The sequence below is a fragment of the Saccharopolyspora thermophila genome (genome assembly GCF_014646075.1).
GTDB classification, from domain to species: Bacteria; Actinomycetota; Actinomycetes; order Mycobacteriales; family Pseudonocardiaceae; genus Saccharopolyspora; species Saccharopolyspora thermophila.
The window spans coordinates 1-57473 of the sequence record NZ_BMMT01000023.1; the positions used below are offsets into that span (position 1 = coordinate 1).

Annotated in this window: 55 protein-coding genes, 1 tRNA gene and 1 pseudogene (1 of these 57 running past the window's edge); 16 read left to right on the top strand and 41 right to left on the bottom strand. The window is 69.0% G+C overall.

Features of this window, described 5'->3' with window-relative positions; genetic code table 11:
* A pseudogene (locus tag IEY17_RS23240) lies at positions 1-297 on the bottom strand (hypothetical protein); the annotation flags it as partial.
* Between the two features lie 478 nt (positions 298-775).
* Positions 776-1435: an endonuclease NucS gene (nucS, locus tag IEY17_RS23245; RefSeq protein WP_188991286.1), complete on the bottom strand. Its 660-nt coding sequence runs from the start codon at positions 1433-1435 to the stop codon at positions 776-778.
* Between the two features lie 109 nt (positions 1436-1544).
* On the opposite strand from nucS, the gene IEY17_RS23250 reads away from it, so the two are divergent.
* Positions 1545-2957: an amino acid permease gene (locus tag IEY17_RS23250; protein WP_229680532.1), complete on the top strand. Its 1413-nt coding sequence runs from the start codon at positions 1545-1547 to the stop codon at positions 2955-2957.
* A gap of 249 nt (positions 2958-3206) precedes the next feature.
* Positions 3207-3743: an NUDIX domain-containing protein gene (locus IEY17_RS23255; RefSeq protein ID WP_188991291.1), complete on the top strand. Its 537-nt coding sequence runs from the start codon at positions 3207-3209 to the stop codon at positions 3741-3743.
* 53 nt (positions 3744-3796) lie between these two features.
* Here the strand turns inward: IEY17_RS23255 and ehuA are convergent, their stop codons facing one another.
* The 5 genes from ehuA to murA form a co-directional block, all read right to left on the bottom strand.
* Positions 3797-4561 carry an ectoine/hydroxyectoine ABC transporter ATP-binding protein EhuA gene (ehuA, locus tag IEY17_RS23260; RefSeq protein ID WP_188991412.1) on the bottom strand — a complete coding sequence of 255 codons (765 nt, stop codon included), beginning with the start codon at positions 4559-4561 and terminating at the stop codon, positions 3797-3799.
* A 16-nt stretch (positions 4562-4577) separates the two neighbouring features.
* Positions 4578-5228 carry an ectoine/hydroxyectoine ABC transporter permease subunit EhuD gene (gene ehuD / locus IEY17_RS23265; protein ID WP_188991293.1) on the bottom strand — a complete coding sequence of 217 codons (651 nt, stop codon included), beginning with the start codon at positions 5226-5228 and terminating at the stop codon, positions 4578-4580.
* A complete protein-coding gene (gene ehuC, locus IEY17_RS23270) occupies positions 5229-5936 on the bottom strand; it encodes an ectoine/hydroxyectoine ABC transporter permease subunit EhuC (RefSeq protein WP_188991296.1) in 708 nt (235 codons plus the stop codon).
* A 21-nt stretch (positions 5937-5957) separates the two neighbouring features.
* Entirely contained in the window at positions 5958-6854 is an 897-nt protein-coding gene (ehuB, locus tag IEY17_RS23275) for an ectoine/hydroxyectoine ABC transporter substrate-binding protein EhuB (protein ID WP_188991298.1), read from the bottom strand.
* A 228-nt stretch (positions 6855-7082) separates the two neighbouring features.
* A complete protein-coding gene (gene murA, locus IEY17_RS23280; protein WP_188991300.1) occupies positions 7083-8339 on the bottom strand; it encodes a UDP-N-acetylglucosamine 1-carboxyvinyltransferase in 1257 nt (418 codons plus the stop codon).
* A 153-nt stretch (positions 8340-8492) separates the two neighbouring features.
* Here murA and IEY17_RS23285 point away from each other — a divergent pair, with 153 nt between their 5' ends.
* Complete coding sequence (locus IEY17_RS23285; RefSeq protein WP_188991302.1) at positions 8493-9065, top strand: cob(I)yrinic acid a,c-diamide adenosyltransferase; 573 nt, start codon at positions 8493-8495, stop codon at positions 9063-9065.
* A gap of 77 nt (positions 9066-9142) precedes the next feature.
* On the opposite strand, the gene IEY17_RS23290 is transcribed toward IEY17_RS23285, so the two are convergent.
* Complete coding sequence (locus IEY17_RS23290; protein WP_188991304.1) at positions 9143-9613, bottom strand: GNAT family N-acetyltransferase; 471 nt, start codon at positions 9611-9613, stop codon at positions 9143-9145.
* A 29-nt stretch (positions 9614-9642) separates the two neighbouring features.
* A complete protein-coding gene (locus tag IEY17_RS23295) occupies positions 9643-10119 on the bottom strand; it encodes a GNAT family N-acetyltransferase (protein ID WP_229680534.1) in 477 nt (158 codons plus the stop codon).
* A gap of 71 nt (positions 10120-10190) precedes the next feature.
* Here IEY17_RS23295 and IEY17_RS23300 point away from each other — a divergent pair, with 71 nt between their 5' ends.
* The gene (locus tag IEY17_RS23300) at positions 10191-11090 is read left to right on the top strand and encodes a LysR family transcriptional regulator (protein WP_188991306.1); all 900 of its coding nucleotides are present in this window, start codon (positions 10191-10193) and stop codon (positions 11088-11090) included.
* A gap of 284 nt (positions 11091-11374) precedes the next feature.
* Here the strand turns inward: IEY17_RS23300 and IEY17_RS23305 are convergent, their stop codons facing one another.
* The 12 genes from IEY17_RS23305 to IEY17_RS23360 all read right to left on the bottom strand — a co-directional run bounded on the left by IEY17_RS23305 (position 11375) and on the right by IEY17_RS23360 (position 21677).
* Positions 11375-11818: a DUF2550 domain-containing protein gene (locus IEY17_RS23305; RefSeq protein ID WP_188991308.1), complete on the bottom strand. Its 444-nt coding sequence runs from the start codon at positions 11816-11818 to the stop codon at positions 11375-11377.
* 12 nt (positions 11819-11830) lie between these two features.
* The gene (locus IEY17_RS23310) at positions 11831-12196 is read right to left on the bottom strand and encodes a F0F1 ATP synthase subunit epsilon (protein WP_188991310.1); all 366 of its coding nucleotides are present in this window, start codon (positions 12194-12196) and stop codon (positions 11831-11833) included.
* Between the two features lie 163 nt (positions 12197-12359).
* Positions 12360-13790 (bottom strand): F0F1 ATP synthase subunit beta, encoded by a 1431-nt coding sequence (gene atpD, locus IEY17_RS23315; RefSeq protein ID WP_188991312.1) that lies wholly within the window; start codon positions 13788-13790, stop codon positions 12360-12362.
* Between the two features lies 1 nt (position 13791).
* Positions 13792-14718, bottom strand: coding sequence for a F0F1 ATP synthase subunit gamma (locus IEY17_RS23320; RefSeq protein WP_188991314.1), 927 nt, complete (start codon positions 14716-14718; stop codon positions 13792-13794).
* Between the two features lie 11 nt (positions 14719-14729).
* On the bottom strand, positions 14730-16379 hold the full coding sequence (gene atpA / locus IEY17_RS23325) for a F0F1 ATP synthase subunit alpha (RefSeq protein WP_188991316.1): 1650 nt from the start codon (positions 16377-16379) through the stop codon (positions 14730-14732).
* 57 nt (positions 16380-16436) lie between these two features.
* A complete protein-coding gene (locus IEY17_RS23330) occupies positions 16437-17267 on the bottom strand; it encodes a F0F1 ATP synthase subunit delta (protein WP_188991318.1) in 831 nt (276 codons plus the stop codon).
* Between the two features lie 21 nt (positions 17268-17288).
* A complete protein-coding gene (locus tag IEY17_RS23335; protein WP_188991416.1) occupies positions 17289-17852 on the bottom strand; it encodes a F0F1 ATP synthase subunit B in 564 nt (187 codons plus the stop codon).
* A 32-nt stretch (positions 17853-17884) separates the two neighbouring features.
* Positions 17885-18139 (bottom strand): ATP synthase subunit c family protein, encoded by a 255-nt coding sequence (locus IEY17_RS23340; protein WP_188991320.1) that lies wholly within the window; start codon positions 18137-18139, stop codon positions 17885-17887.
* 58 nt (positions 18140-18197) lie between these two features.
* Complete coding sequence (gene atpB, locus IEY17_RS23345; RefSeq protein WP_188991322.1) at positions 18198-18977, bottom strand: F0F1 ATP synthase subunit A; 780 nt, start codon at positions 18975-18977, stop codon at positions 18198-18200.
* Between the two features lie 275 nt (positions 18978-19252).
* On the bottom strand, positions 19253-19723 hold the full coding sequence (locus IEY17_RS23350; RefSeq protein ID WP_188991323.1) for a Cg1360 family ATP-synthase-associated protein: 471 nt from the start codon (positions 19721-19723) through the stop codon (positions 19253-19255).
* Positions 19723-20889, bottom strand: a complete 1167-nt coding sequence (locus tag IEY17_RS23355) for a glycosyltransferase family 4 protein (protein WP_188991325.1) — start codon at positions 20887-20889, stop codon at positions 19723-19725. The genes IEY17_RS23350 and IEY17_RS23355 overlap by 1 nt, the downstream gene beginning before the upstream one ends.
* A 137-nt stretch (positions 20890-21026) precedes the next feature.
* Entirely contained in the window at positions 21027-21677 is a 651-nt protein-coding gene (locus IEY17_RS23360) for an L-threonylcarbamoyladenylate synthase (RefSeq protein WP_188991327.1), read from the bottom strand.
* A gap of 289 nt (positions 21678-21966) precedes the next feature.
* Between IEY17_RS23360 and IEY17_RS23365 the strand changes: the two genes are divergently transcribed.
* Entirely contained in the window at positions 21967-22836 is an 870-nt protein-coding gene (locus IEY17_RS23365) for an alpha/beta fold hydrolase (protein WP_188991329.1), read from the top strand.
* Between the two features lie 172 nt (positions 22837-23008).
* Here IEY17_RS23365 and prmC read toward each other — a convergent pair whose 3' ends face one another.
* The 3 genes from prmC to rpmE all read right to left on the bottom strand — a co-directional run bounded on the left by prmC (position 23009) and on the right by rpmE (position 25365).
* The gene (gene prmC / locus IEY17_RS23370; protein WP_188991331.1) at positions 23009-23884 is read right to left on the bottom strand and encodes a peptide chain release factor N(5)-glutamine methyltransferase; all 876 of its coding nucleotides are present in this window, start codon (positions 23882-23884) and stop codon (positions 23009-23011) included.
* A 94-nt stretch (positions 23885-23978) separates the two neighbouring features.
* A complete protein-coding gene (gene prfA, locus IEY17_RS23375) occupies positions 23979-25046 on the bottom strand; it encodes a peptide chain release factor 1 (RefSeq protein WP_188991333.1) in 1068 nt (355 codons plus the stop codon).
* Positions 25047-25143: 97 nt separating this feature from the next.
* Positions 25144-25365, bottom strand: coding sequence for a 50S ribosomal protein L31 (rpmE, locus tag IEY17_RS23380; RefSeq protein ID WP_188991335.1), 222 nt, complete (start codon positions 25363-25365; stop codon positions 25144-25146).
* 246 nt (positions 25366-25611) lie between these two features.
* On the opposite strand from rpmE, the gene IEY17_RS23385 reads away from it, so the two are divergent.
* The gene (locus IEY17_RS23385; protein ID WP_188991337.1) at positions 25612-26019 is read left to right on the top strand and encodes a hypothetical protein; all 408 of its coding nucleotides are present in this window, start codon (positions 25612-25614) and stop codon (positions 26017-26019) included.
* A 135-nt stretch (positions 26020-26154) separates the two neighbouring features.
* Here the strand turns inward: IEY17_RS23385 and rho are convergent, their stop codons facing one another.
* The 6 genes from rho to argS all read right to left on the bottom strand — a co-directional run bounded on the left by rho (position 26155) and on the right by argS (position 35253).
* Positions 26155-27978: a transcription termination factor Rho gene (gene rho, locus IEY17_RS23390; RefSeq protein WP_188991339.1), complete on the bottom strand. Its 1824-nt coding sequence runs from the start codon at positions 27976-27978 to the stop codon at positions 26155-26157.
* An 809-nt stretch (positions 27979-28787) separates the two neighbouring features.
* Entirely contained in the window at positions 28788-29699 is a 912-nt protein-coding gene (gene thrB, locus IEY17_RS23395) for a homoserine kinase (protein ID WP_188991341.1), read from the bottom strand.
* Complete coding sequence (gene thrC, locus IEY17_RS23400) at positions 29696-30790, bottom strand: threonine synthase (protein ID WP_373289921.1); 1095 nt, start codon at positions 30788-30790, stop codon at positions 29696-29698. Before thrC ends, thrB begins: the two co-directional genes overlap by 4 nt.
* Before the next feature lie 5 nt (positions 30791-30795).
* Positions 30796-32100 carry a homoserine dehydrogenase gene (locus IEY17_RS23405; protein WP_188991343.1) on the bottom strand — a complete coding sequence of 435 codons (1305 nt, stop codon included), beginning with the start codon at positions 32098-32100 and terminating at the stop codon, positions 30796-30798.
* Entirely contained in the window at positions 32101-33519 is a 1419-nt protein-coding gene (gene lysA, locus IEY17_RS23410; RefSeq protein WP_188991345.1) for a diaminopimelate decarboxylase, read from the bottom strand.
* 72 nt (positions 33520-33591) lie between these two features.
* On the bottom strand, positions 33592-35253 hold the full coding sequence (gene argS, locus IEY17_RS23415; protein ID WP_188991347.1) for an arginine--tRNA ligase: 1662 nt from the start codon (positions 35251-35253) through the stop codon (positions 33592-33594).
* Between the two features lie 210 nt (positions 35254-35463).
* Between argS and IEY17_RS23420 the strand changes: the two genes are divergently transcribed.
* Both IEY17_RS23420 and IEY17_RS23425 read left to right on the top strand, forming a co-directional pair.
* Complete coding sequence (locus IEY17_RS23420) at positions 35464-36249, top strand: thioredoxin-like domain-containing protein (protein ID WP_188991349.1); 786 nt, start codon at positions 35464-35466, stop codon at positions 36247-36249.
* Positions 36250-36252: 3 nt separating this feature from the next.
* A complete protein-coding gene (locus IEY17_RS23425) occupies positions 36253-36918 on the top strand; it encodes a DUF305 domain-containing protein (protein WP_188991351.1) in 666 nt (221 codons plus the stop codon).
* A gap of 96 nt (positions 36919-37014) precedes the next feature.
* On the opposite strand, the gene IEY17_RS23430 is transcribed toward IEY17_RS23425, so the two are convergent.
* Positions 37015-37932: a cation diffusion facilitator family transporter gene (locus IEY17_RS23430; protein WP_188991353.1), complete on the bottom strand. Its 918-nt coding sequence runs from the start codon at positions 37930-37932 to the stop codon at positions 37015-37017.
* A gap of 208 nt (positions 37933-38140) precedes the next feature.
* On the opposite strand from IEY17_RS23430, the gene IEY17_RS23435 reads away from it, so the two are divergent.
* A tRNA-Arg gene (locus IEY17_RS23435) sits at positions 38141-38213 on the top strand.
* 398 nt (positions 38214-38611) lie between these two features.
* Here the strand turns inward: IEY17_RS23435 and IEY17_RS23440 are convergent.
* On the bottom strand, positions 38612-39340 hold the full coding sequence (locus tag IEY17_RS23440; protein WP_188991355.1) for a FadR/GntR family transcriptional regulator: 729 nt from the start codon (positions 39338-39340) through the stop codon (positions 38612-38614).
* A gap of 80 nt (positions 39341-39420) precedes the next feature.
* Positions 39421-39669: an SAF domain-containing protein gene (locus IEY17_RS23445; protein ID WP_229680536.1), complete on the bottom strand. Its 249-nt coding sequence runs from the start codon at positions 39667-39669 to the stop codon at positions 39421-39423.
* Positions 39670-39911: 242 nt separating this feature from the next.
* Here IEY17_RS23445 and IEY17_RS23450 point away from each other — a divergent pair, with 242 nt between their 5' ends.
* Positions 39912-40463 (top strand): GNAT family N-acetyltransferase, encoded by a 552-nt coding sequence (locus tag IEY17_RS23450; protein WP_188991360.1) that lies wholly within the window; start codon positions 39912-39914, stop codon positions 40461-40463.
* A 240-nt stretch (positions 40464-40703) separates the two neighbouring features.
* Here IEY17_RS23450 and IEY17_RS23455 read toward each other — a convergent pair whose 3' ends face one another.
* Both IEY17_RS23455 and IEY17_RS23460 read right to left on the bottom strand, forming a co-directional pair.
* Positions 40704-42275: a solute symporter family protein gene (locus IEY17_RS23455; RefSeq protein ID WP_188991362.1), complete on the bottom strand. Its 1572-nt coding sequence runs from the start codon at positions 42273-42275 to the stop codon at positions 40704-40706.
* Entirely contained in the window at positions 42272-42691 is a 420-nt protein-coding gene (locus tag IEY17_RS23460) for a DUF485 domain-containing protein (RefSeq protein ID WP_188991364.1), read from the bottom strand. The genes IEY17_RS23455 and IEY17_RS23460 overlap by 4 nt, the downstream gene beginning before the upstream one ends.
* Before the next feature lie 851 nt (positions 42692-43542).
* On the opposite strand from IEY17_RS23460, the gene IEY17_RS23465 reads away from it, so the two are divergent.
* From IEY17_RS23465 to IEY17_RS23480, 4 genes are all read left to right on the top strand, one after another.
* The gene (locus IEY17_RS23465) at positions 43543-46467 is read left to right on the top strand and encodes a sensor histidine kinase (protein ID WP_188991366.1); all 2925 of its coding nucleotides are present in this window, start codon (positions 43543-43545) and stop codon (positions 46465-46467) included.
* 35 nt (positions 46468-46502) lie between these two features.
* The gene (locus IEY17_RS23470) at positions 46503-46943 is read left to right on the top strand and encodes a roadblock/LC7 domain-containing protein (protein WP_188991368.1); all 441 of its coding nucleotides are present in this window, start codon (positions 46503-46505) and stop codon (positions 46941-46943) included.
* A 7-nt stretch (positions 46944-46950) separates the two neighbouring features.
* Positions 46951-47556, top strand: coding sequence for a DUF742 domain-containing protein (locus IEY17_RS23475; protein ID WP_188991370.1), 606 nt, complete (start codon positions 46951-46953; stop codon positions 47554-47556).
* Between the two features lie 78 nt (positions 47557-47634).
* Positions 47635-48237 carry a GTP-binding protein gene (locus IEY17_RS23480; RefSeq protein ID WP_188991372.1) on the top strand — a complete coding sequence of 201 codons (603 nt, stop codon included), beginning with the start codon at positions 47635-47637 and terminating at the stop codon, positions 48235-48237.
* 63 nt (positions 48238-48300) lie between these two features.
* On the opposite strand, the gene IEY17_RS23485 is transcribed toward IEY17_RS23480, so the two are convergent.
* Entirely contained in the window at positions 48301-49419 is a 1119-nt protein-coding gene (locus tag IEY17_RS23485) for a S1C family serine protease (RefSeq protein WP_188991374.1), read from the bottom strand.
* Between the two features lie 402 nt (positions 49420-49821).
* On the opposite strand from IEY17_RS23485, the gene IEY17_RS23490 reads away from it, so the two are divergent.
* Together IEY17_RS23490 and IEY17_RS23495 are read left to right on the top strand one after the other, a co-directional pair.
* The gene (locus IEY17_RS23490; protein ID WP_188991376.1) at positions 49822-50484 is read left to right on the top strand and encodes a hypothetical protein; all 663 of its coding nucleotides are present in this window, start codon (positions 49822-49824) and stop codon (positions 50482-50484) included.
* Positions 50485-50641: 157 nt separating this feature from the next.
* Positions 50642-50782, top strand: a complete 141-nt coding sequence (locus IEY17_RS23495; protein ID WP_188991378.1) for a hypothetical protein — start codon at positions 50642-50644, stop codon at positions 50780-50782.
* A 506-nt stretch (positions 50783-51288) separates the two neighbouring features.
* Here IEY17_RS23495 and IEY17_RS23500 read toward each other — a convergent pair.
* The 5 genes from IEY17_RS23500 to IEY17_RS23520 form a co-directional block, all read right to left on the bottom strand.
* Entirely contained in the window at positions 51289-52233 is a 945-nt protein-coding gene (locus IEY17_RS23500) for a patatin-like phospholipase family protein (RefSeq protein WP_188991380.1), read from the bottom strand.
* A 63-nt stretch (positions 52234-52296) separates the two neighbouring features.
* The gene (gene arfB / locus IEY17_RS23505; protein WP_188991382.1) at positions 52297-52731 is read right to left on the bottom strand and encodes an alternative ribosome rescue aminoacyl-tRNA hydrolase ArfB; all 435 of its coding nucleotides are present in this window, start codon (positions 52729-52731) and stop codon (positions 52297-52299) included.
* A 150-nt stretch (positions 52732-52881) separates the two neighbouring features.
* Positions 52882-54243 (bottom strand): serine hydrolase domain-containing protein, encoded by a 1362-nt coding sequence (locus tag IEY17_RS23510; RefSeq protein ID WP_188991383.1) that lies wholly within the window; start codon positions 54241-54243, stop codon positions 52882-52884.
* A gap of 93 nt (positions 54244-54336) precedes the next feature.
* Complete coding sequence (locus IEY17_RS23515) at positions 54337-55293, bottom strand: CPBP family intramembrane glutamic endopeptidase (protein WP_188991385.1); 957 nt, start codon at positions 55291-55293, stop codon at positions 54337-54339.
* Between the two features lie 173 nt (positions 55294-55466).
* Positions 55467-57473: the 3' portion of a transglycosylase domain-containing protein gene (locus tag IEY17_RS23520; protein ID WP_188991387.1), read on the bottom strand. Its footprint extends 93 nt past the window's final position; 2007 of the gene's 2100 nt are visible here — the last part of the coding sequence; its start codon lies off the right edge, out of view — the gene reads right to left on this strand; it ends in the stop codon at positions 55467-55469.

Consider the following 57473-nt stretch of genomic DNA (forward strand, 5'->3'; position numbering starts at 1 on the left):
GTCGGCATCCCGTACTCCGCACCGTTGGCGGACATGCCGATAATCTCGATCGCACCCAGATTCGCCGAGATGAACGCCAACCCCGTCACCCACGCCGGCAACGCCCGCCCCGACAAGAAAAAGTCCAGACTGGTGGAAACCGCCCGCCGCGGCCAGATACCCAATCCCCAGCACGAAAACGAAGTACAACGCCAACAACCCGTAATCCACGGCATTGGCATCAAGAAGCTGACCCTGGGCTAGCTGCACTGCCACCCCACCTCCAGACCCAACAAAGTCGAACGACAACCACCACATACGCTCGCAGTCGGACAGTACCGCACAGCCGGTGGGGTCACCTCGGGCCGATATCAATTCGTTGGCTCCCGACCCTAGGGCGGTTCGCGGGTTCCCGCTGGTCAACACGTGCCCGACGGAACGCGCGGCGTCCGCCCCGGCGCCTGGTCGAACCGGACGAGAGCGCCAGCCTGCTCGCCTACCTCGCGCCCCCGAAGGCGGCGAGTACCGCCGGAGCGGATCACCTGACCGACGACACGCCGCGGGAACGGCCTGCCCGGAGCAAGGGAACTTTCCTGCCACCCCGGCTCAACAGGACTGCAGCAAGGGAACTTCCCTGTCACTTCCGCGCAGCACGGCCCGGGACGGTGCTCGTCTGCCCGGCAGGGAGCAAGGGAATTTTCCTGTCATCCGCGGGCAGCCCGGAAAGCGGCAAGGGAACCTTTCTGCCACCTCGGCGGCAGGAAGGTTCCCTTGTGTGCGGGTACGGCGTTCCGGCTCAGAACAGGCGGTACTCGTCCGGTTCGATGCCGCGCAGCTTGTCGTAGTCCAGGATCACGCAGCGGATGCCGCGGTCCTCGGCGAGAGTGCGGGCCTGCGGCTTGATCTGCTGGGCCGCGAACACGCCGCGGACCGGCGCCAGCAGCGGGTCCCGGTTGAGCAGCTCCAGGTAGCGGGTCAGCTGCTCCACCCCGTCGATCTCACCGCGCCGCTTGATCTCCACAGCCACGCTGGCCCCGGACTCGTCGCGGCACATCAGATCCACCGGCCCGATGGCGGTCGGGTACTCGCGACGCACCAGCGACCAGCCCTCGCCGAGGGTCGTGACGTGCTCGGCGAGCAGTTCCTGCAGGTGTGCCTCGACGCCGTCCTTGACCAGACCCGGTTCCACACCCAGCTCGTGTTTGGAGTCGTGCAGGATCTCCTCGATGGTGATGACCAGCTTCTCCCCGGCCTTGTTCTGGACGGTCCACACGCCGGGGTCCTCGATCAACCAGCACGGCGGGCTCATCCAGTTCAACGGCTTGTAGGCCCGGTCGTCGGAATGCACCGACACCGAACCGTCGGCCTTGACCAGCAGCAGACGCTGCGCCATGGGCAGGTGCGCAGTGAGCCGGCCGACGTAGTCCACCTGGCAGCGAGCAATGACGAGTCGCACCCGGCACAGCGTACGGACGTCGATCCGGATGTCGAGCACCCCCGCCGCACTCCGCGGTTCGGGCAGGGGCCACCTCGGTGTCCCACTGGCCGAGATACGGTTACGCCTCGTGTCCTTCGCCCGATCCCTGCTCCGCGTCAAACCCGCCGAGCAACTCGCCGAAGACGGATCGCACACCCCGCTGCGCCGAACCCTCGGGCTCGTGCCGCTGGTGGCGCTGTCGGTCGGCGCGACGCTCGGCACCGGAATCTTCGTGGTGCTGGCCGAGGCCGCACCCGCCGCCGGGCCCGCCGTGGTCGTCTCGTTCGTGCTGGCCGGGCTGGCCGCCCTGTGCTCGGCGCTGTCGTACGCCGAACTGGCGGGCAGCGTGCCGGTGTCCGGTTCCGCCTACTCGTATGCCTACGCCACGCTCGGCGAGCTGGTCGCCTGGATCTGCGGTTGGTGCCTGCTGCTGGAGTACGGGGTGTCGGTGGCCGCGGTCGCGGTCGGCTGGGGCGGCTATCTCAATGAGTTTCTGCGGGGCACGGTGGGCCTGACCATTCCCGATGCGTTCGCGGCACCGCCCGGCGACGGCGGTGTGGTGAACGTCCCGGCGGCGCTGGTCGTGCTGCTCGCGACGGCCGTGCTGCTGATGGGCGTGCGGGAGAGCGCGCGGGCGACCACCATCACCACGCTGCTGAAGATCGCGGTGCTGGTGTTCTTCGTCGCCGTGGCGATCACCGCGTTCCGTTCGGCGAACATGACGCCGTTCGCCCCGGCCGGAATCGCGGGCATCTCGGCGGGTGCCTCGGCGGTGTTCTTCTCGTTCATCGGGTTCGACGCGGCGTCCACGGCCGGTGAGGAGGCCCGCGACCCGGCCCGGGACCTGCCGCGGGCGATCATCCTGTCGCTGGCGATCGTCACCGCCATCTACGTGCTGGTCGCGTTCGCGGCGGTCGGTGCGGTCGGTGTCGGTGTGCTCGGCGAGTCCGACGCCTCGCTGGCCACCGCCCTGCGGGTGGTGACCGGTCAGGGCTGGCCGTCGGTGGTGCTGGCGTTCGGCGCGGTGCTCGCCATCGCCTCGGTGGTGCTGATCGTGCTGTACGGGCAGACCCGCATCCTGGTGTCAATGTCCCGCGACGGGCTGCTGCCGGGAATGCTGTCGAAGGTGAATGGCCGCGCGGTGCCCGCCGGCAACACGGTGGTGGTCGGTGCCGTCGTGGCCGTGCTGGCGGCGGTGGTGCCGCTGAACCAGCTGGCGGAGGCCACCAGCATCGGCACCCTGGTGGCGTTCGGGCTGGTGAACATCGGTGTGCTGGTGTTGCGGCGGACGCGGCCGGAGCTGCCGCGCAGTTTCCGTACCCCGCTGATGCCGTGGGTTCCGCTGCTGGGGCTGGCGCTGTGCGTCTACCTGATCTTCGGGCTGGATGCGGTCACCTGGCTGACCTTCGCGCTCTGGACGGCGGTGGGGTTGGCGGTGTACTTCGGCTACGGCCGCCGCCGTTCGAAGCTCAATCGCACCGTGGTCGAAGCCGCCGACTGACGGCAGGGGAGCGTCCGGTACCGCTGCGCGCCCGAAGTGACAGGAAAGTTCCCTTGCTCCGCGCACCGCATCCTGTGTGGACGGCCTGGTTCGGTGCTGTGAGGTGCGGTCGTGACGGGGTCGACGGCGGGAATCGTCCGGAGTGGACGTGGTGCTGCCCCGTGATCACGGCGCTCACCGGTTCGGGTCGCGCTGCGGGGCGAACGCCGTGCACCGGCGGAGCAAACCCGTTTCCGGCACCATGGCCGCATGAAGCAGATCAGCAGCCGCGCGGTGTACACGAATCCGTGGATGACCGTCCGGGAGGACGGCGTTCGCCGGGCCGACGGGTCCGAAGGCATCTACGGCGTGGTGGACAAACCCGACTACGCGCTGGTGATCCCGCTCGATGGCGACCGGCTGCACCTCGTTGAACAGTTCCGCTACCCGCTCGGGTTGCGGCGCTGGGAGTTCCCGCAGGGCACCGCGCCGGACCGGCTCGACATGGAGGCGACCGAACTGGCCGCCCGGGAACTGCGCGAGGAAACCGGGTTACGGGCCGCGGAGCTGGTTGAACTCGGCACGCTCGACGTGGCGCCGGGCCTGTCCAGCCAGCGCGGCCGGGTGTTCCTGGCCACCGGCCTCACCCAGGGCGAGCACGACCGGGAACTCGAGGAGCAGGACATGCGCGCGGCGTGGTTCACCCGCGCCGAGTTCGAGAAGATGGTCGCCTCGGCCGAGATCACCGACGCCCAGTCGATCGCCGCCTACACCCTGCTTCTGCTGCACGAGCGCCAGCAGTCCTAGGTCCCGCCGCCGGAGCAGGTCAGCCCGACCCGCTCCGCCGCCGTCACCGGCGCTCAGGTCTCCTCCAGGATCGAGCGCAGGAACTTCCGGGTCCGCTCGTGCTCGGGAGCCTCGAACAGCTCGTCCGGCGGCTTGTCCTCGATGATCTTGCCGCGGTCGAACATCAGCACCCGGTCGGAGACGTCACGGGCGAACTTCATCGCGTGCGTGACGCACAGCATCGTGATGTCGGTGGTGCGGGCCAGGTCCCGCAGCACGTCCAGGACCTCCGCCGCCAGCTCCGGATCCAGCGCTGAGGTGATCTCGTCAAGCAGCAGCACGTCGGGGCTCATGGCCAGCGCCCGGGCGATCGCCACCCGCTGCTGCTGGCCCCCGGACAGCTCCGACGGGTAGGCGTCGAGCTTGTCGCCGAGCCCCACCATCTCCAGCAGCTCCCGCGCCTGCCGCTGTGCGTCCTGCGCGGACCGCCCCAGCACGTGGATGGGCGCCTCGGTCACGTTGCGCAGCACCCGCATGTTCGGAAACAGGTTGAACTGCTGGAACACCATGCCGATCCGCCGCCGCATGCGGCGCAGGTGCTTCTCGTCGGCGGGCACCAGCTGGTCGCCGCGCCGCACGTGCGTGAGGCATTCGCCGCCGACGAAAATGGTGCCGCTGTTGACGCGCTCCAACGTCATCAGCAGCCGCAGGATCGTGGTCTTGCCCGAGCCGCTGGGCCCGATCAGCGTCACCCGCTGCCCCGGGCGCACCGCGAAGTCCAGTTCGTCGAGGACCACGTTGTCGCCGAACCGCTTGACCACCCGGTCGAACCGGATCATGTCGCTGGTTCCGGATTCAGATGCCGACACGACGCTCCAACCTCCGCACCAGCAGCGACGACGGGTAGCTCAGCAGCAGGAAGAACAGGCCCGCCAGCGTCAACGGCTCGACGTAGCGGTAGGCGTCCGACCCGGCTTCCTGCGCCGCCCCCACCAGGTCGAGCACCCCGATCGCCAGCAGCAGCGGCGTCTCCTTGAACATCGAGATGGTGTAGTTGCCCAGCGCGGGCAGCACCCGCGGGATGGCCTGCGGCAGCACCACGCCCGTCCACACCCGGTGGGTCGGCAGGCTCAACGCTGTGGCCGCCTCCCACTGGCCGCGCGGCACGCCGTCGATGCCGGCCCGGTACACCTCGGCGGTGTAGCAGGCGTAGTGCACGCCCAGACCGATCACACCCGTGGTCAGCGACGAGAACCGCACCCCGATGTCGGGCAGCACGTTGTACAGGAAGTACAGCTGCACCAGCAGCGGCGTGCTGCGCACCACCTCGATGAACACCCACGTGGCGAGGCTGACCGCGCGGATCCGGGAGCGGCGCAGCAGCGCCAGCACGAGCCCCAGCGCGAACGCCACGGCCGACCCGAGCACGGTCGCCTCGAAGGTCACCAGGAGGCCACGCAGGATGTCCGGGATGATCCGGCCGGTGAACTCCCAGTCCCAGATCATCTAGACCGCCCCACCCTGGCCGAGCACCCGCTCCGGTTCCACCGGGCGTCGCCCCACCGCCGCCGCGGCCCGCCGCTCCCACACCCGCATCACCGCCGTGATCAGCAGCGACAGCACCAGGTACAGCGCCAGCATCAGCAGATAGATCAACGCCGTCTGGCCACTGAAGTTCGGTTCCAGCACGTCCCGGCCCTGGTAGGTGATGTCGTGCACGAAGATCAGCGACAGCAGCGCGCTGCTCTTCAGCAACTGGATGAACAGGTTGTTGAACGGGGGGATCATCTCCACCACGGCCTGTGGCAGCACCACCCGCCACAGGCGTTGCACGCGGCTGAAGCTCAACGCCACCGCGCACTCGTACTGCTCCCGCGGCACTGACTGGACCGCCCCGCGCACGATCTCCCCGCCGTAGGCCCCGTGGTTCAGCCCGAGGACGAGGACCCCCGCCCACAGCGGCAGCAGCTCGAAACCCACCAGCAGCGGCAGCGCGAAGAAAATCCAGAACAGCTGGACGACCTCGGACGTGCCGCGCCACACCTCCACGTAGATCCGCGCGACCACCCGCACCCACCGCCACGGCGCGAGCATGCCCAGCCCCGCGGCGAACGACAGCACCAGGCACAGCGCGATACCGCCCGCGGTGGCGAGCACGGTCGCGGGCACGCCCTGCAGCAGGACCACCAGGAAGTGCGAGACGTTCTCGAACATGGCGCCTCCCGCTGCCCGCGGTCAGGCACCGGCGCACAGCCGGTCCGTGGTGACATCGGCCGGCGGCAGGTTGTCGCGGGTGAAGCCGAACGGCTCGGTGATGCGGAGCCATTCGCCGCTGCCGTGCAGCTTGGCCAGCTCCGTGTTGAAGGCGTCGCGCAACGTCGTGTCACCCGACCGGAACACGAACGCGCCCGCCTGGATCTCCGCTCTGCCGTCGATCATCGGGGTGAAGCCCTGGGTCACCTCGACCGGCGCGCCCGGGTTCTTGCGGACCAGGTCGTTGAGCGAGATGTTGGTCAGCGCCGCGCAGTAGACGCGCCGGTCGGTGACCGCCTGCAGCAGCGCGTTCTGCGTGTCGAAGACCTGCACCTGGGACTCCGGCACCCCCAGGCGGAGCGCGTAGTTCTTCTCCACCGCGCCGCTGAGCACCGCCACCCGCAGGTTCTTGCGCGTGACGTCCTCGAACCGCGTGACACCCTCGGGATTGCCGCTGGGCACCAGGAACGCCGTGGGCGCGATGTAGTCGGGGATGGAGAAGGCGGCGTTGCGGCAGCGCTCGGGCGTGATGAACATGCCCGCTGCGACGACCGCGAATTTACCCGCGTTCAGCGCGGGGATGAGCTGGTTGAAGTCGACCTGGGTGGCCTGCACCTCGTTGACCCCCAGGTTCCGGAACACCGCGCGCGCCACCTCGGGTGCTTCGCCGGTGACCCGGCCGGTCTGGTCGGTGAAGCCGTAGGGCGCCTCACCGGCGATACCGGCCTGGATCGTTCCCGAACTGCGCGCCGCCTGCAGCGGGTCGCCTCCCGCGTCCCGGCCACCGGTGGGGGTGCAGCCGGTGAGCACCCCACCTCCGAGGACCACGGCACCGGTGCCCCGCAGAAAGTCCCGTCGCGTCCACGCCGTGCTCGCCATTGAGGATCGCCCCTTCACCACGCGGAGCAAAGTCCTCGTCCATGGTCGACCCCAACCATGTGACGCGCATGACCAGGTGCGGCGGCGTTCTCGGCCGGGATTCACCAGTTCCCACCCCGAATCGGGGTGTTTTCCGCACGTCCAGGCGCAACACAAGGCGCCTCCGACCACGCAACTCGGCCGGACGGCACCCTGCACTCATCACTCGATCGAGTGACAGTAGTGGGTTCAGTCGGTGACGCGTTCGATGTCCGCGCCGAGACTGCGGAGGTTCTCCACGAAGTTCGGGTAGCCGCGGTCGATGTGGAACACGTCCCACACCTCCGTCACCCCGTCCGCGCACAGGCCGGCCAGCACCAGGCCCACACCCGCCCGGATGTCGGTGGCCCACACCGGGGCGCTGGACAGCTTGTCCAGACCGCGCACCACCGCATGATGCCCGTCGGTGCGCGCGTCCGCCCCCATCCGCACCAGCTCCTCGATGAACCGGAAGCGGGACTCGAAGAGATTCTCGGTGATCATCGACGTGCCGTCGGCCACCGCCGACAACGCCAGCGCCATCGGCTGCAGGTCGGTCGGGAACCCCGGGTAGGGCAACGTCACGAAGTCGACCGCCTGCGGACGGCCCCGCATCACCACCCGGAAGCTCTCCTCGCCGGTGGTCACCTCGGCGCCGGCGCTGCGCAGCTTCTCCAGCACCAGGTTCACGTGCCGCGGATCCACCCCGCGTACCTCGATGTCGCCCCGCGTCGCCGCCGCGGCAAACGCCCACGTGGCACCCACGATGCGGTCCCCGATCACCCGGTGCTCCACAGCCCGCAGGGACGACACCCCGTGCACGGTCAACGTCGACGTGCCCGCACCCTCGATCTTGGCGCCCATCTGCTGCAGCATCACGCACAGGTCGACAATCTCCGGCTCACGGGCCGCGTTGTCGATCACCGTGGTGCCCTCCGCCAGCACCGCGGCCATCAGGATGTTCTCCGTCGCCCCCACGCTCGGGAAGTCCAGCCAGATCTGCGCGCCGCGCAGGTTCTCCGCCTCGGCCACCACCGCGCCGTGCTCGATGTGGCTGGTCGCGCCGAGCTGCCGCAGGCCGCTCTGGTGCATGTCCAGCGGGCGCGAGCCGATCGCGTCCCCACCCGGCAACGTCACCACCGCGCGGCGGCACCGCGCCACCAGCGGCCCCAGCACGCACACCGACGCACGCAGCTTGCCCATCGACGGCGACACCGCCTCGTGGCTGATCACCGCCGGAGTCGTGATGCGCACCGTGCCGCCGTGGATCTCCACCTCGCAGCCCAGGCTGCGCAGCACGTCGGCCATCAGCGGAACGTCCAGGATCTCCGGGCAGTTGACGATCGTCGTCGTGCCCTCCGCCAGCAGAGCCGCAGCCATCAGCTTCAGCACGCTGTTCTTCGCCCCCACCACGTCGACCTCGCCGACGAGGCGCGCTCCGCCGTGTACCCGGAAGTGCTCACTCACGAGCATCGAGGTTACGGCCCGAGCCCCACCGCTCTCGGAGCGGGTGCGCACGCCCCTCGGAGCGGGTGCGCCGGCGCGAGCATGGGAACTTTCCTGTCACCTGCGACAGGAAGGTTCCCTTGCTCACCACGGCGCCGCGCCTAGGCTGTCGGCATGGCTGTCCACCTGACGAAGATCTACACGCGGGCCGGCGACGCGGGCACGACGCGCCTGTCGGACAACTCCGTGGTGCACAAGACCGATCCGCGGCTGATCGCCTACGCCGACGTGGACGAGACCAACTCGGTGATCGGGGTGGCCCTGGCCACCGCGCGACTCGGTGACGACGTGGTGACGGTGCTGCGGGCGGTGCAGAACGATTTGTTCGACGTGGGCGCGGACCTGTCCACCCCCGTGGTGGAGAACCCGAAGTATCCGCCGCTGCGTGTCACCCAGTCCTACGTCGACCGGCTCGAAGGCTGGTGCGACGAGTTCAACGCGCGGCTGGGCAAGCTCGACTCGTTCATCCTGCCCGGCGGCACCCCCGGCGGCGCGCTGCTGCACCAGGCCAGGTGCGTGGCCCGGCGGGCCGAGCGCTCCGCATGGGCGCTCGTGGCGGCCGACGGCGACCGCACCTCGACCCTGCCCGCCAAGTACCTGAACCGGCTGTCGGACCTGCTGTTCATCCTTGCCCGGGTCGCCAACCCAGACGGCGACGTGCTGTGGAAGCCGGGCGGCAACGCCTAGTTCCTCGCGGAGCACGCGACGCCCGGCATCCCCGCACCCGAACTCCCGGCAACCAGCACTGCCGCCACACCGTGGGGCTAGAGCTCCTTGGCGAAGCACCGGCTCAGCGGGTCGTCGCGGTACACGCCGAACTTCTCGGTCTCGACGTACCCAGACGACTCGTAGAGGCCGATGGCCTCGGGCTGGCGGATTCCGGTCTCCAGCACCAGGCGCCTGCAGCCGGCCAGCGCGGCAGTCCGCTCCAACTCCACGAGCATCTGCCGCGCCAGCCCGTTGCCGCGGGCCTCCGGCACGATGTACATGCGCTTGATCTCGGCGTCACCGTCCCGGAAGCCCAGCTCGGCGTCGTCGTGCCGCCGCCACCCGCCGGACGCCACCGCGCGTCCGCCCCGGTAGCCGAGCAGGAACAGCCCGTTCGGCGGCGCGAACTCGACGGGGTGCACCGGCGTCAGGTCCTCCTCGCCGTAGCGGGCGACGTACTCCTGTTGGAGGGCTCCGATCAACTGCTGGGCGTCGGGGTGGTCGTAGCCGACGATCACGATGCGCACGAGCGCAGACTAGTTCGCGAGCCGCATCCTCAGTCCAGACTTTTCTCGTACCAGAACTGGGCGTATGCGTTGTTGTTGTAGGCCGGGATCTGCCGGTAGCCGGCGGACTCGTAGAGTCGGCGGGCCTCCACGAGCTCGGCCGCGGTGTCCAGCCGCACCCGGTCGCAGCCGAGCCGGCGCGCCTGGTCCTCGAGAGCCGCGAGCAGGGCTCGCCCGGCTCCCCTGCCGCGCAACTCGGGCGCGATCCACATGCGCCGGATCTCCCCCACGCCGCCCGGCTCGGTGCGCAGCGCACCACAACCGAGGACCTGCTCCTCCACCCGCACCACCAGGAACGCCCCGGCCGGTGGGGCGAAGTCGTGCCTGGCCGGTGGGGCGGCACGGCTGGTGTCGAACCCGCCCGGGAAGCGGCGGTCCAGCTCCGCCACATACCGGGCCAGCGCACGCTGGGCGTCCGGGCTGTCGACGGGTTCCGGTTCGATCGTGAAACTGGCCTGCTTGGTCACGCCGTCCAGTCTCGCGACCAGGCCCCTTCACTTCCAGTTACGCAACCGAAGGACGCGTAAAGTCAACCTTCATGCTGGACCCGTCCCGCCTGCTCGTGCTGCTCGCCCTGCACCAGCAGGGCAGCGTGACGCGCGCCGCCGAACAACTCGGCCGCACCCCGCCCGCCGTGTCGCAGCAGCTGGCACGGCTGGAGAACGACGTCGGCGCGCAACTCGTCGACCGCCACGCCAACGGCGTCCGGCTGACCCCACTCGGCATCCGGCTGGCCGAACAGGCCGCGCGCATCGCCGCCGCGGTGCGCGACGCCACCGACGACGCCGAGCGCTTCCGCGGCGAACACCGCAACCGGCTCCGCCTCGGCGCGTTCCCCACCGCCGGCCTTGCCCTGCTGCCCGACACCCTCGCCGCCCTACGGCACCGGCACCCCGACGCCGAACTGTCCGTGGTTGACCTCGGGCCGCACGAAGGCATCGAGCGCGTCGCGGCCCACCAGCTCGACCTGGCGCTCGTCGGCGAGTACGACGCGCCCCTGGGCTCGCCACCCGGGGTCCGCCTGGTGCACCTCCTCGACGACCCGGTGCACGCCGTGCTGCCCAGCGATCACCCGCTGGCCCGAGCCGCCGCGCCGCGGCTCGGCGACTTCCGCGCCGACGCGTGGGCCGCGGCCCCGGCCAGCCTGCCGAACCGGCGCCAACTCGAAGCCGCGGCACGAGCGGAGGGGTTCGCGCCGACCGTGGCGTTCGAGTTCGAGTCCTACGCCGTCGCCGAAGCCGTGGTCTCCGCCGGGGTGGCGGTGTCGTTCATCCCCCTCCTGGCCATCACCGGCCAGCCCGGCACGGTGCACCGCCCGCTGGCCACCGGCCTGCACCGCCGCATCCACGCCGCCGTGCCCACCAGCACCCGCCATGCCCCGCTGACCGACGTGTGCCTGCGCCTCCTCCACGACCTCTGCGCCGACCTGGGCCGCTGAGGTGAGTAAGGGAACCTTTCTGTCATCCGCGACAGCAGCACCCCGGCGCCGCCGCCGACGACCGGGCAGCGACACCTGGCGGGAAGCCGACAACCACCCAGGTTCCACCGGCTCCCGTCCGCACGCGGCACCAGTGCGCATGCGCGGACCTGTCGCGCCCCACCAGCAGCAGGATGGTTCAGCGAATCAGAACGCGGACACGCGTCGAGAAAGCGCGGCCCGAAAACGAAAAGCGCACCGCTCGCGGCCCGCGGCAGGCGCGACGAACCGGTGCGCGGTGCGAGTCAGGACGCCCAGGGCACCGAGTGGCCCGGGGGCGCGGACTCCAGCCAGGACAGGAAACCGGTCAACGCGTCGGTGCCCATCGCCAACTCCAGCTCCGTGCCGCTGCCGGTCAGGTCGAGCACCGTGGCCCCCGGCGGCATCGCGTAGGACTCGGCCAACGACGGCTCCCGCCGACGTGCGATCTCCACGTCCCGGCGGTTGATCACCCAGTTCGGCCCGGACCGCAGGCTCAGCACCCGGTACCAGGCGAACTCCTCACCCCGGTAGTGCGCCACCCCGAGGTGCCAGCCGCGGCCGCTGCTGTCCGTGGTGGCGCGCAGCGCCACATCGATGCCGCCCACACGCAGTTCCCGCAGCCGACGCCACGCGAGCGCTCCGATGACCAGGGCTGCCACCAACAGCAGCCCCAACACCGCGGCGACCAACACGACCGGGGAACCCATGTGCGACCCGGATCAGGCGGAGTGGCCGGCTGCTCGCAATCGGCTCAACGCCCGTGCTCGGGCTTGTTCGTCCGCGCTCTTGGCGTCCTCGCGAGCCTGCGCCACGTCGATCTCGTGGGCGAGCTCCGCGGACTCCGCCAACACGCTCACCCCGTCTGCGGTGACCGACAGGAACCCGCCGTGCACCGCCGCGGTGACGGTCTCCTTGTCGGACGTGGTGATGCGCACCACGCCACCCTCGACCAGCTCGCCGAGCAGCGGCTCGTGCCCCGGCAGGATGCCGATCTCCCCTTCGGTGGTCTGCGCGACGACGGCGGTCGCTTCCCCGGACCACAGGCGGCGCTCGACGGCGACCAGTTGGACGGACATGTTGGCCACGCGCGTCTCCTTTGTCGGGTGTGTGCCCGCAGTCTAGCCAACGCCACCTGGGCGATCGTGACCGGCCGGGCTGGGAAGTGCTGTTTGCAAGCGGGGTCGGGATCCGCGCGGACCCCGACCCCGTCGCCGGTGTGGTCGACCCCGCCGGGGCGGGGCCGCCCGCTCACTTCTCGGTGAGCTTCTTGTACGCCTGCTCCAGGTCGTCCAGACCACCGATGGACAGGAACGCCTGCTCCGGGTAGTGGTCGAAGTCGCCCTTGCAGAGCTTGTCGAACGCCTCGATGGTCTCCTTCAGCGGCACGAAGGAGCCCTCCTGACCGGTGAACTGCTTGGCCACGAAGAAGTTCTGCGACAGGTAGCGCTCGATGCGCCGCGCCCGCTGCACCGTCACCTTGTCCTCTTCGGACAGCTCGTCCATACCGAGGATGGCGATGATGTCCTGCAGCTCCTTGTACTTCTGCAGGATGCGCTTGACCTCCTGCGCCACCCGGTAGTGCTCCTCGCCGACGATGGCCGGGTCGAGGATGGTGGAGCTGGACGCCAGCGGGTCCACCGCCGGGTAGATGCCCTTCTGGGAGATCGCACGCGACAGCTCGGTGGTCGCGTCCAGGTGGGCGAACGTGGTCGCCGGCGCCGGGTCGGTGTAGTCGTCCGCCGGCACGTAGATCGCCTGCATCGAGGTGATCGAACGACCCCGGGTCGAGGTGATCCGCTCCTGCAGCTCACCCATCTCGTCGGCCAGCGTCGGCTGGTAGCCCACCGCGGACGGCATCCGGCCCAGCAGGGTCGACACCTCCTGGCCGGCCTGGGTGAACCGGAAGATGTTGTCGATGAACAGCAGCACGTCCTGGTTCTGCACGTCCCGGAAGTACTCCGCCATCGTCAGCGCCGACAGCGCGACCCGCATACGGGTGCCCGGCGGCTCGTCCATCTGGCCGAACACCAACGCGGTGTCGGCGAGAACGCCGGACTCGGCCATCTCCACCCACAGGTCGTTGCCCTCGCGGGTGCGCTCGCCGACACCGGCGAACACCGAGGTACCACCGAAGTTCTTGGCGACCCGGCGGATCATCTCCTGGATGAGCACCGTCTTGCCGACACCGGCACCGCCGAACAGACCGATCTTGCCACCCTGCACGTACGGGGTCAGCAGGTCGATCACCTTGATGCCGGTCTCCAGCATCTCGGTCTTGCCCTCGAGCTGGTCGAAGCTCGGCGCCTTGCGGTGGATCGACCACCGCTCGGCGTCGGACGCGTAACCGGGCTCGTCCAGGCAGTGGCCCAGCGCGTTGAACACGTGGCCCTTGACGACATCACCGACCGGCACCGAGATGCCGGCCCCGGTGTCGGTGACCGCGACGCCGCGCACCAGACCCTGGGTGGGCTGCATCGAGATCGTCCGCACGACGCTGTCGCCCAGGTGCTGGGCGACCTCCAGCGTCAGCGTCTTGGCCATGCCCTCGGCGGTGATGTCCACCGTGAGGGCGTTGAAGAGGTCCGGCACCTGATCGCGCGGGAACTCGACGTCCACGACCGGGCCGAGCACCCGGACGACGCGGCCGGTGCCAGTGCTGGTGGCAGTAGCAGCAGTCATGTCACTCACTTCCTGCGGACGAGAGCGCCTCGACACCGCCGACGATCTCGCTGATTTCCTGGGTGATCTGGGCCTGGCGGGCCTGGTTGGCCTCGCGGCTGAGAGTCCGGATCAGCTCGTCGGCGTTGTCGGTCGCCGACTTCATCGCCGTCCGGCGTGCCGCGTGCTCCGAAGCCGCCGCGTCCAGCAGACCCGCGTACAGGCGTGTCTTGATGTACTTCGGCAGCAACGCGGCGAACAACGTCTCGGCGTCCGGTTCGAACTCGTAGGTGGACTTGAGCGTCTTCACCGGCTCCTCGGAGTACTCCACCTCGAGCGGGGCGATCCGCCGAACCGTCGGTCGCTGGGTGAGCATCGAGACGAACTCGGTGTGCACCAGGTGCAGCTCGTCCACGCCCAGCTTACCGTCCGCCCCCCCGTCGTCGAGGTAGTCGTCGGCGCCGGCCAGGAACGCCTTGACCAGGGTTTCACCGACCTCGGCGGCGTGTGCGTAGTCGGGGCGGTCGCTGAAGCCGCTCCAGCTCGCCTCGATCTTGCGCTGCCGGAATCGGTAGTACGTCTCGCCCTTGCGGCCGATGACGTACAGCACCGGCTCCTTGCCCTGCTCGCGCAGCAGCGACTGCAGCTCCTCGGCGGCCCGGATCACGTTGGCGTTGTAGCCGCCGCAGAAACCCCGGTCGCTGGTGACGACCAGCACCCCGGCGCGCTTCGGGTTGGTGCGCTCGGTCAGCAGCGGATGGTCCAACGTGCTCACGTCGGCCAGCGCCGACAGGACCCTGGTGATCTCGTCGGCATACGGCCGCGAAGCCTCGACCCTGGCCTGCGCCTTCATGATGCGCGAGGTAGCGATCAGCTCCTGCGCCTTGGTGATCTTCCGGGTCGATTTGATCGACCGGATGCGGTTGCGGAGTTCCCGAAGTTGAGCCATGGCTTACCCGGTCACTTCTTCGGCGCGGGCCGGTTGATCTTCACCGTCTCCTGCCCCACCTCGTCGGCGGCCAGCGCCTCGGCGTCGGGCTCGGCGCCCGGGGCGACCGACTCGCCGCTGGAGGCGGTGAACTGCTTCTTGAAGTCCTCGACCGCGTCGACGATCGTCTTCTCGGCGTCCTCGGAGAGCTTGCCGGTCTCAACGATGTCCTTGAGCGTGGTCTCGTGGGTGCGCCGCAGGTGCGCCAGGAACTCGGACTCGAAGCGGCGCACGTCGGCAACCGGCACCGAGTCCAGGTGGCCCTTGGTGCCGAGGTAGATCGCGACGACCTCCTCCTCGACCGGCAGGGGCTCACCCTGGCCCTGCTTGAGGACCTCCATCAGGCGGGCGCCGCGGTCCAGCTGGGCCTTCGACGCGGCGTCGAGGTCGGAGGCGAAGGCGGAGAACGCCTCCAGCTCCCGGTACTGCGCCAGGTCGATCTTCAGCGACCCGGTGACCTGCCGCATCGCCTTGATCTGCGCGGAACCACCGACGCGGGACACCGAGATACCGACGTCGATGGCCGGGCGCTGACCCGCGTTGAACAGGTCGGACTGCAGGAAGCACTGCCCGTCGGTGATGGAGATGACGTTGGTCGGGATGTACGCCGACACGTCGTTGGCCTTGGTCTCGATGATCGGCAGACCGGTCATCGAACCGGCACCCATGTCGTCGGAGAGCTTCGCGCAGCGCTCCAGCAGGCGGGAGTGCAGGTAGAAGACGTCACCCGGGTACGCCTCACGGCCCGGCGGACGACGCAGCAGCAGCGAGATCGCGCGGTACGCCTCGGCCTGCTTGGAGAGGTCGTCGAACACGATCAGAACGTGCTTGCCCTGGTACATCCAGTGCTGGCCGATGGCCGAACCGGCGTACGGGGCCAGCCACTTCAGACCCGGCGAGTCCGAGGCCGGGGCGGCGACGATGGTGGTGTACTCCATCGCGCCCGCGTCCTCCAGGGACCGCTTCACACCGGCGATCGTGGAGCCCTTCTGGCCGATCGCCACGTAGATGCAGCGGACCTGCTTCGCCGGGTCGCCGCTGGCCCAGTTCTGCTTCTGGTTGATGATGGTGTCGACCGCGACCGTGGTCTTGCCGGTCTTGCGGTCGCCGATGATCAGCTGGCGCTGGCCGCGGCCGATCGGGGTCATCGAGTCGATGGCCTTGATGCCGGTCTGCAGCGGCTCGTGCACGCCCTTGCGCTGCACGACCGTGGCCGCCTGCAGCTCCAGCGCGCGCTGCCCCTCGGCGGCGATCTCGCCGAGGCCGTCGAGCGGCTCACCCAGCGGGTTCACCACGCGGCCGAGGAAGCCGTCCCCGACCGGGACCGAGAGGACCCGGCCGGTCCGCCTGACCTCCTGGCCCTCCTCGATCTTCTCCGACTCACCCAGGATGACCGCACCGATCTCCTGGGTCTCCAGGTTCATCGCGACGCCGTAGATGCCGCCCGGGAACTCCAGCAGCTCCTCGGTCATCACCGAAGGCAGACCCTCGACATGGGCGATGCCGTCACCGGTATCGGTGACGACCCCGACCTCCTCGCGGCTGACCTCCGGGGAGTAGCTGGAGACGTACTTCTCGATCGCACTGCGGATCTCGTCCGACGAGATCGTCAGCTCCGCCATGTCTCGTTCCTGCCCTCGGTTCGTTCTTGGAAGGGAGTGGTTGCTCGAGCGCCCCGCTCAGTCGGCGAGATCGCGTCGAAGGGACTGCAGGCGTCCCGTGATGCTGCCGTCGATGACCTCGTCGCCGACCCGGATCAGCAGCCCGCCCACGATCTCCGGGTCGACCTCCAGGTGGAGGGCGATCGGTCGCGAGTAGATCCGCTGCAGGGTGCGCGAGAGCCGCTGCTGCTGCTCGTCGCTGAGCGGCATCGCGGACTTGACGTGCGCCACCGACCGCTCCCGGCGCTTCGCCGACAGCTCGGCCAGCTCTTCCAGCCCCTCGCTGATCCGGCGGCCGCGCGGCCGCGCCACCAGCTGGTGGACCAGGTTCAGGGTGACCGGCTCGACCTTGCCCTCGACGAGCTGGTCGACGATCGCCTTCTTACCCGCCGCGTCCGCCGCCGGGTCGGACAGCAACCGCTCCAGGTCGACCTGGGAGCCGATGATGCGCCCCAGCCGGAACAGCTCGTCCTCGACGGCGTCGAGGCGACCGGCCCGCTCGGCCTGCACCAGCAGCGCGGTGCGGCCCATCCGCTCCAGCCCCTCGACCAGGTCGCTGGGGCTGGACCACCGGGCCCGGACGGCCTCGACGACCACCGGCAGCGCCCGGGCGCCGAGCCGGTTCGCCAACAGCCCGCGGGCCAGGTCTTCCCTGGACCGCGGGTCCGTGGAGGCGTCGGCGAGCGCCCGCCGCAGCGTGGACTCGCGGCCCAGCAGGCCGGCCACGCCGAACAGCTCGTCGGCGAGCCCGGTGATCTCCGCGGCCGAGGCCCCGTCGGTGGCCTGCAGCAGCTGCAGCTCGGTGGCTGCCAGCGCCTCCCGGCTCGCGGCGTTCACGAGGGTGCTCAACTCTCAGCGCCTTTCACTCGGTCAGGACTTGGCCGCTTTGGACGAAGCCGGGGCCGAGGTGGCTTCCAGCTCCTCGAGGAACCGGTCGACGGTGCCCCGCCGACGAGCCTCGTCCTCCAGGGACTCGCCGACCACCCGGCTGGCCAGGTCCACCGCGTGGCGGCCCAGCTCAGCGCGCAGTTCGGCGACGATCTGCGCCCGCTGATGCGCCAGCTGGGCCTGGCCCTGGCTGACGATCCGCTCGGATTCGGCCTGCGCCTGCGCGCGCATCTCTTCCAGGATCTGCTGGCCCTCGGCGCGGGCGTCATCGCGGATCCGAGCCGCTTCCGCGCGGGCCTCGGCCAGCTGCGCCTTGTACTGCTCCAGCGTCCGCTGGGCCTCGGCCTGCGCGGCCTCGGCCTTGGCAATCCCGCCCTCGATCCGCTCGCTGCGCTCCGCGTAGATCTTCTCGAAGCGCGGGATGGCGTACTTCCAGAGCACGAACAGCAGCAGCCCGAATGCGATCAGACCGACCACGATCTCCGCGGGCTCCGGGACGATCGGGTTGTGCTCGCCTTCCGCGGCCAGCAGCATCTGCGTCTTCACCACAACGTCTCCCAACGCGTTGAGCCGTGAGATCAGGCGCTGGCGATGAAGTAGATGACCAGACCGATCAGCGCAAGCACCTCGACCAGAACGAAGGAGATCCAGGCGATGCCCTGCAGCTGGCCCTGGGCCTCCGGCTGGCGGGCGGTGCCGTTGATGACGGCCGCCCAGATCAGGCCGACGCCGATACCCGGGCCGACAGCGCCCAGGCCGTAGCCGATCGCGGCCAGACCGGGGTTGATGTTGACCGCGGCCTCAGCAGCCTGCGCAAGAACGATGTTGCTCACTTTCACTACCTTTCACTCGGTCCGCTATCTCGGCGCGGATCGGAGGTCTTGGTCCTTCTCAGTGGCCTTCGGCCAGCGCTGCACCGATGAAGTTGGCGGCCAGCAGCGCGAAGATGTAGGCCTGCAGCACCTGGATCAAGGCTTCGACGAACGTCAAGGCAATGGCGAAGGCGAATCCGATGACCGAAACCGGCTTGAACCCCGCACTCGCCTCCAGGAGCAGGAACTCGCCGCCCAGGGTGAACACCAGCAGGATGAGGTGCCCGGCGAACATCGCGGCGAAGACTCGGATCGCCAGCGCCGCCGGCTGGAACAGGAACTTCTGCAGGAATTCGATCGGGGCCAGCAGGAGGTAGATCGGCTTCGGCACCCCGGGCGGGAACATGATGTGCTTGAAGTAGCCCAGGAACCCGTGCCGCGCGAAGCCCACGGAGTGGAACACCAGGTACACCACGGCCGCCAGGGCGAGCGGGAACCCGATGCGCGACATCGTCGGGAACTGGATGATCGGGATGATGCCGAAGAGGTTGTTCACCAGAATGAACGTGAACAACGTGAAGATCAGCGGCACGAACGGACGGAAGTCCTTGGCCCCGATCTGCTCCCGCGCGATCTTGTTGCGGCTGAATTCGTAGATGAACTCGGCCACGAACTGCCCCTTGCCCGGAACCAGCTTCAGGTTGCGGGTGGCGATCACGAAGTAGGCGCCCACGATGATCGCCGAGAGCACGACAAGGACCATCGGCTTGGTTACTCCGCCGAAGATCGGCGGAAGGACAAAGCTATCGGCACCTGGCGGCTGGAAAGTTCCGCCCTCGGCCAGCATCAGCGCGCCCAACTGGGCTCCTTCCGGTTCTCCCGGTGAACGTCACTCTGCCGGGGGAATCGTCACGTTTTGCACTTAACGTACCTGATACGCGATCTGGCACGCGTAGGGGCCCTCCCCACCGAGTGGAGCCAAGGACCTCGATGGAGTCCTTCGACCCGCGCTGAGCAGGGAAGGCTGTTCGCGGCGCAGACGATACCAGCGCTTAGGTAGGCACCCGACACACCGGTCCGCTACTGCTGCCCGGGGACGCCCGGAACGAGCTCATGACAGGAGTTGGAACCGGTTCAGCTCCCTGGAACGATCGTTGGGATCCGGGTCCGCTTGAAGGCCACCACCTCGGCCCCCGCCCACACCAGCACGGTCGCCAGCATGGTGAACGCCGTCGCCTCCCGGTGCACCAGCTCGATACCACCGAGCACCGTCATCACCACCAGCAACACCAGCATCTTGCCGACGTACCCGCCGAGCGCGGCGACCATCACGAACTGCGGATTCATGCCACCGGTGAAGCGCATCAGCCAGATCGTCAGCAGCGAGGACCCGAAGGCCACCGCGCCGCCGACCAGCGCCCCCACCAGGCCGGGCAGCCCGACCAGGACGGTTGCCACGACCGCCCCCAGCACGACCGTGACCAGCCCGGGCCACACCGCCGTGCGCAGCATCGCCGAGGCGAGCCTCCGCACCGTCTCGGCGTGCGGGTTCTCCGGCTCGGCCTGCTGCTGGCCGGGGGTCGGCGCGTCGGTCGCTTCGCTCATCAGGACTCTCGATCGGCTCGGCTGCGCATGCGCGGAATCACCGAAATGATAGCCGCCAGCAGCACCCCGAGGCCGACGACCCACGCCACCACCACGGCGTTGAACAGGGTCAACGACACCGCACCGAACGCGATGACCGCCGCCCACAGGTAGATCAGCAGCACCGCGCGCCGCTGCGAGTGCCCGATCTCCAGCAGCCGGTGGTGCAGGTGCATCTTGTCGGCGTGGAACGGGCTGCGGCCCGCACGGGTGCGCCGCACCACGGCCATGATCAGGTCCAGCAGCGGCACGAACAGCACCGCCGCGACCACCAGCAGCGGCGACAGCAGCGCGATCGTGTCGGTCGGGTTCGACCCGGTGTAGTCCATCTTCCCGGAGGCACTGGTGCTCGCGGTGGCCAGCATCAGCCCGATCAGCATCGAACCCGAGTCGCCCATGAAGATCCGGGCGGGCTGGAAGTTGTGCGGCAGGAAGCCCAGGCACGCCCCGGCGATGGCGGCCGCGATCAGCGCCGGCGGGTAGGCGGTGACGTCGCCGTTCTGCCGGTCCAGCACGCCCAGGCAGAACACGAACGTGGCGGTGGCCGACACCAGCCCGATGCCCGAGGCCAGCCCGTCGAGGCCGTCCACGAAGTTCATCGCGTTGATCATTGCCACGGTCAGCAGCACGGTCAGCAGCTGGCCCTGGTTGCTGCCCAGCACCATCAGCTGGCCCACGTGGTCCTCGGAACCGCCCCAGGGCACCCAGAAGTTGAACCACTGCACGCCCAGCAGCACCAGGATCCCGGACGCGGTGACCTGCCCGGCCAGCTTGGTCAGCGAATCCAGCTCGAACCGGTCGTCGAGCGCGCCGACCGCCACGATCAACCCGCCGGCGGCGATCACCGCGAGCGCATCCTTGGAGTAGTCGAAGCTACGGGACAGCGCGGGCAGGTTGGCGGCCAGGAACATCGCCGCCAGCACCCCGCCGTACATGGCCACCCCGCCCATCCGGGGCATCGGGGTCACGTGCACGTCCCGCTGGCGCGGGTAGGCGACCGCGCCGACGCGGATCGCCAGCAACCGCACCAGCCCGGTCAGCAGGAACGTGGTTGCCGCAGCGGTCAGCAGCACGAGCAGGTATTCGCGGGCGGGCAGCCCCACCGGAGCCCAGGATGCGTTGTCCATACCGGCGGCTCACCCGCTCCTCTGCGGGTCGTCGGCGTCCAGCCCCCAGAACGGAGTTCTCAAGCCCGGCGCTCCTCATCGCTTCCCACGTGGCGGATTTCGGGCACTAACGCTATCGGCCCCCGCCGCGGCCGCTGTCACCGGTCCGCTTCGACGTCCTCACCGAGCACTTCGGACACCTCGGACAGGCTCACCGCACCCTCCCGCAGCACCCGCGGCCACCCCTGGGTCAGGTCGATGATCGTGGAGGCCACCGGTTCCCCCGACGGCCCGCCGTCGAGGTACACCTGCACCGAGTCGCCCAGCTGCTCGCGGGCCTCGGCCACGGTGCTCGCCGGTGGCTGACCGGTGCGGTTGGCGCTGGAGACGGCCATCGGGCCGACCTCCCGCAGCAGGTCCAGGGCCACCGGGTGCAGCGGCATCCGCAGGTTCACCGTGCCCCGCGTGTTGCCCAGGTCCCAGTTCAACGACGGCGCCTGCGGCAGCACCAGGGACAGGCCGCCCGGCCAGAATGCCTCGATCAGGGCCCGCGCCTGTTGCGGCACCGACATCACCAGCCCATCCACAGTGGACCAGGAGCCGACCAGCACGGGCACCGGCATGTCCGGACCGCGCCCCTTGGCGGCCAGCAGCGCGTGCACCGCGGTGGCGTCGAAGGCATCCGCGCCGATGCCGTACACCGTGTCGGTGGGCAGCACGACCAAGCCTCCCGCGCGAACCGTGTTGGCGGCGGCGGCCAGCCCCTCTTCGCGGCCGGCTGGGGTCCTGCAGTCATAGACGGCGCTCACGACTGGCATCCTGGCACGCTCGCTTGCGGCCCGTTCGAGTGGTGCGGCGGATCACCGTCCGGGACCATTCGTGCGGGGCGCGAGGGGCTTCGGCGGACCTCGGACCCGCGCAGGTGTGCACCGGCCGCCGCCGCACCCACCCGACCGGCGGCACCCCACGGGCCACAGGCGTAACACCGGTGCGCTCGACTGAGATCCGTTGGGTGTGCTCGCGGACCGGACAACGTCCGTGGCGCTGGGACGTCAGCCGGACGCGGCACAACACCAAGCGAGCACGAGGAGAGAGAGCATGACCGCCCCACCCCAGGGTGTCGAGGTCGACCACATCGAGTTCCCCGCCGGCAAGATCCGCTACTACCGGGCCGGATCCGCCGGGCCGGCGATCGTCCTGCTGCACGGCGGCGGGCCGGACAACGCCCTGATCAGCTGGCGCCACGCGATCGGTGTGCTCGCCGCCGACCACCGGGTGTTCACCCCGGACCTGCCCGGGCAGGGCGGCAGCATGCCGTGGCGGGGACGAGCCAACCAGCGCACCTTCGAGGAGGTGCTGCGCTGGCTGCTGGACGCCTGGCAGGTGCCCGAGGCGACCCTGGTCGGCCTCTCCATGGGCGGCAGCATCGCCACCGGGTTCACGCTGCGCAATCCGCAGCGAGTGCGGGGACTGGTGCTTGTGGACAGCACCGGGCTGCAACACCGGCTGCCCCGGCACCTGCTGACCCACCTGCTGTTGCGATCCCGGTTCGCCGGGCCGGCGGCGGCGAGACTCCTGCGGCTCAACCGGTCCCTGGTCCGCTGGATGCTCACCCGGCTGTTCTTCGCTGGCGACCACCAAGTGCCGGACCTGGAGTCCATTGTCGACGAGGTGCGCGCGGAAGCCGCGGCGCGCGGCTCGGTGTTCGCCGACTGGCACGCCGACGCCGTGGACAGCCGCTCGATGCGCATCAACCACCTGCCGGACGTCAGCCGCATTCACTGCCCGGTCATGATCGTCCACGGTGAACGCGACGCCATCGTGCCGCTGTCGGCGGCCCAGGACGCGGCCCGGGCGATCCCCGGCTCCACCCTCCGGATCGTCACCGGAGCGGGCCACTGGCCCAACCGGGAGAAGCCCAACGAGTTCAACGCCCTCCTCCGCGAATTCGTCAACACCCACGGCTGACCGGAGCAAGGGAACTTTCCTGCCACTCGCCCCACGGCGCCACGGCGACCGCCAGTGGAGCAAGGGAACTTTCCTGCCACTCGCCCCACGGCGCCGCCCGGTGCCTGCAGGTGAGCAAGGGAACCTTCCTGCCACCGGCCGCACGAGGGGCGCGGGAGCGGAGATTTTCAGGTCACGCTTCGGGGCGGGTTCGGCGGGCCGTGGCGAAGCGGGGGCGGCCCGCCAGGTCGGTGTGCTCCTCGACGTCGGTGAGGACGCGGCGGGCCCGCAGCAGGGCGGGCACCGAGCCGCCGTGAGTGTCGTCGTGTTCGATGGCCACTCCCCCGCCCGGCTTGAGCAACCGGGCTGCGCAGGCGACCACGTGCCGCACCACATCCAGCCCGTCCCGCCCGGCGAACACCGCATCGTACGGGTCGTGGTCGCGCACCTCGGGCGGCACCGGGGTGCCCTCCGGCACGTACGGCGGGTTGCACAGCACCAGGTCGACCAGGCCCTCCAGCTCCATGAACAGCATCGGGTCGGTGATGTCACCCGAGTACAGGCGGACCGGGGTGTCCCCGGCCTGCGCCTGCTGGTCGGCGTTGCGCCGCGCCCACGACAGCGCGGTCGGGTCCTTCTCGACGGCGTGCACCGCGGCGTCGGGGCGAGCGTTGGCGACCGCCAACGCGAGCGCACCGGACCCTGTGCAGAGATCCACCACGATCGGTCGGTCGACGCCCTCCAGCGTCGCCAGGCCCCACGCCAGCAGCAGTTCGGTCTCCGGGCGCGGCACGAACACGCCCGGCCCGACGTTGAGCGTCACGTTTCCGATCGAAGCCGTTCCGGTGATGTGCTGCAGCGGCTCCCGCGCCGCGCGGCGCCGCACCAGCTCGTGCAGTGCCTGCACCACGGGCGGGTCGACCAGCGGCACCATCATCAGTTTGGTGCGCTCCACGCCGAGCAGGTGAGCTGCGAGCAGCTCCGCATCGGTGCGCGGGCTCACCACACCCGCCGCGGACAAAACGCGTTCCGCCTCAAGGATGGCCAGGCGCAGGGGCTGTCGGGTCACACCGGCCAGCTTAGAAGGCCCGGCGGGCTGTGCTGCGGAAGCGCTGACCCGCGCGCCGGGTCGCCGGGCGCTGGTCGGAGCGGGCACCGGAGGCTCACCGCGCGAGGCGTTCCCGTCGGTCGGCGGCGACGAGCGCGTCGAGAACCGCGTCCAGGTCGCCGTCGAGGACCTGGTCGAGGTTGTATGCCTTGTAGTTCACCCGGTGGTCGGAGATCCGGTTCTCCGGGAAGTTGTAGGTGCGGATGCGTTCGGAGCGGTCCACGGTGCGGACCTGGCTGCGCCGCGCCTCCGCGGCCTCCCGCTCCGCCTCCTCCTCGGCGAGCGCCTGCAGCCGGGCCTTGAGCACCTGGATGGCGCGCTGCTTGTTCTGCAGCTGCGACTTCTCGTTCTGGCAGGACACCACGATGCCGGTCGGCAGGTGGGTGACCCGCACCGCCGAGTCGGTGGTGTTCACGCTCTGCCCGCCGGGGCCCGAGGACCGGTACACGTCGATGCGGAGGTCCTTCTCGTCGACCTCGACCTCGACCTCCTCCGGCTCCGGGTACACCAGCACCCCGGCCGCGGAGGTGTGCACGCGGCCCTGCGACTCGGTGACCGGCACCCGCTGCACGCGGTGCACACCGCCTTCGAACTTCAGCCGCGACCACACCCCGTCCGGGCTGGTGTCGCCGCTGCGGCCCTTGATGGCCAGCGTGACGTCCTTGTAGCCGCCCAGGTCCGATCCGGTGGCGTCGAGCACCTCGGCCCGCCAGCCCTGGCGCTCCGCGAACCGCAGGTACATGCGCAGCAGGTCCCCGGCGAACAGCGCGGACTCCTCGCCGCCCTCCCCGGACTTGATTTCCAGCAGCACGTCCGAACCGTCGTGCGGGTCGCGCGGCAGCAGCAGCTCGGTGAGCCTGGCCTCCAGAGCAGGCACCGACTCGGCGAGCCGCTCGGCCTCCGCGGCGAAGGCGGCGTCCTCGGCGGCGAACTCGCGGGCCGTCTCCAGATCCGACCGGACTTGGTCGAGTTCCCGGGCGGCGCGCACGATCGGGGTCAGCTCGGCGTAGCGGCGGCCGAGCTTGCGTGCCTTCGCCTGGTCGGCGTGCACGCCGGGATCAGCCAGCCGCTGCTCCAGCTCGGCGTACTCGGCGAGCAGCCCTTCGAGCTTCGTCGTCTCCACTGGCGATCCTCTTCTGCTGGCTGCGGACGTCCTGGCACCAAACGCAACAACGGCGCCCGTCCCACGCCGCAGCGGGGGACGGGCGCCGTCGGCGCAGCTACTTCTGCGTCTTCTGGCGCTTGCCGTAGCGGGCCTCGAAGCGCGCCACGCGGCCGCCGGTGTCCAGGATCTTCTGCTTGCCCGTGTAGAACGGGTGGCAGTTGGAGCACACCTCGACGGTGATCTGGCCGGTGGTGCGGGTGCTGCGGGTGGTGAAGCTGTTGCCGCAGCCGCAGGTGACCTGCGTCACCACGTACTCGGGGTGAATACCACTCTTCAACGGCTCGTCCTCTCGTCATGGGCCGCCGGGTCCGCTGGCCGTTGCCGCGCGGTGAACCGGTGCCGGGATCAGCCTTGCATTCTGCCAGACCAAGGCTCGCGACCTGCAACGCAGGGGTCGGGGGCGATATTCCCGGCCGCCGTTCGCCGCACCGCCAGGACCGTCCGGCGCAGGAAACGAACCGCCCGCCGAGCGGGTTCGCCACGAGGGTGCGTTCGGCCGGATGCCGCCGTCATCCTCGATGGCGTGCTGCTGTGTTCGGTCCTGGGAAAGCTCACGGTGCGGTCATGGGTGTCCCTCCCGCTGCTGTTCGTCGGCAGCGCCGCCGGCGTCGCGGCCCTGCTCGACGTGCTGCTGAGCCACGACCGGACGCTGGACCAGGAGCTGAGCCTGTCCGCGCCCCTGCTGTTCGGCTTCGCCGCCGCGCTGAGCATGCTCAGCGCCAACCACGTGCGCTGGACGTTCCGCTGGCAGCGCCGCGGCCTGCGGTTCAGCTACCCGCTGCTGATGCTGGTGTGCGCCCTCGCCCTGCCCGGCCTGGAACTGCCGGTGGTGGCCGCGCTCACCGTCGGCCCCGTCGCCTTCGCCCTGCTGGCGGCGCTGCTGGTCCGCGCCTACCAGGACTGCGACCTGCCGGAGTGCACCCGAGCCTGATCGGTGACGGAAGCAGGGGAACCTTCCTGTCACGAGCGGCAGGAAGGTTCCCTTGTGCAGGTCACCGGCCCCGCGAACGCGACCAGGGCCCGCACCGGGTGGGTGCGGGCCCTGGTCGTGTCGGGCGGGACGGCGTCAGTCGTCGTCCTTGCCCGGGGTGGTCTTGGCGACCTGCATCAGGAACTCGATGTTGGTGCGCGTCTTGCGCAGCCGGTCCTGCAGGAGTTCCAGCGCCTGCTGCGTGTCGAGCGCGGCGAGCACCCGGCGCAGCTTGTGGGTGACGGCCAGTTCGTCGGGCGAGAGCAGGATCTCGTCCTTACGGGTGCTGGAGGAGTCCACGTCCACCGCCGGGAACAGCCGCTTGTCCGCGAGCTTGCGGTCCAGCTTCAGCTCGGCGTTGCCGGTGCCCTTGAACTCCTCGAAGATGACCGTGTCCATGGTGGACCCGGTCTCCACCAGCGCCGTGGCGAAGATGGTCAGCGAGCCGCCGTTCTCGATGTTGCGGGCCGCGCCGAGGAACCGCTTCGGCGGGTACAGCGCGGTGGAGTCCACACCACCGGACAGGATGCGCCCGGACGCCGGGGCCGCCAGGTTGTAGGCGCGGCCCAGTCGGGTGATCGAGTCCAGCAGGACGACCACGTCGTGGCCCATCTCCACCAGCCGCTTGGCTCGCTCGATGGACAGCTCGGCGACCGTGGTGTGGTCCGACGGCGGCCGGTCGAAGGTCGAGGCGATGACCTCGCCCTTGACCGAGCGCTGCATGTCGGTGACCTCTTCCGGTCGCTCGTCGGCGAGGACGACCATCAGGTGGCACTCGGGGTTGTTGGTGGTGATCGCGTTGGCGATCGCCTGCAGCACCATCGTCTTACCGGCCTTCGGCGGCGAGACGATCAGCGCGCGCTGCCCCTTGCCGACGGGCATCACCAGGTCGATGATCCGGCCGGTCAGGTTGTGCGGCTCGGTCTCCAGCCGCAACCGCTCGTTCGGGTACAGCGGGGTCAGCTTGTGGAACTCGGGGCGGTTGCGGGCCGCCTCGGGCTCCAGGCCGTTGATGGAGTCGACGCGCACCAGCGGGTTGAACTTCTGTCGCTGCTGCTCGCCCTCCCGCGGCTGCCGGATGACGCCCTTGATCGCGTCGCCGCGGCGCAGCCCGTACTTGCGGACCAGCGACAGCGACACGTACACGTCGTTCGGCCCGGCGAGGTAACCGGAGGTCCGCACGAACGCGTAGTTCTCCAGCACGTCCAGGATGCCGGCCACCGGCAGCAGCACGTCGTCCTCGCGGACCTCGGGCTCGCCGCCCTCACCGCGGCCGCGGTTGCGGCGGCGGTCCCGGAACCGGCGACCGCGACCGCGACGACCGCCCTCGTCGTCCTCCTCCGGTCGGCTCTCCTGGCGGGTCTCCGCCCGGTTGTTGTCGCGGGTTTCCGGCTTGCGCTCGGCGGTCCGCGCCTCTTCGGCACCACCCGACTCGGTGGCGGCCGCAGCACGCCCGGACGAGCGACGGCGGCGGCTGCTGCGCCGGCTCTCGTCGTCACCGGCGGTCTCGGCGGCCTGCTGCCGCCGCGAGCGGGTGCGGGTGGGCGCGGCCCCGTTGCTGGTCGGTTCGCCCTGGTCCTCACGCGCGGCGGGCTCGCTGTCGGCCTCGTCGAGCGCAGGCTGGTGGGCCTTGGTGGTGGCCGCGGGGGCTTCCTCGGCCCGGGTCTGGGTCTTCTTGGTGGCCCGGGACTTCGGTGCCGTGGTACCGCCCTGCTTCTCCTTGATGGCGGCGATCAGGTCTCCCTTGCGCAGGCCACCGGTCTCGATCCCCAGTTCCCCCGCGAGTTGGCGCAGCTCGGCCAGAACCATGCCGGAGAGTCCGCCACGTCGCCGCGGGGTGCCGTTGGCCTCGGAAGCCTGCTGGCCAGCCGAAGAGGTGCCGTTGGCCGCCTCGCTGCTCAACAGTTCGGTATTGCTCACGAATGTCCTTCCTGACCGGACCGCGCCTCCTACGCGGCCCAGCGGATTGCCCGCCCGCTCGGAAGTGCGGGCGGCCGGTGTGTGCTACCAGCCCTTGTGCCGGTCGGATTTCACACGCGCACGCGGCACGACCGACGTCGTTGGTTCCGGGAACCAGCAGCACCGGGCGGTGGGAGGTACCCGGCTCGCGTGGTCCATGTGCGACGCATCCACTCCGATCCACACGTGCCGATGCACGCCCCGCTGCCGCCTCGTTTCAGGAATCCCCGACTCGTTCGCGCCCCGGTGACTGGTGGGCGCATCGTGGAACTTAGAGCCCCCACCCCGACATCGGCAACGGCTGCGCCGCCGATCGTCCCGGAGCGAACGCAATTGAGTTGACAACTCCTGCCTCGGTCACCGCGATCGCCGTAAGTTGATCTTCACCCGTCGCGGGCGGAGCTCAATTCACAGCGGGAGATGCGGTCCGGAAAACGATGTTCCGAACACGGCACCGGCGCCCTGGGCGCGGTGACTGATTGACCTTGAGGGTAGACGCCCCGTAGTTCGGGTGCAACAACCCCCTGGGCGTGTGGCACGCCCACGTCGATCGCGCCGTCGACAACCACCAGCAGCAATACACCGCCCCGGCACCACGGCCCTGGATGCGACCCGGCCTGGACGAGCCCCGTCCGGATGCGAACTGGGCTGGCTGGGAACCGGGGGGTGACCGCTGTTCGCAGTCGACGACACCTCCTTTGTACCACTCCCACGCAAGGTGCCGCGTGCGGGGCCGTGAACAGGGCTTTCGCCGCCCGGCCCCGCTCCGGTTAGCCCGTGCTGACCCTGACCCCGTTCAGGTCGACCGGCAGGTGCAGCATCTGGAAACCGTTCGGGGCAAGGCCGGCGGGAAGTTGCCCGCCGGGCGGGAACGCCAGCACCGTCGGTCCCGCGCCGGACACCGCCGCCGCGATCCCCGCCGACCGCAGCGCGCGGACCAGCGCGATCGTGTCCGGCCAGGCCGGCTCCCGGTAGTCCTGGTGCAGCCGGTCGTCGGTGGCGGCCAGCAGCAGGTCGGGGTCACGGGTCACGGCGTGCACGGCCAGCGCCGCGCGGCTGGCGGCGAACGCGGCGTCGACGTGCGGTACCCGTTCGGGGAGCAGGCCGCGCGTGGTGTGCGTGGCCGACTCCACCTGGGGGACAAGGACGATCGGCGCGACGTCCGGGTGCGGCTGCATGCGCACCGCCCGGAAGCAGCCAGATTCCTGCCAGGCCACGACGAACCCGCCAAGCAGGCTCGCCGCAGCGTTGTCCGCGTGGCCCTCGCGGGCCGCGGCGAGCTGCAGCGCGCGCTCGGCGTTGTCCTTGTCGCGCAGGTCGAATCCGGCCAGCTCGAAGGCGGCGGCAACGCCGGCGACGATGGCCGCCGCCGAGGAGCCGAGGCCCCGCGAGTGCGGAATGGTGTTGCGGCAGTGCAATCGCAGCGCCGGCGGGCGGAAACCCAGTTCGACCAACGCCTCGTGGACGACTCGCGCCACCAGGTGTCGCTCGTCGGTGGGTACCGCGCCGACGCCCTGGCCCTCGACCGTGACCTGCGCGGTGCCCGGCTCGCCCTCGACGATCCGCACGTGGACCTCGTCGTGCAGGGCGAGCGCCAGGCCGAGGGTGTCGAACCCGGAACCGAGGTTCGCGGTCGAGGCCGGCACCGTCACCCGGACGGCCGAGGTGGGCAGTCCGGTCATGCCAGTTCCAGCGCGGTGGCCACCGCACCGGGGTCCACCGGCAGCGGCTCGACGTCGACCATGCCGGCCAGCGCGGTGTCCGGGTCCTTGAGACCGTGCCCGGTCACCGTGCACACCACGATGGACCCGGCGGGCAGGCGGCCGTCGGCGGCGGTGGCCAGCAGCCCGGCGACACTGGACGCGGAGGCGGGTTCGACGAACACGCCCTCCCGGGCGGCCAGCAGCCGGTAGGCGGCGAGGATCTGCTCGTCAGTCACGGCGGCGAACAGCCCACCCGACTCGTCCTTGGCCTTCACCGCGCCCGCCCACGAGGCGGGGCTGCCCACCCGGATGGCGGTCGCGACGGTCTCCGGGTTGGCGACCGGCTGGCCGTGCACCAGCGGCGCAGCACCGGCAGCCTGGAACCCGAACATCCGTGGTGTGGCATCAATCACACCGTCGGCGGCGTACTCGGTGTAGCCCTTCCAGTAGGCGGTGATGTTTCCGGCGTTGCCGACCGGCAGGCAGTGCACGTCGGGCGCCCGGCCGAGCACGTCGCAGATCTCGAAGGAGGCCGTCTTCTGCCCCTCCAGGCGCACCGGGTTGACCGAGTTGACCAGGGTGACCGGGTGTTCGGCGGCGGTCTTGCGGGCCAGTTCCAGGCAGTCGTCGAAGTTGCCCTGCACCTGCAGGATCCGCGCACCGTGCACGACGGCCTGCGCCAGCTTGCCCATCGCGATCTTGCCCTGCGGCACCAGCACCGCCGAGGTCAGCCCGGCGCGCGCGGCGTACGCGGCGGCCGAGGCGGAGGTGTTGCCGGTGGAGGCACAGATGACCGCCTTGCTGCCCTCGGCCAGCGCGTAGGTGATGGCCACGGTCATACCGCGGTCCTTGAACGACCCGGTGGGGTTGGCGCCCTCCACCTTCAGGTAGACGGTGCTGCCGGTGAGCTCCGAGAGGTGGGGCGCGGGCACCAGCGGGGTGTTGCCCTCCTGCAGGGTTACGATGCGCGCCCCGTCCGGCACGGGCACGCGGTCCCGGTACGCCTCGATCAGGCCGGGCCAACCGGGCCCGGAGGCCACGGGCGCACCGAGCCCCGCCGAAGGCTGGATGTTCGTCACGACGGTTCACCTTCCACGCGCATCACGCTGACCACCTCGCGCACCACCGGGAGCTGCGCGATCTTGTCCACTGTGGACCTGAGTGCGGCGTCGGGGGCGGTGTGGGTGACCACCACGAGGCTGGCCTCCGCGCCGCGCCCCTGCTGACGCACCACCGAAATGCTCACATCGTGCTCGTTGAAGGTGGCCGCGACCTGCGAGAGCACGCCCGGCCTGTCGGCCACCGCGAGGCTGATGTGGTAGCGGGTCGGGGTGCGGCCCATCGGGCGCATCGGCAGCTGCGCGTGCGCCGACTCCCGCGGGCCCTTGCCCGCCACGACGAGATTGCGGGCCACCGCGACAAGGTCGCCGAGTACCGCGCTGGCCGTCGGCGCCCCACCGGCGCCCTGCCCGTAGAACATCAGCTGCCCGGCGGCCTCGGCCTCGACGAACACCGCGTTGAAGGCGTCGCCGACCCCGGCCAGCGGGTGGCTGCGCGGAATCATCGCCGGGTGCACGCGCGCCGACACCGACTCGGTGCCGTCCTCGTCGACCACCCGCTCACAGATCGCCAGCAGCTTCACGGTGCGGTCCAGGGCGCGGGCCGCGGCGATGTCACCGGGGGTGACCCCCGAGATGCCCTCCCGGTAGACGTCGCTGGCGGTGACCCGGGTGTGGAAGGCCAGCGAGGCGAGGATGGCGGCCTTGGCGGCGGCGTCGAAACCGTCCACGTCGGCGGTCGGGTCCGCCTCGGCGTAGCCCAGCCGACCGGCCTCGTCCAGCGTCTCGGCGTAGCCGGCACCGGTGGAGTCCATCGCCGACAGGATGTAGTTCGTGGTGCCGTTGACGATGCCCATGACCCGGTTGATCCGGTCCCCGGCCAGCGACTCGCGCAGCGGCCGCAGCAGCGGGATGGCCCCGGCCACCGCGGCCTCGAAGTAGATGTCGGCACCGGCGGCGTCGGCCGCCGCGTACAGCTCCGAGCCGTGCTCGGCCAGCAGCGCCTTGTTCGCGGTCACCACCGACTTGCCGGATTTCAGCGCGCTCAGCAGCAGTGACCGGGCCGGCTCGATGCCGCCGATCAGCTCCACCACCACGTCGACGTCGCCGTCCACCAGCGCCTGCGCGTCGGTGGTGAGCAGGTGCTGCGGCACCTCCGGGTGCTTGTGCGGGCGGCGCACCGCGACCCCGGTGACCTGCATCGGCGCACCGGTGCGCGCCGCGAACTCCTCCGGCTGGTCCTGCAGCAGCCTGAGCACCTCGGTCCCGACGGTGCCGCACCCCAACAGCGCGACCCTGATCGGTTCACGGTCCTGGATCACTCACACCTCCAGCCGGAGCAGGTCGTCCTCGGTCTCCCTGCGCAGCAGCAACCGCGCCTCGCCCTCGCGGACCGCCACCACGGGCGGCTTGGGCAGGCGGTTGTAGTTGCTGGCCATCACGTAGCAGTACGCGCCGGTGGCGGCCACCGCGAGCAGGTCCCCCGGAGCAATGTCCTCCGACAGCCAGCAGTCGCGCACCACTACGTCACCGGACTCACAATGCTTGCCCACGATGCGGGACAGCGCGGGGGGTGCCTCGGCGCGGCGCGACACCAGCCGGCAGTCGTAGACCGCGTCGTACAGCGACGTGCGGATGTTGTCACTCATGCCGCCGTCGACGCTGACGTACTTGCGCTGCACGTCGCCGCCCACGGTCACGTCCTTGATGGTGCCGACCTCGTAGACGGTGACCATGCCGGGCCCGACGATGGCGCGCCCGGGCTCCACGGCGATCTTCGGCACCGGGATGCCGGCGTTGTCGGCCTCCTTGCTGACGATCTCGCGCAGCCGGACGGCCAGCTGGTCCGGCGGCAGCGGGTCGTCCTCGGCCGTGTAGGCGATGCCCAACCCACCACCGAGGTCCACAGTGGATACCGTGGCGAGGGCTTCGGCGCCGTGCTCCTCGCGCAGCTCGGCCAGCAGCCGCACCACCCGGTGGGCGGCCAGCTCGAAGCCGTCCACGTCGAAGATCTGCGAACCGATGTGGCTGTGCAGCCCGGTCAGCACGAGCGAGTCCGCCTTGAGCACCCGGCGCACCGCTTCCGCGGCCTGACCGTTGGCCAGCGAGAACCCGAACTTCTGGTCCTCGTGCGCGGTGGCGATGAACTCATGGGTGTGCGCCTCCACACCCACGGTGACCCGCACCAGGACGTTCTGGCGCACCCCCCGCTCGGTGGCGACGTGGTCCAGCCGGGTGATCTCGTGGAACGAGTCCAGCACCACCGAACCGACCCCGGCCTCCACGGCGGCGGCCAGCTCGGCGACGGACTTGTTGTTGCCGTGGAAGGTGATCCGCTCCGGCGGGAACCCGGCGCGCAGCGCCACGGCCAGTTCACCGCCGCTGCACACGTCCAGACTCAGGCCCTCCGCGGCGACCCACCGCGCGACCTCGGTGCACAGGAACGCCTTCGAGGCGTAGTGCACCGACGCCGGGTCGCCGAACGCCTCGGCGTAGTCGCGGCAGCGGGACCGGAAGTCGTCCTCGTCGAGCACGAACAGCGGGGTGCCGAACCGCTCGGCCAGCTCGCGGACGTCGATGCCGGCGAAGCGGACGGCACCGTCGGCGCCGCGCTCGCTGTGGCGCGGCCACACCTGCGGGTGCAGGTGGTCGAGGTCGGCGGTGTCGGCCGGGGCGGGTCCTGCGGTGTTGCCGGCCGGCACGACGTCGGCGTGCCGCGGCCCGGCGGGATGGGCGCGCATCTGAAGCTCCTTCGCGCAGCCTGCCGCTGGACAGGCCGTGGGTGTCTGGGGTTCCCGGAGGGCTCGGCCCGGTTACATCTGCTCCGGCGCGCTGACGCCGAGCAGCCCGAGGCCGTTGGCCAGGACCTGGCGCGTCGCCTCGCACAGCTGCAACCGCGCGATGGTCAACGGGCTCGCCTGGTCGTCACCGGGCTGCAGCACGCGGCACGCGTCGTAGAACTTGTGGTAGGCGCTGGCCACGTCCTCCAGGTAGCGGGCCACCCGGTGCGGTTCCCGCAGCTGGGCGGCCGACCGCACCACCCGCGGGTACTCGCCGAGGGTGCGGATCAGGTCGCCCTCACGATCGTGGGTGAGCAGCGACAGGTCGGCGTCGTCCACCGATCCCCGCTCGATGCCGAGCGCGGCGGCGTTGCGCTGCAACGAGGACAACCGGGCGTGCGCGTACTGCACGTAGAAGACCGGGTTCTCGTTGGTGCGCTTGCTGATCAGGTCCAGGTCGATGTCCACGGCCGAGTCCACCGAGGACCGGATCAGCGAGTAGCGGGCGGCGTCCACGCCGACCGCGTCCACCAGGTCCTCCAGGGTGACCACGGTGCCGGCACGCTTGCTCATCCGCACCGGTTTGCCGTCGCGCACCAGGTTCACCATCTGTCCGATGAGTACCTCGACGACGGCCGGGTCGTCACCGAACGCGGCGGCGGCCGCCTTCAACCGGGCGACGTAGCCGTGGTGGTCCGCGCCCAGCATGTAGATGCACAGGTCGAACCCCCGGTTGCGCTTGTCGCGCAGGTAGGCCACGTCGCCGGCGATGTAGGCGGGCGCGCCGTCGCTCTTGATCAGCACCCGGTCCTTGTCGTCGCCGAACTCGGTGGAACGCAGCCACCAGGCGCCGTCGGCGAAGTAGACGTGCCCGGACTTCTTCAGCTGCTCGACCGACTCGGCGACCGCCCCGGAGGTGTGCAGCGAGTCCTCGTGGAAGAACACGTCGAAGTGCGTGCCGAACTCGTGCAGGCTCTGCTTGATCTCGTCGAACATCAGGCCCACGCCGACGCGGCGGAACGTCTCGTGCTGCTCGTCGGCGGGCAGTTGCAGAGCCGTCGGCTCGGCCTTGAGCACCGCGGCGGCGATGTCGTTGATGTAGTCGCCGCCGTAGCCGTCCTCCGGGGTCGGCTCGCCCTTCGCGGCGGCGATCAGCGACCGCACGAACCGGTCGATCTGGGCGCCGGCGTCGTTGAAGTAGTACTCGCGGGTCACCTCGGCGCCCTGCGCGGCCAGCACCCGGCCGAGGGCGTCGCCCACCGCGGCCCACCGGGTGCCACCCAGGTGGATCGGTCCGGTGGGGTTGGCCGAGACGAACTCCAGGTTGACCTTCAGCCCCCGGTACAGGTCGCCGCGACCGTAGTCGGCGGCGCGCGTGATGACCTCACGCACGATCTGGCCCTGCGCGTCGGCGGCCAGCCGGAGGTTCAGAAAGCCCGGCCCGGCCACGTCGACCGAGTCGATGGCGTCCTGCCCGGTCAGCGCCTGCGCCAGCCAGGTCGCCAGGTCGCGCGGCGCCACCCCGACCTTCTTCGCGACCTGCATCGCCAGGTTCGTCGCGTAGTCCCCGTGCTCGGGGTTGCGGGGTCGCTCCACGGTCACCGCTTCGGGCAGCACGGAGGGGTCCAGGCCCCGGGCGGCGAGGACCTCGACGGCGGTGTTGCGAACCAGTTCAGCGAGCGCGGCGGGAGTCACCTCATGAAGTCTAGGGAAGCGTCGCCGCTGCTCAGCCAACGGGTATGGCAGTCACGAGCAGCGTGGACCACGGGGAGTGATCACACGATCACACAGATGTGAGAACGTGGTGGCGAGCATAAGACGAACAGCCACCCGCGGCACCGGCAATCTCTACACTGGCGGGCCGGGTACCCGGTGGTTCCAGGCGAGACGAGGTTTGCGAACAGCATGGCGAACAAGAAGAACAAAACGGTGCGCGGCGCCGCGGTGCATCAGCGGTCGATCCCCTGGATGCTGATCTCCGCCGTCACCGTCGTGGTGGTGTTCGCGGCCGTGATCTTCGGCTACGCGTACAGCCGGTGGTCGGCACAGGAGTCGGTGCGACAGGCCCAGGCCGAGGCAGAGAAGGTCACCGCCCCGTTCCGGCCCTCGCCGCAGAACCCGGACCCCTCCAAGACCATCCCCGGTGTGACCATCGTCAACTACCCCGGGCAGATGCACGTCCGCCCGGACCAGCGCGTCGCCTACGACCACACCCCACCGTTCGGCGGCCCACACGACGGCATCTGGGCCGACTGCACGGGCGTGGTCTACCCCGAGCCGGTGCGCACCGAGAACATGGTCCACTCCCTCGAGCACGGCGCGGTGTGGATCGCCTACAACCCGGAGCGTGTCGACGAGGCCGGGCTGGAGCGGCTCAAGGCCCGCGTCGAAGGCAAGCCCTACACGATGATGTCGCCGTACCCCGGCCTGGACACCCCCATCTCGCTGCAGTCCTGGGGCCACCAGCTCAAGGTCGACACGGCCGACGACCCGCGTATCGACCAGTTCATCACCGCGCTGCGGCTGAACAACAACGGCGTGTACCCGGAGATCGGCGGCTCCTGCCAGGCATTCCCGGGCGCGTTCAACACCAACGACCCGCCGAAGTTCGACCCGACCCCGCCCGGCCCGGGCGCGGTCACCATGGACGGCCGCGGCGCCACCCCGGCCACCGGCCAGATGGGCCAGTGAGCCGTGTCTGAAGCACGACACCCTCTCCCGGCCCGCATCTTCGTGGCGGTCGCGGCGGCGGTGGCCCTCCTGCTGCTGGGGGCGGCGCTCGGACTGCTCATCCGGCTGCCGTCGTTCGACCGGGCCGAACCACAGCCGAGCGCGGTCGACATCGGCTTCGCCCAGGACATGACCACCCACCACCAGCAGGCGGTCACCATGGCGACGCTCGCCCGGGAGCGCGCCGCCGACGTGGCGGTGCGGCAGCTGGCGTTCGACATCGAGACCAACCAGCGCGACCAGATCGGCCGGATGCAGGGCTGGCTGAGCCTGTGGGGCCAGCCCGCCCAGTCCAGCGGTCCGCCCATGCAGTGGATGACCGACGAAGGCGGCCACGCCCACGGCAGCGGCCCCGCGGCCACGCAGCCGGGGGCCCTGATGCCCGGCATGGCCACCAGCGCCGAGCTCTCCCGCCTGCAGTCCCTGCGCGGCCCGGAGTTCGACGTCTACTTCCTGCAGCTCATGCTCCGCCACCACGAAGGCGGATCGGCGATGGCCGACTACGGTTCCCGCCACGCCGCCCTCCCCGCGGTCCGGGAACTCGCGAAGAACATGCTGGGCTCCCAGAGCACCGAGAGCACCCTGATGCGAACAATGCTCACAGAACGCGGAGCCCAGCCCCTTCCCTGACCTGAGCAAGGGAACTTTTCTGTCACTCCCGAGGCACGACCACCCCGTGCCCGGGGGTTGCAGTATGGGAACTTTCCTGTCACGCCCCGGTGCTGATCACCAGGTGAGGGCCTGGCAGCGCTTGGCGCATTCGGCGGGTTCGACCTGCAGCGTCGCGTGGTCGATCCGGTAGCGCTCGGAAAGCAGGCGCTGGGCCGCCACCAGCACGCCGCTGTGGTCGGCGGAGGACGCCGTGGTCAGGTGCGCGGAGGCGACCTCCATACCCGATGTCAGCGTCCAGACGTGCAGGTCGTGCACCTCGGTTACCGACGGCAGCGCGGCCAGATCGGCGCGAAGCTGCACCACGTCGACGCCCTCCGGGGCTTGCTGGACGAGGATCCGCAGCGCCTGCCGGGCGAGCTTCCAGGTGCGCGGCAGGACGAACAAGCCGACGGCGACCGCGACGATCGGGTCGGCCAGGTACCAGCCGAAAGCCCAGGACACCAGGCCGCCGACGAGCACCCCGACCGACCCGATGGTGTCGGCCAGAACCTCGAGGTAGGCGCCGCGGACGTTCAGGCTCTCGTTCGCCCCCTGCCGCAGCAGCGCGAACACGACCAGGTTGGCGGCGAGTCCGGCCAACGCGGTCAGCATCATCGGCACGCCCGCGACCTGCGGTGGCTCCAGGAACCGAGCCGCGGACTCGTAGAGGATGTAGCCGGCGACGCCGAACAGCAGCACGGCATTGGCGAGCGCGGCCAGCACCTCCATGCGGTACAGCCCGAAGGTTCGCTTGCTCTCGGTGGGCCGCCGGGCCGCGGTGATGGCTGCCAGCGCCATCCCGACGCCGAGCACGTCGGTGAGCATGTGCCCGGCATCGGACAACAGGGCCAGCGACGAGGTGAGGAAGCCGACGAGAGCCTCGAGGAGGAAGAAGGCCAGCAGGATCGCGAACGAGGCAGCCAACCGGCGCACGTACCGTCCGGACGCGCTGATCGCATCGGCTGCGGAGCCGTGCCCGTGTCCGTGCCCCATCGACTGTCCTCCTCGCGCCCGTCCCGACACATAGCGAAGTATGCATGAATGCAACCCCAGCAGCAGCCTCCGCGTCAACGGTGACAGAAAGATTCCCTTGTTCCCATCTGGTCGTACAGCAGCCGTGAACAGGGCGGCCGCACTAAGCCGACCCCCGCCGCACCCGCCTCACCGGGTGCGCTAAGCTGACGATCGTCCGCAGCGACAAGCCCTCGTAGCTCAGCGGATAGAGCACTGCCCTCCGGAGGCAGGTGTCGCAGGTTCGAGTCCTGCCGAGGGCGCATTGCGGTACCAGTCAGATTCGCCCCTGTGCAGACACAACACCACCAGGGGCGAATCTGTCTCTCTGTCACTGTCTGCCACCGCCAGGGGTGGTCCGTCATGGTTCACGTGCAATGCACGTATACGCCCCGTCAGGCGTCGGGCCGGTACCCGAAGAGGTCCGCCCCCTCCTACGGGCGATCACATCCTGGCCGTGCAGGCACGCGGCGTAGGTCTTCAGCAGGACGGTGACGGAGTGGCCTGCCCAGCGAGCGACGGTCGGGGACCCCGGCGGCGAGCCACGCACTGACGGCGGCGTGCCGCAGGGACTACGGGCGCCAGCAGAGCCGCGAGGCCGCGGTCTCCACGGTGAAGATCGGGTCGCCGCCCCAGGAGACGCCGGTGGAGGTGCTCGGACTCACGCGGTTCCGACCTCGTAGAAGTCGTTGATGTGGCCGCGGACCAGTTCGACGGCTCTCCGGACGTTGTGCTCCTTGATGGCCGTCAGGATCTCGCGGTGTTCCGTCCGCACCTCCTCCGCCGACCGCCGCCAGTCCGCCAGCCGCTCGTAGGCATCGATCATCTGCCGCTGGATGGCTGTGCGCAGCGAGCTCATCAGGTAGGAGGCGAGCGCGTTGCCCGTGGCCTGGGCGATCCGCACGTGAAACTCGGTGTCGAGGCGGTTGAACTCGCGGGCCGTCAATTCCGACGAATCCATCTGGTCGAGGATCTTCCGCAGGGCCGCGTGGTCGGCTTCGGTGGCGTTGCGGGCCGCGTCAGCGACGGACCACTCCTCCAGCATCAGCCGTGTGCGAAGCACATCCGTGTCGCTGAAGTGCCCGAGCGCCAACTGCATCTTCAGCAGGACCGCGAAACCCTCGCCCGGGTGCCCGACGAACACCGTGCCGCCTTCCGGCCCGCGACCCGGCCGCACCTCGACGATGCCCAGCGCTTCGAGCACCCGCAGCGCCTCGCGCAGCGATGGGCGGCTGACACCGAGAAGGTGCGAGAGTTCCCGTTCGCTGGGCAACCGGTCGCCCGGCGCCAGCAGTCCGTCCAGCATGCGCTGTTCGATCTGCGCCATGACCTGCTCGTAGGTGCGCACCTTACGCACCGGCTCCCATGAGCTCTGGTCTGCGGAAGTCACGCGTCTCCTCGGTATCCAGCAGGGCCGCCTGGGACCGCTCCACTTTACGGGCGACGAGTTCATCCGTTCGTGTCGGAACTTCAGCTCCGTGCAGACTGCTCCAACTCCTGCCTCAAGCGCACCGCGAGAACGGAATCGTTTACTTCCACATCAGACCAGCGGAGTGCCTCTCCTGCGGGAACGTCGTTGCGGAGCTTGACATCCCGGGCCAGGCCCATCGGGAGCGTGCCGAGCCGCAGCGACGCCTCAGCCGGGGCAAGGTTGCCGTTGACCATGTAGCCGCCTTCGCCGTCGAGGAGTTCACCCGTTCGCAGGGGACGCGTGGCCACTGAGATCACGTCGCCGCAGAATCCGGTTCGACAGCCGGTGGGCTCACCGCGCACCGCAGCCGACGCGATGCTGACACCGAGTTCCAGCCACCACCTCCAACCACGAGCACAGGGGACCACCCTTCCAACGATCTAATGAAAATGATTATCATTACTTTGAGGTCTTGCTGCCCGACCTGAGCAAGGGAACTTTCCTGCCACCTCGACGCGAACCACCGTCCCCGAACCCCAGAAAGGACGCGATGAGGTACGACCTGGAACACCACATCGACGACTACGCCCTGCGCCTGGCGCGACCTGCCGACATCGACGGGGCGCGGAAGGTCATGCTCGACACCTTCTACAACGAGTTCGGCCATGGCTACCGGCCGGAATGGCATGCAGACGTGATCGACATCGAAGGCGCCTACCTCCGCAACCCGCGGCATGCGCTGTTCGTCGCTGTCCGCGGCGGCGAGGTCACGGCAACCACCGCGGTCCGAGCCAACGGCCCGAGCAGCCCGCCACATCCCCAGTGGCTTGCCGACCGGTACCCGAGCGGTGAAACCGCCCAGTTCTTCCGGGTGTACGTAGCGCGGGAGCACCGGCGCCACGGCCTCGCCCGTGCCCTGGTCGCAATGGCATGCGACTTCGTCGCCGCTACGCCAGGGTTTTCCTCGATCTACCTGCACACCAACCCGGCCATCGAAGGGGCAGAACCGTTCTGGCGTTCCGTGGCGAAGGAAATCCACGACGCACGGGGCGACGGCCAGCACAGCCCGGTCATCCACTTCGAAATTCAGATCCCCCGTTGAGGTGACCCTCACCAGGTCTTCGCGCGCCGAGAACCTGAACTCGCCTCGACCACGCGCCGGGCACAGCATCCCTCAGCGCCATGCTCAGCGAGTAAGGGTATCTTTCTGCCACCTACGACAGGGAAGTTCCCTTGCTCGCGCGCCTTTCCCGCAGTGGAAGGAAGTAGTGGTGCGCCATCCGATGCGGATCGGCGGCGGCGTCGGGCCCCACAAACTGGTCCCCGACTGCTGCATCCCGGCTCATGAGGCGGTGATTCCGGTGAGGGAGCGGACTTCCATTTCCGCCGCGCGGTCCCGGCTGGCCTGGTCGCGGCCCCCGAGGAGGGTGCCGATGTAGCCGCACAGGAACGAGATCGGGATCGACACGATGCCCGGGTTGCTGAGCGGGAACCACGCGAAGTCCACGTCCGGCAGGATCGAGTCCGGCGAACCCGACACCACCGGCGAGAAGACGACCAAAAGCAGGCAGGAACCGAGGCCGCCATAGATGCCCCACAGCGTTCCCCAGGTGTTGAAGCGCCGCCAGAACAGGGAAAACAGCAGGGTGGAGAGGTTGGCTGAGGCGGCGAACGCGAACGCGAGGGCGACGAGGAACGCGATGTTCTGCCCGTTGACGAGGATGCCGCCGGCGATCGAGGCGGCACCGATCACGAGGGCCGTCAGCCGCGCCACCCGCACCACGGCGTCGGAATCGACCTTGCCACGTTTGATCACGTTGGCGTAGACGTCGTGGGCGAAGGACGTGGACGCGGTAAGCGTCAGTCCGGCGACCACGGCGAGAATGGTGGCGAAGGCGACCGCGGCGACGATTCCCAGCAGCACGGTCCCGCCGACGCGGAAGGCCAGCAGCGGTGCGGCGGAGTTCTCGCCGCCCGGCGCGGCGAGGATCGTTTCGGTGCTGTTGACCGCTCCTGCCCCGTAGCCGATCACGAGCGTGCACAGGTAGAACACCGCCATCGTGCACGTCGCCCACACCACCGACCGCCGGGCCTCCAGCGCGTTGGGAACGGTGTAGAAGCGCATGAGCACGTGCGGCAGGCCGGCCACGCCGAGAACGAGAGCCAGGGACAACGACACGAAGTCCAGTTTGGTCAGCTCGTTCTCGCCGTACTTGGCGCCGGGCGCGAAGATCCGCTCGTCCAGCGGGTTCTGCTGAGCCGCGTGCTGCAGCAGTGAGGTGAGGCTGTACCCGAACTTGCCGAGTAGGAACAGGGTCATCAGGGCCGCGCAGAGCATCAGCATGCCTGCTTTGATGATCTGGACCCAGGTCGTGCCCTTCATGCCACCGACGAGCACGTACACCACCATGACCAGGCCGACGCCCGCGATCACAAGTGCCTGACCTTTGGTGCCGTGCACGTCGAGCAGCAGCGCCACGAGGCCGCCTGCGCCGGCCATCTGGGCGATCATGTACACGAAGGAGATGACGAGCGTGGACACGGCCGCGGCGGCGCGCACCGGTCGTTGCCGCATCCGGAAGCTCAGCACGTCGCCCATGGTGAAGCGACCGGTGTTGCGCAGCCGTTCGGCGATGAGCAGCAGGTTCACCAGCCACGCGACGAGGAAGCCGATCGAGTAGAGGAATCCGTCGTAGCCGTGCACCGCGATGGCCCCGGCGATGCCGAGGAACGATGCCGCGGACAGGAAGTCACCGGAGAGCGCGATGCCGTTCTGCGCGCCGCTGAAGCGGCCACTGGCGGCGAAGTAGTCGGTGGCGGTGCCGATGCTGCTGACGCGGTACACCACGACGAGGGTGATCAGCACGAACACCCCGAAGATGCTCATGTTGAGCAGCGGGTTGGCGTCGATCATCGCGGTTCCTCCCCGGCCGCGTTCTGGTACAGCTCCCGCACGCGGGGGTCGATGTGGCGGGCGGCGTAGCGCAGGTAGAGGAAGGTGATCAGGATCGTGGTCGCGAACTGCCCCATGCCCATGATCAGCCCGACGTTGATCTCGCCGACGATCCTGGTGGCCATGAAGTCGGGCAGGTAGGCGGCGACGATGACGTAGCCGAGGTACCAGACGAGAAAAGCGGCGCTCATCGGGAATGCGAAGCGGCGGAACCTGGCGCGCAGCTCGCGGAATTCGCGGCTCTCGGCGATGGCGGCATAGTCGGGTGACGGTGCGGGTGCGCGGGACGCGGACCTGGTGATGCCGCCGAAGGTGGCCGCCGGGGCGGGTCTGGTTGCGGTGCCCTGCGGTGGTGGGGACTGGGTTGCGTGGGGCATGCGTCCTTCCAAAGCAGTCGAACAGCTGAATCGACGTGTTCTCGCGTCGATGTGTGGAGGTTCCCCGCGTTTCCGCACCGGCCGTGCCCCGCGCCCGCGCGGTTCCGCGCTGGCGGTTCGGCCGGGAATCGGGGCATCGGCGACCGCAACGGCCGCGCTGCCTGCGATGCATGCGGCCCGCCGAGTCTAACCAGCGGACCCGCGCAGAAAGCGGTCGGCAACGACACAGCACACACATTGATGAATCTGCCGATCACGTTTTGTGTTCGACGCGTGGTGTGAACCTCGCTCACTCCCCCATGGCCGCACCTCTGTCCAGCTCACGAAAACCACCACGAGAACCGCCGTTTCCACTAGTCAGGGCTGATTGTCCCGCGAAGGCGGAACCGATTCTGCAAGCACACCCGATCCCCAGCGAACCCTGACACCATTCGTAGGACCACCATCTATCTATCGGGCGACAAAAGGTGATCCCCGAGGCGGGACGGCGAACACGATCAGTGTTCACCATGCGCAGCGAATTCCGACCAACACCCCACCATGCTCTTCCGAAATGACGTATTCGCTGGTCAAGAGGGCACATCAGGGGAAGTTCCAAGATCGTTTCAGTGCGGTAGTGTTCTGCAACCGACAACAGGAGACAACCCACTGGTGAACCGCGATTCCTCCCCGAAAATCGCACGCCTCGGAGCCGTTGTCGAGGCCCACACCGGCCACCGGCGACACCCGGCCGCTGACACGCCGCCAGCCATGCACGACCTGCCGCGCACACCACACACGGGGCCAGCCTGCCCACCACACGAACGCGCTGTTGGCAGCCAAGCTTCGACCGCGCGGGAAAGGACTGCGTCGTGAGCAGCGGACTCGACGACACGCCCGCGAACGCGATCCGGGCGTCCACGGGGTCGCGCGCCACACCGACGATCATCCAACGGATCACCAGGTGGCGGAACTGGAAACTACCGGTCAAGCTGACCGCTGTCGTACTCGTTCCGGTGATCTTCGCGCTGGTGCTCGGCGTGCTGCAAATCCGCAGCCAGATCAACCAAGCCAACCAATACGCGGAACTGGACCGCATCGTCACCGCAGGCAGCGCGGTGCGCTCCGCCGTCGGTCACCTGCAGCAGGAACGCAGCCGCAACGCCGAGTTCCTGATGCGCGGCCCGGTCTCCGCCCAGCACGTGCAGGACGGGTTCACCGCGACCGACCGCGCGCTGGACGCGGTCCGCAGAACCCTCCGCAACGCGCCGAACACCGAAGCCGTTCGCTTCGCAGGGCAGGAAACCGAACGGCAGATCACCGAACTCGCCCCGATCCGCCAGCAGGTCCTGGGCACCCACGTCGACGTGGGGGTCGCCACCAACGCCTACAGCGAACTGATCAGCGTGCTGCTGTCCCTCCACCGCACGCTGATCAGCCAGATGTCGTCCTCCCAGCTGGTGTCGACCGCCACCACCGCGCACGAACTGGCGAAGATCAGCGAAGAGATCCAGCTGCAGCAGGCCCTGGTGCTCACCGGGCTGACCCGCGGCAACTTCACCACCGACAACCTCACGCGGCTGGCCGCCAGCGAGTCCCGGCGGAGCGCCGCTGTCAAGGAGTTCCGCGCCGCCGCCACCCCGCAGCAGCGCATGCAGTACGACCAGCTGTATGCCAGGCCCGAAGTGCCGGCCCGGGAATCGTCCGTGCGGCTGGCCATGACCGAGCACGGCAGCACCAAGTCCCGGCTGTCTCCGCTGCTGGTGTCCGCCGCGACGTGGAAGGAGCAGTCGCGGACCTCCCTGGAAGCCCTCAACGCGCTGCAGGACCAACTCGACCGCCAACTGCACGAAACCGCTTTCCGATTGCAGGACTCGGCCAGCAATGCGGCGGGGCTTGAATCCGTGATCCTGCTGTCCGCCCTGCTCGTCGCCAGCGCGATCGTCGTGGTCGTCGCCCGGCAGCTGCTCAGGTCCCTTGACGCGCTGCGGCGCAGCGCCCTGGACACCGCCAGCCACGAGCTGCCGCGGGCTGTCGCCGACATCCGCGCCGGTCAAACACCTCTCGTCCCGATCCGCCAGGTGCCCGTCGACACCGGCGACGAGATCGGCGACGTGGCACGCGCCTTCGACGCCGTGCACACTCAGGCCGTCAACCTCGCCACCGAGCAGGCCGAGCTGCGGCGCAGCTACCGCGACTCCTTCGTCAACGTGTCGCGGCGCAGCCAGAGCCTCCTGGAACGGCAGCTGCGGCTGTTCGAACAGCTCGAACGCGACGAAGAAGACCCCGACCAGCTGGCGACCCTGTTCCAGCTGGACCACCTCGCCACCCGGATGCGGCGCAACAACGAAAACCTGATGGTGCTCTCCGGGGCTGACCTCACCCGCCGGTTCACCCAGCCGACCGCACCCGCCGACCTCATCCGCGCCGCCGTGTCCGAGATCGAGCACTACCCGCGGGTCATCGTGGAACCAATGCCGGACACCAGGATCGTCGGCTACGCGGCCAGCGACCTGGTGCGGCTGCTGTCCGAACTGCTCGACAACGCGGCGAACTTCTCCGCACCCCAAACGCAGGTCGTCGTGTCCGGCCACCGGTGCGGAGACGGGTCGCTGGGCATCGAGATCGTCGACCGCGGCATCGGCATGACCACCGACGAACTCACGGCCGCCAACGAACGACTGACCACCGACGGGGAGATCGAACTGTCCACGTCCCGGCGCATGGGCCTGTTCGTCGTCGGCCGTCTCGCGATCCGCCACGGAATCCACGTCGAACTGAGCCCCGGCCCCGAATCGGTCGGGCTGCGGGCCTCGGTGACCCTCGGCCCCGAACTGCTGCTGGAAACAGAGGGCGCGCCACCGGCACCGCAGCCCAACGGCACCGCGCACGGAGCGCCCCGGGGCGACGACACGCTCGTCGCGGAGTTCGACTGGGAAGCTGCGGAGCAGGACGCCGTCAGCCAGCGCCCCCTCATCCACAACGGCTTCCACCTGCTCCGGCCACCTGCCGAAGAACGACAGCAAAGCGACCCGTTCGTCACCGAGGAGATCGACCCCGAACCGCGACACCACCAGTCCACCCGAAACGGTTCAGCCCCGACACCGGCCTCCGACAACCCGGCCTCAGCATGGTTCCAGGCGGCCCAACCCATCCCCCACACCCCACCGCCGCAGGCCATGAGCATGGGAACTTTCCTGCCACAAACGGCAGCACGGTTCCCATCCTCACCACCTGCCGTGGCGGCGAAACCCATGTCCAACGGGTGGAGCTTCGCCAACGACCAGGCCCGGCGGCGGGCGGAGGAGGTCGCCGCAGCCGAACCGTCCGACTTCACCTCCGCGGGGCTGCCGCTGCGGATTCCCCGCGCCCACCTGGTCGCCGGCAGCGCTGCCGCCGAAGCCGGGGACCGGGCGCGACGGCCCCGCGATCCCAACGTCGCCCGCGGTCGCCTGGCCAGCTTCCAGGCCGGTTTGCGACGCGGACGGAACCGCAACCAACACGCATCCAACAACACCAACCCGACGGGAGGGCCCGCATCCATGGACTGGAATCCCCACCCGCACGGCACCGAACTCCCCGACTTCACCCAGGAACCGGTCGACTACACCCAAGCCGGGCTGCCCCGGCGAACCCCCAGAGCCCAACTGGTGCCGGGCACGCCCACCGAACCAGCGGCCAGCCCGCGCCGCGACGCGGACCTGATGCGCGGTCGGCTGACCAGCTTCCAGCGCGGAGTCCGCGAAGGCAAACACAGCCTCCGCGACTCGGAGCGCACAGGCAGCGAGTGCCGGTGACCACACCCGAATCAGCGAGGAGGACAGGAGGCGGAATGAGCGCCCACCAATCCCAACCCAGCCAGTTCGGCTGGCTGGTCACGGATTTCACCGAACGCGTGCCTGGCGTGGCGCACGCCGTGGTGGTCTCGGCTGACGGCCTGCTGCTGACAGCGTCGGCGAAACTCCCCACCGACCGCGCGGACCAGCTCGCCGCGGTCGCGTCGGGGCTGCTCAGCCTCACCCAGGGCGCCGCGCGCTGCTTCGAAGCCGGGGCGGTCACCGAGACCGTCGTAGAAATGGAACGCGGGCTCATGCTGCAGATGGCAATCAGCGACGGCTCGTGCCTCACGGTGCTGGCCGCGCCGCACTGCGACATGGGGCTGATCGCGTACGAAATGGCCCTGCTCGTGGAACGAGTCGGTCAGATCCTGACACCGGAACTACGCTCCCAGCTGCGGGGGACGAACCGGGTGATGACCGGCCAGTCGGTGTGAGGAAGGCATGAGCACAGGTCCGGACCCATCCGGGCGGCATCGTTGGGGCGATCACGACGTCCCCGGCGCTGACGCCATGGCCGAGGTCTTCAACCGGTTCACCCTCGACAGTGATCGTCGAGAACGCCGCCGTAAACGCGAACGCGACGAGCCGGCACCGCAGCCTGCGGCCACCCCCGCATCCGAGCCGCCGTGGCCGAAGTTCGAGGCCAACGACCCACCGGTCGTGGCGACGCTTTCGTTCACCGAGGAACCGAGCTCACCGGGTGAAGAAGTCGCTGCCACCTACATCCGTCCCTACGCGTGGACAGGTGGCCGCACCCGATCGAACCACCGGTTGGAACTCGAAACCCTGGTGTCCACGAGCGAGTCATGTGACCCGGCGCGACTGCACCGGCTGGAACATCACACCATCGCGGGCCTGTGCTGGCATTCGCGGTCGGTGGCCGAGGTCGGCGCACTGCTCGGTGTTCCCCTCGGGGTGGCGAAGGTCCTGCTCAGCGACATGGCCGACCTCGGTCTGATCACGGTGCACCACACGGTCAGCGAGAACGGCAGCACATCGCACCTGATGTTGATGGAGAGGGTTCTGAGCGGGCTTCGTCGCCTCTGAAACCCTCCGGCACCGGTCCTGTGCGGCAGCGCGCGAACCGCAGACACCAGCTCGACTCGACAACTGAGGTGGGCAGACATGACACCTGAAACGAGAGCTCGGCCTGCATACCCAGGCAGGTCCGCGACCGCGACGTCGGCGAAGATCGTCATCGCCGGTGGTTTCGGCGTCGGGAAAACAACCTTGGTCGGCTCGGTGTCCGAGATAGTGCCGCTCACCACCGAGGCCGTGATGACCGAAGCCAGCAAGGGCATCGACGACCTCCACGCCACACCGAACAAGAACACGACTACGGTGGCGATGGACTTCGGCCGGTTGTCCCTTGAATCCGACCTCATCCTTTACCTGTTTGGCACCCCTGGCCAGCAGCGGTTCTGGTTCATGTGGGACGACCTGGTGCGGGGCGCGATCGGTGCCGTCGTGCTGGTCGACACCAGACGTCTCGCGGACTGCTTCTCGGCGATCGACTTCTTCGAGGACCGCCAGTTGCCCTACGTCGTCGGGCTCAACTGCTTCAACGGAGCCCTGCACCACCGCATCGAGGAAGTGCGGGAGGCGATCGCGATCGCACCGGATGTTCCGATCGTGACCTGCGATGCCCGCAACCGCGAGTCCACCAAGCAGGTTTTGATCACCTTGGTCGAGTACGCCATGCAATGGTGGATGCGGCGTACCGCGTAGTTGTGGTGGAGCGAGCAAGGGAACTTTCCTACCAGTCCTGACAGGAAAGTTCCCTTACACATGTCACCGGCCGTATCGCTCGCTGCCGTAGGGCCACCCGTACGGGGCTTGTGAGCGGCTTCCCGAGTTGTCGTAGTCGGCTGTTTCGGCGGCCTCGTCCTGCTCGCTTCCCAGGGTCACTTCGACCTGGTGCCGGTTGGCGCCCTGTGCGTCCGCGACTGTGAGGGTGATCTTCGCACCTGGTGCGTTGGAGCTGATCTGGGCGACGAGGTCGGCGAAGCTGCTCACGGTCCGGTCACCAACCTTGGTGATTGTTTCTCCGGCCTTGATCCCAGCGCGGTCCGCGGCCGAACCGGGGACGACCGAAGTGACAGCAGCAGTACCTGTCTGGCTGTCGGTGCCCGTGACGCCGAGCTGCGGTTTCGTGGCGACACCGTTCTTGATCAGCTCGTTCGCGACACGGCTCGCGGTGTCGATGGGGATCGAGAAACCGAGGCCGATGTTGCCTTGGCTGTTGGAGACGATGCTGGAATTGATGCCGATCACCTGGCCATCCAGGTTCACCAACGGCCCACCGGAGTTACCGGAATTGATCGAAGCGTCGGTCTGGATGCCGTTGTAGATGACGGCCTGCCCATTGTCGCCCTGCACTTCGACGGTCCTGTTCAGGGCGCTGATGATGCCGGACGTCACGGTACCTTCGAGGCCAAGCGGGGAACCGATAGCCACCACCTGTTGACCGACCGTCAACGACGACGACTTGCCGAGCTCCGCTGGTGTCAGTCCGGACGCACCGTCGAGTTTGATCACGGCCAGGTCGTAGGACGGCGAGGTGCCGATGACCTTGGCATTCTTGGTCGTTCCGTCAGCCAGGGTGACGTTGATCGCGCCGCCGTTGCCCACCACGTGGTTGTTCGTGAGCACATAGCCGTCGGAGGTCAGCACAACACCGGTTCCTTCTGTGCCGCTCCTGCCCGATCGCACTCTGATGTCCACTGTGCTCGCGGACGCCTTGGTTGCCGCATACTGCACGGTGCCTGTCTGAGACTTGATCTGCGTTCCGGTGACCGGGTCGTGCTGGGTGAGCGCTGCGCTTCCATTGCCGCCATCAGCCAGCAGGTATCCACCGGCGACTCCGATGCCGCCACCGATAACCCCGGCGATCGCCGCAGCCGCGATCACGCCACGCAGGCCACGTCGCCGAGTCCTTAGCTCCACCAGTTCGGGGCCCACGGGGCCCGACACCGGCCCGAACGCGCCAGGCGGTACCTGCTGGTGCGCCGAAGGTTCGTCCATGCCACCTCTGTACTCCGGCGCTTCGCCGGAACCCTGTCCTGTCATGACATCGACAGTGCTCCCCGAACCTGAGAGCCACCTAGGGGGTTCCTGGCGGATTCGTCGGAATCAACCGTGGAGCCCTCACCCGATGTCGATGAGCAGGGGAACTGTGCTGTCGATGGCGGCAGGATTGTTCCCTTGCTCATCCGCTAGCACAGCCTGTGGCGAAATTGGGTGCACGACACAGGTGCGGAAAGTGGCGAAATCAGCAGAGCCTTCAGCAATCCATGCTGGATAGTCCGGTGCATGCAGACGACTACCAAAGCAGCCAGAGCCGTGTCAGAGACCGGTCGGCGGGTGTTCCGCGTCGCCGAACTGGAGAAGTGGGGGATTTCGCAGTCGGCCTCGTACCGGCACGTTCGCGCCGACGGTCCGTGGACCCGGTTGGCACCGGGTATCGCCTTGGTCGTGCCCGGAGAGCCGACGCTTGACGACCGCATACAGGCCGCTCTGCTACGTGCAGGACCGGGTGCGATGGTCACGGGTTTCCATGCCGCTCGCCTGCACGGTCTTGAGACGCCGAGCAAGGACGCCGACATCCACATCCTCATTCCGCACGGACGCAAGATCCAGAGCTATCCGGGTGTTCGGTACGAACGCACGACCCGACTGCCGCAGCCCGTTTACATCGAGGGTGTTCCCACTGCACCCGTAACCAGGGCCGTCATGGACGGAGCCCGCACCTGGCAGACGTTCACGTTCACGAGGCGGCTTCTTTTCGAAGCCATCATGGAGAAGAAAGGCTGCAGGGCCGACGAGCTAACCGCCGAGATGGAGGCTGGTTGCCGCCGTGGCACTGGTTTGCCACGCGCGATCCTCCGTGCCTTCAGATCTGGTCTGACATCAACCGGTAGCCAACAGGAGCACGCCGCACCACCTGATTTCACACCGCAGCAGAGCGCTGCCTGAAGCCACCGGAGCACGGCGGTGGAGGGCTGGTGTTCGTCAGTGCGGCCAGGCACGATGCCAGGCACCGCCAGCCGTCGTGGGAGGTGTTGTTCCGACTGTTGGGACGCCCTGGTCCCTGCCAGCCGGATCGTCACCATGGCCGACGAGACGTACCTGGATGCGGCCCGGCCTGCCCTGGCTCGTGGCTGTCGGGGACCTGGGGGACCTGCGCCGCCGCATGCCCGAAGCGGCTCTGGTCGACGTCGGCGAGTCCACGGTGGTGCCGGGCTTCACCGCTGCCCACCAGCATCGACGGTGACTGCGGCCAACCAGCGGGGTGTCGACTTGTCGGGTGCTGAGTTCTCGACACGCGGCCTCGGGAAGGATTACCCGGCGAATGGGTACTCGCAACGCGCCACGACCACGGCAAGGCGACCGGTGGAACACCCTTGACCGGGGCTGAGCTGGGCGAGGCAGCACCCGTGCTGCTGAGCAACCTCGCTGCGCACCGGGGCGTGCTCAACACGGCGGGCCTGGCCGCGGCCGGGTTGTTCGATAACAGCACGGCCCCGCCAGGTGGTGAGCTGACCCGGATGCCGTCGGCCGGCTCGCTGGTGTGGTTGACATACAGGTGCTGCTCGACCTGGCGTGTCCGTCACTGTCTCGAGGGCACACGGCGTTGCCCTCCCACGACGTCGAAACTGCACTGACGCAGCTCAAGCGCGCATTGCGGGAAGTGAAAACGTTGCCGACATCACGAGCGTCGGTGATGCCGTGGTGGGACGAGCTCGCCCTGCTGCAGGAGTCCCAGCAACGACACAGGCATCACCTCATGTTGGGGGCGGTCTCCGAGACTCCGAACTCGCCTTCGGTGATCGGTCGGCCACAGATGTCCACGGGACCTGCTGGCACGGGCTTCGCCGTCGGATACCAGCGTTTCGCGATCTCCCACGATGCGTTGATCAGGGCTTCGGCGTGCGAGAAGGAGTACGGGGACAAACCGGCCACTGTCGGCGCGGGCAGGACGTAGAGCTCGCAACGGGTGGCGTTGAGCTGCATGTCCAGGCGCGCGGCTGACACCATTGCCGCACCCAGTGCTGCCCCGTTCACGCCGCCAACGGACCTCGGTGGCGTCTTCGGCGGCGGCCAAGTCGCGATCGAACCGATGCCGCGGCGGCGTGGGGTGAATTCGAACGGCTCTGTCCCGCCGCAGGGCAGCACGAACACTCGCTCCGCGCCCTTCTCGACGGCGCGGCTGATCGGCATGAACGCCGCCGGACCACCATCCACCAGCCACCGGTCACCGACCTTGATCGGCGGGAACATGCCCGGGATCGAGCAGGAGGCCACCAGCGGTGGCAACGCCGGGCCGCTTTCGAAGTACACGGCTTCCCCGGTGTCGATGTCGGTTGCCGTCACGGTCAGCGGGATCTTTCCGTCCTCGAGGCGCCGGAACGGCAGGTTGTTGTGCAACCAGCGGGCCAAGCCGCGGTTGCTCATGACGTGGTTCGACAGGCCGAGCTTCCCCGCGAGGATCAGCGACGGCTGGATCGGAAAGACGTCCGTGCGACGCATCGACTTCCACAGTTCGCGGAGTTTCGCCGCGCCGCGCGCCGTGGGGTCACCCGCCAGCCAGGCCGCGTTGAGCGAGCCGGCCGAAGTGCCGACCAGCAGGTCAGGTTCGACACCAGCTTCGAACAACGCCGAGACCAGGCCCGCCTGGATGGCTCCGAAGGTGGAGCCGCCCGGCAATACCCACGCCGTGCGCATCAGCAGTGTCCTTTCTGCTCACGTTCCCCATCGAGGCTAGCTCCGAACTGCGTTGGCATAAGCTCAGCCATCGCCGGGATCACCTCGACGGCGCTGCCTCTTCACCTCGCCCCGCCGCTTCTTGGTCGCCAAGCGGCGCAGTTGAGAGCCTTTGGTGGGTTTGGTGCGTTTGCGTTTGGGCGGTGGCGGTTTGACGGCTTCTGCCAACACCTGAGCCAGCCGTTCTCGTGCGGCTTGACGGTTGGCGAGCTGCGCACGGCACTCGGATGCCACAATAGTGATCACACCATTGGTGAGCCTGTGGCTGAGTCGTGCCAAAGCGCGCTGGCGCAGCGTCTCCGGAACAGAGTGCGCATGGGCAAGGTCGAAGCTCAGTTCGACCCTGGAATCAGTGGTGTTGACCCCTTGCCCGCCTGGACCAGACGACCGCGAAAAGCGCTCGGACAGCTCCGCTTCGGGAATGCTCCAGCGGCTGGTCACGGTCAGGTCTGCGGCCATACCACAAGGATGCCCCACGGGTTTCCAGCCGTGCCTCAAGGCAGTCCGCATCCCTTCCACCGGGCTTCGCGCCGCAGGACGGGTCGAGTGAGGGAACCTTCCTGCCGCTGGTGACAGGAAGGTTCCCCTGCTCGCTGACCTCGCGGGTGGTTACTGGGCGGCGCGCCACCCGGTGACGCCGCCCGGTACGGGGGCTTCTGTGTCGTAGGGGGTGCGGGTGAAGATGAAGGTGTTCAGGTTGAGGTGGGTGGGCACGCCGTCGGCGTTCCGGCCGATCCGTAGCACCTCTCCCGCGTAGTAGCCGTCCAGCCCTGTCCAGGTGTCGTCAGCGTTGGCCCGGAACCGTGACGCCCGGCCGCGGCCCTGCCACGGGACCAGGTCGAGCAGTCCGCTGGGGAGCACCCGCAGCACGTACGGGGTCGGTCCCCAGTACCACTGGCCCGTCAGTTCGAGGAGCCGAATGTCGACGTCGGGTCGCGGTTCCCACGGTTCGGGGATGCGCGGCTCGTGCTCCGCGAGCAGGTCGAGCAGGTCGGTGGCGAACGCCCCGGTCACCCCGGCGGTGGTGTTGGCCATGAAGATCACGGAAGTGGACTCGGCGGGGTCGGACCACAGGGTCGCCAGGAAACCGGGCATGGATCCGGTGTGCCCGGCCAGGCGCCGCCCGCGGTGCCGCGCGAGCTGAAATCCGAGCCCGTATCCGGCGCGCCATTCGCCGCCGTCGTCGACCGAGGCCGGTGCGCGCATCTCGGCGACGGTGTCGGGATGCAGCACGTCGCCGGTGTCGCCGTTGATGAAGCGCGCCCACCTGGCCAGGTTGTCGAAGGTCGACCACAGCTGGCCTGCCGGGGCCATCGCCCCGGCGTCTTCTGCTGGCTCGGGCAGCACCACATCCGCCCACGGGTGCACTGCGAAGCCTCTGGCGTGCGGTGCCACGGGACCGAGGGTGGTGCGGGTCATGCCCAATGGGGTCAGGATCTCGCGCTGGAGGACCTCGTGCCACGGGGCGCCGCGCAGCCGGGACACCAGTTCACCGAGCACTCCGAAGCCGACGTTGGAGTAGTGGAAGCCGTGGCGAGGGGTGGGACGCACTGCCTGGGCATCGATGCTGGCCAGCAGCTCTTCAGCGCTGCCGCCAGGCGTGCGCTCCCACCACTGACCTGCGGGTTCGGCAGTCAGACCACTCGAATGCGAAAGGATCTCACCGATGTTCCGGTTGCCGATCGAGGTGCCTGTGACGTGTTCGTCGAGCTTGTCGGCGAGGTCAAGCCTGCCTTCGTCGCGCAGGCGCATCACGAGCACGGCAACGAAAGTTTTCGTGATCGAACCGATCCGGTACTGGGTGTCCGTTGTGGAGGGTTGGCCTTCGACCTTGCCCCGGCTGTCCACCCAGATCGTCTCCCCGTCGCGGACCAGCCCGGCGATCAGCGAGGGGATGCGGTTTTGGCTCTGCTCCACCGCCAGGCGCCGCAGCAGGGCGCGCTCGGTGGAGGGCAGCAGACTCGTCAACATTCCTCCATGCTTCCACCTTAAGAGCTTCGGTTTCAGGATCGTCGTGTTCGCCGGCTGCCCGCCCGCACAGATTGACAGGAATATGCCCGTGCTTCAGCGGCGGCTGCGCCGGTTGACGCCCCGGGAGATCCCGACCTTTGGTTTCTCCAAGCGCACGGGGAGTTTGCCGAACATGACAAGCACCAGAATGACCAGTGCGAGCGCGATCCAGCCCGTCCAGCCGAGAAGCCCGACCGAGGCGTTGTCGACGGGATGCCCGGCCTGGCTGAACAACGTCGCCAAACCTGCTGACGCGTTGAGGAAACCGTGTGCGATCACCGGGGGCCAGACGCTGCCGGTGGCGAGCCTGAGCCAGCCGAGCACGACCCCGACGAGCGTGCAGAAACACACCATCATGATGAAAGCCACCACGATCGGGACGGTCGGATAGTTGTAGCCGAGGATCAACACTGGCGCGTGCCAGAGGCCCCAGAGCACACCGGTGGTGAGGAAGGCGCCGGGTTGCCCGAGCGGCAGCAACGCCGGCGTCAGGTAACCACGCCAGCCCAGTTCCTCGCCGAGCGCAGGCACGATGCGCAACCACCCCAGCAGGAAGACCTGGACGATCTGGAAGAGCGCCAATGCCCCCGGGGACTTCAGCTGCTCTTCACCGACAACAGCCCCGCCGACTTGCTCCACCAGCCCGGAGAAACCCGTCCAGTCGGCCTTGTAGACGCCGAGCATGTAGCCGATGACGAGAGCCAGGAGCATCACCAACGGTGGGCCCAGCCAGGCGACCAGGATGTATCGCCACCACGTCTTGATGCCTCCGGGGTTGGTGATGCCGAGGCTGCGGAGAAGCTTGGGTTTCGGGCTGATCCACTTGTTGACCACGAGCGCGGCCACTGCGGGCATGAACATCATGACGGTGAGCACGAGCGGAGCCCAAGCCCACGTCAGCCCTTCGCCGGTCAGCCAGAGCGGTAACGTCACCAGCCATGCCGGGGCGTAGGCCAACGCGACGAAGCTGACCGCGCCGCGGACATCAACCCGGTCCTGCTCGGTACTCACGTCGGCATTTTGCCAAGCCATCCTGAATGCTCCCTGAGCGCCAAGGACTTGGAGCAGGGGAACTTTGCTGTCACTGGCGGCAGGAAAGTTCCCTTGCTCCAGCCGGTGATGTGGTGGAAATGCGAGGAACCTCCCTGCCTGGGGTGGCGGGGAGGTTCCTCGGGTGTTGTCGGTTACGGAGCCGGGGTGCCTGGTAGCGGCTGCACCGGTAGACCCTCGTGGATCTTTTTCATGGCCGCGAACCAGGTCCTCGCCGGAACCTTGCCGCCGTAGATGTTGCCGCCGTGCTTGCCGCAGAGGAACGGGGGCGTGTCACCGCCGCCGTCGCAGATACCTTGGGGGCTGCTGCCGTCGGCGTAGGTCAGGACGGCCCCGGCCATCTGCGGGGTGGCGGCTATGAACGCCGCCGACTTGTGCTCCTGCGTGGTCCCGGTCTTGCCGATGATCGGCCGATTCCAGCCGGCTGCCTGCGCTGCGGCGTGGGACGTGCCGCCGGCGTCGGCGTCCTTGCTCATGCCCTGGGCGAGGGCGGCGGCGACCTGCGGCGACACGGCCTGCTCGCAGGGGGCTTCCTTGAGCGGCACCAGGTTGCCGTGCCGGTCCCTGACCTCTTCCAACGGGGTGGGCGGGCAGTAGACACCGTCGCTCATGATCGTCGCGGCGACATTGGACAGCTCCAGCACGCTGGTCGGGGTGTAGCCGAGGGTGAAGGCACCCCGGTTGCCCTTCTTGATGGCTTCGGCCTGGGAAGGCCCGTTGGAGCCGTCCGATTTGAGGCGTTGGCCGCGGGCGTTGACGCCGTTCATGCCGACCCGCAGGCCGAGGCGCGAAGCCATGTCGACGACGTTGTTCAGGCCGACCCGCTCCTGGAGCATCACGAATGCCGTGTTCGGCGACGTGGCCAACGCCATCTGCAGCGTTCGCGGCCCCGGGGCGACGCCGTCGGCGTTCCCGACGGTGTAGGGGGCGCTTCCGTTCCGGTATACGCGGGAGGTGTACGTAGGCGGCACGTCGATCGTGTCGTAGGGGCTCATGCCCTGTTCGATGGCGGCCGCCGCGGTGAACACCTTGTAGACCGACCCGGCACCGAAGGGCTGCACCCGGCTGACGATGTCATACGCCGTCTGCCCCTTGCTCGCGTCGTTGCCGTAGTCGCGGTTGGCGACCAGCGCGCGCACCTTGTGCTTGTCCTTGCCGGGCTCAACCACGGCCATCGCGTTGGCGATGCCTTCGGTCTGCGTGGGCACCTGGGCTTCGGCAGCGTCCTTGGCCGCGTCGGTGGCTTTGCGGTCGAGCGTGGTGCGGATGGTGTAGCCGCCGGTCTTCAGCTGGTCGCTGTCGATACCGAGCCGCTCGAGGTAGTCGACGAGGTAGGTGCAGAAGAACCCGTCGGTGGTGCCGTCGCCGACGCCGACGCAGCCGTTCGGCGGGCGGCCCAGCGGGGACAGTACGCCGAGCGGCTCCTTCTTGGCGATCTCGGCGTCTTCCTTGGTGATGCGGATGCTGTTGTTCGGATCCGTCATCAGGTCGATCACGAGGTTGCGCCGCTGCAGCGCATCGTCGGGGTTGCTGTTGGGGTTCAGCGAGCCGGGCTGGTTGACGATCGCGGCCAGCAGGGCGGCCTGGGCGATGGTCAGCTTGTCCGGGGTGGTGCCGAAGTAGGTCTGGGCGGCGGCACCGACGCCGAAGGTCTGGTTGCCGAAGGGCACCACGTTGAGGTATCCGGTGAGGATCTCCTCCTTGGTCATGGTGCGCTCGAGCTCGACGGCGATCTTGGCCTCGCGAAGCTTGCGGGCGATGGTCGTCTCCTTGGCCTTCTCGGCCTCCATCGCGTTGTTCGCCGCCACGTGCACCAGGTAGTTCTTCACGTACTGCTGGGTGATGGTGGAGGCGCCCTGCGCGGCTTCACCGCTGCTGAGGTTGGTGGCCAGGGCGCGCATGGTGCCGTGCCAGTCGACGCCGCCGTGGTCCCAGAACCGCTTGTCCTCGACCGCGGTGATCGCGGCCTTCATCGTGTCGGAAATCTGCTCGGGTGGTGTCTCGACCCGGTAGTCCTTGAAGAAGTACGCGATCGGGGCGCCGTCCTTGTCAGTGACCGTCGACACCTGCGGCATGTCCCGCCGCGCCAACGAACTCGACATTTTGGACATGGCGTCGGTCGTCTGGTTGATCACCGCCCC

Coding starts and splice junctions, on each gene's coding strand:
- IEY17_RS23255 (WP_188991291.1), top strand. CDS start 3,207: ATGAAGCAGATCAGCAGCCGCGCGGTGTACACGAATCCGTGGATGACC.
- ehuA (WP_188991412.1), bottom strand. CDS start 4,561: ATGATCCGGTTCGACCGGGTGGTCAAGCGGTTCGGCGACAACGTGGTC.
- ehuD (WP_188991293.1), bottom strand. CDS start 5,228: ATGATCTGGGACTGGGAGTTCACCGGCCGGATCATCCCGGACATCCTG.
- ehuC (WP_188991296.1), bottom strand. CDS start 5,936: ATGTTCGAGAACGTCTCGCACTTCCTGGTGGTCCTGCTGCAGGGCGTG.
- ehuB (WP_188991298.1), bottom strand. CDS start 6,854: ATGGCGAGCACGGCGTGGACGCGACGGGACTTTCTGCGGGGCACCGGT.
- IEY17_RS23285 (WP_188991302.1), top strand. CDS start 8,493: ATGGCTGTCCACCTGACGAAGATCTACACGCGGGCCGGCGACGCGGGC.
- IEY17_RS23300 (WP_188991306.1), top strand. CDS start 10,191: ATGCTGGACCCGTCCCGCCTGCTCGTGCTGCTCGCCCTGCACCAGCAG.
- IEY17_RS23305 (WP_188991308.1), bottom strand. CDS start 11,818: ATGGGTTCCCCGGTCGTGTTGGTCGCCGCGGTGTTGGGGCTGCTGTTG.
- atpD (WP_188991312.1), bottom strand. CDS start 13,790: ATGACTGCTGCTACTGCCACCAGCACTGGCACCGGCCGCGTCGTCCGG.
- IEY17_RS23320 (WP_188991314.1), bottom strand. CDS start 14,718: ATGGCTCAACTTCGGGAACTCCGCAACCGCATCCGGTCGATCAAATCG.
- atpA (WP_188991316.1), bottom strand. CDS start 16,379: ATGGCGGAGCTGACGATCTCGTCGGACGAGATCCGCAGTGCGATCGAG.
- IEY17_RS23350 (WP_188991323.1), bottom strand. CDS start 19,723: ATGAGCGAAGCGACCGACGCGCCGACCCCCGGCCAGCAGCAGGCCGAG.
- IEY17_RS23355 (WP_188991325.1), bottom strand. CDS start 20,889: ATGGACAACGCATCCTGGGCTCCGGTGGGGCTGCCCGCCCGCGAATAC.
- IEY17_RS23365 (WP_188991329.1), top strand. CDS start 21,967: ATGACCGCCCCACCCCAGGGTGTCGAGGTCGACCACATCGAGTTCCCC.
- thrB (WP_188991341.1), bottom strand. CDS start 29,699: ATGACCGGACTGCCCACCTCGGCCGTCCGGGTGACGGTGCCGGCCTCG.
- lysA (WP_188991345.1), bottom strand. CDS start 33,519: ATGCGCGCCCATCCCGCCGGGCCGCGGCACGCCGACGTCGTGCCGGCC.
- IEY17_RS23420 (WP_188991349.1), top strand. CDS start 35,464: ATGGCGAACAAGAAGAACAAAACGGTGCGCGGCGCCGCGGTGCATCAG.
- IEY17_RS23430 (WP_188991353.1), bottom strand. CDS start 37,932: ATGGGGCACGGACACGGGCACGGCTCCGCAGCCGATGCGATCAGCGCG.
- IEY17_RS23450 (WP_188991360.1), top strand. CDS start 39,912: ATGAGGTACGACCTGGAACACCACATCGACGACTACGCCCTGCGCCTG.
- IEY17_RS23455 (WP_188991362.1), bottom strand. CDS start 42,275: ATGATCGACGCCAACCCGCTGCTCAACATGAGCATCTTCGGGGTGTTC.
- IEY17_RS23460 (WP_188991364.1), bottom strand. CDS start 42,691: ATGCCCCACGCAACCCAGTCCCCACCACCGCAGGGCACCGCAACCAGA.
- IEY17_RS23470 (WP_188991368.1), top strand. CDS start 46,503: ATGAGCGCCCACCAATCCCAACCCAGCCAGTTCGGCTGGCTGGTCACG.
- IEY17_RS23475 (WP_188991370.1), top strand. CDS start 46,951: ATGAGCACAGGTCCGGACCCATCCGGGCGGCATCGTTGGGGCGATCAC.
- IEY17_RS23480 (WP_188991372.1), top strand. CDS start 47,635: ATGACACCTGAAACGAGAGCTCGGCCTGCATACCCAGGCAGGTCCGCG.
- IEY17_RS23490 (WP_188991376.1), top strand. CDS start 49,822: ATGCAGACGACTACCAAAGCAGCCAGAGCCGTGTCAGAGACCGGTCGG.
- IEY17_RS23495 (WP_188991378.1), top strand. CDS start 50,642: ATGCGGCCCGGCCTGCCCTGGCTCGTGGCTGTCGGGGACCTGGGGGAC.
- IEY17_RS23500 (WP_188991380.1), bottom strand. CDS start 52,233: ATGCGCACGGCGTGGGTATTGCCGGGCGGCTCCACCTTCGGAGCCATC.
- arfB (WP_188991382.1), bottom strand. CDS start 52,731: ATGGCCGCAGACCTGACCGTGACCAGCCGCTGGAGCATTCCCGAAGCG.
- IEY17_RS23510 (WP_188991383.1), bottom strand. CDS start 54,243: ATGTTGACGAGTCTGCTGCCCTCCACCGAGCGCGCCCTGCTGCGGCGC.